Raw genomic sequence first — 55,038 nt, 5'->3', positions numbered from 1 at the left:
CGGCCACCTCGGCGAGCGAGGCGGGGTCCTCGACGTCGGCGTGCAGCAGCGGCAGGTCACCGAGCGCGGCGTCGATCTCGGCGAGGCGGCCGCGCACGGCCTCCAGCTTCGGCCGGTTGCGGCCGGCGAGCGCCCAGCGCAGGTCGCCCGGCGCGTGCCGGGCGAGGTAGGCGGCGGTCAGCTCACCGGTGAAGCCGGTCGCCCCGAACAGGACCAGGTCGAGCTCGCGTGCTGCAGGCATGGATCCACTGTGACACCCCCGCCTGAGACGCCCGAGCAGACAGCGGGGCCGGCCCGGGCCGACGTACGCTCGGGGCATGTGCCGCAACATCCGCCCGCTGAACAACTTCGAGCCGCCGGCCAGCCGCGACGAGGTCACCGCCGCGGCGCTGCAGTACGTCCGCAAGGTCAGCGGTACGACCAAGCCGTCCCAGGCCAACCAGGCCGCCTTCGACCGCGCGGTGGCCGAGATCGCGCACCTCACCCAGCACCTCCTCGACGAGCTGGTGACGACCGCGCCGCCGAAGAACCGTGAGGTCGAGGCCGCCAAGGCCCGGGCCCGCGCCGAGCTCCGGTACGCCCGGTGACGCTGGCGCCCGCCACCACGCCCACGACGCCGGCGTACGCCGACGCGCTCGCGCTGCTGCGCGAGCGGCCGCTGGTCGTGCTGACCGGTGCCGGCCTCTCCACCGACTCCGGCATCCCCGACTACCGCGGGCCTGGTGCCCCCGACCGGACGCCGATGACCTACCAGGAGTTCGTCTCCGGCCCGGCCGCCCGCCAGCGCTACTGGGCGCGCAGCCACCTCGGCTGGGGCCGGATGCGCGGGGCGGGGCCGAACCCCGGCCACCGGGCGCTGGCCCGGCTCGCGCCGGAGCTGCTGATCACCCAGAACGTCGACGGGCTCCACGAGCGGGCCGGCACGCCGCGGCTGGTCGCGCTGCACGGCCGGATCGCCGACGTCGTGTGCCTCGACTGCCGCGCCGGGTCGTCGCGGGTCGCGCTCCAGGAGCGGCTCGCGGAGCTCAACCCGGGCTTCGCCGAGCGCCACGCCGCGGCGGCGTCGCGGCCCGACGGCGACGTCGACCTCGACGAGACCGCCGGCTTCGTGGTGCCCGGGTGCGCCGGCTGCGGCGGCGTGCTCAAGCCCGACGTCGTGTTCTTCGGCGAGAACGTCCCGCCCCCGCGGGTCGCGCGGTGCTACGCCGCGGTCGAGGCCCTGGCCGAGTGCGAGGGGGTGCTGCTGGCCGCCGGCTCCAGCCTGACCGTGATGTCGGGGCTGCGGTTCGTGCGCCGGGCGGCCCGGGCCGGCACGCCGGTGGTGATCGTCAACCGCGGCACGACCCGGGGCGACGAGCTGGCGACGTACAAGCTCGAGGTGGGCTGCAGCGAGTTCCTGACCGAGCTGGCGGGCTGACGCCCGCCCCGCCGGCCCGCTCAGACGGCGCGGCCGCGCAGCTCGCCGAGCAGGTCGACCAGCTCGTGCAGCGAGAGGTCGTGCCGGTCGGGGTCGAGGCCGGCCACGCGCTCGAGCGCGAGGTTCTCCGGGAGCCGCGCCCCGACGGCGAAGGTGTAGACGGTGTCCTCGACCTCGAAGTCGATGCCGCGCAGCTGCGCGGCGTAGTAGTCGCCGTCCTGGGTGTGCAGCACGACCGACTCGCGCGGCTCCAGCCCCCGGTCCAGGCCGGTCAGCCCGTGACCGACGACCAGGCTGCGTTCGCCTCGTACGCGCACCGCTCCATCGAGCTCGATGATCTCCATGTCGACCTTCCCACTGCCACAGAATGGCAGCCCCCCTCGACGCCGCGTCCCTGCCGCGCCGATGGCAAGTTACCGCCGAGTCGGCAACAGAACCCCAACAGCACGGACAACGTTCGTCCACAATTGCCTCGTGCTGACCCCAACGGGGGCATTATTCACCCATCTGGGTGATCCAGGGTCGGATCAGAGCTTGCGCACGAAGATGTGGTCGGCCGCCTCGGGCACGATCTCCGCGGTCTCGCCGCCGCTGCCGACCAGCACGCCCTCCTCGGTCGCGATGACCGTCACGGTCTTGTCCGGGAGCGCGCCGACCCGCCGCATCGCGCTCATCAGGATCTCGTCCTTCTGCATCTCCTCGGAGATCCGGCGCACCAGCACCCGGCGCTCGGTCGGCCCGGCCGCCTCGGAGAGCGGCTCGACGCCCTCCATGAAGCCCTCGACGTTCTCGCGCTGCCCGAGCTCGTCGAGCCCCGGGATCGGGTTGCCGTAGGGCGACTCCGTGGGGTGGTCGAGCAGCTTGATCAGCCGGCGCTCGACCGTCTCGGACATCACGTGCTCCCAGCGGCAGGCCTCCTCGTGCACGAGCTCCCACTCGAGCCCGATCACGTCGGTGAGCAGCCGCTCGGCCAGCCGGTGTTTGCGCATCACCCGGGTCGCCAGCCGCAGCCCCTCGTCGGTGAGCTGGAGGTGCCGGTCGCCCTCGACGGTCAGCAGACCGTCGCGCTCCATCCGGGCCACGGTCTGCGAGACCGTCGGGCCGCTCTGGTGGAGGCGCTCGGCGATCCGGGCGCGCAGCGGGATGATGCCCTCCTCGACCAGCTCGTAGATGGTGCGGAGGTACATCTCGGTGGTGTCGATCAGATCGCTCACGCGAGCCATTGTGTCCCATCCGCGAATCCACTGACAGGATGGCGACGATGGGCGCCGCCACACCCGCGGTCATGTGGTTCCGACGTGACCTGCGACTCAGTGACAACCCCGCTCTGCTGGAGGCGGCGGCCGACGGCCCGGTGCTCGCGCTGTTCGTCCTCGACCCCGCCCTCTGGCGGCCGGCGGGGCCCAGCCGGCGGGCCTACCTCGCCGCGTCGCTGCGGGGTCTCGACCGCGATCTGCGGCGGCGCGGATCGCGGCTGTCGGTGGTCCGGGGCGACCCGGTGCGCCGGGTGCCGCTGGCCGCCCGCGCGGTCGGCGCCGGCCGGGTGCACGTGAGCGCCGACTTCGGCCCGTACGGGAGCCGGCGCGACGCGGCCGTCGAGCGGGCCCTGGCCGAGCGGGGCGTCGAGCTGGTCCGCACCGGCTCGCCGTACGCCGTCGCCCCGGGCCGGGTGACGACCGGGGCGGGCGCGGCGTACCAGGTCTTCACCCCCTTCTCGCGCGCCTGGGCCGACCACGGCTGGCGAGGGCCGGTCGACGCGCCCCGCGGCGGGAGCTGGCTGACGCTCGACGAGGGCACGGCCGACCTCCCCGACCCGGCGCTCCCCGCCCGCCTGGAGCTCCCCGAGGCCGGCGAGGCGGCGGCCGGGCGCCGGTGGCGGGAGCTGCTCGAGACCGTCGCGGCGTACGACGAGGAGCGCGACCGGCCCGACCTCGACGCCACCTCGCGGATGTCGGCGCACCTGCGGTGGGGCGAGATCCACCCGCGCACGATGCTCGCCGACCTGGCCCGGATGCGCAGCACCGGGGCCGCGGCGTACCGCACCGAGCTGGCCTGGCGGGAGTTCTTCGCCGACGTGTTGTGGGCACGGCCCGAGACGGCGCGGGAGTACCTGCGGCCGGCCTACGCGCGGATGCGGTACGACGAGCCGGGCGCGCGGTTCGACGCGTGGCGCGAGGGCCGCACCGGCTTCCCGCTCGTCGACGCCGGCATGCGCCAGCTGCGGGCGACCGGCTGGATGCACAACCGGGTGCGGATGGTGGTCGCGAGCTTCCTGGTCAAGGACCTGCACGTGGAGTGGCGGCACGGCGCCCGGCACTTCCTGCGCTGGCTGGTCGACGGCGACCTGGCCTCGAACCAGCAGAACTGGCAGTGGGCGGCGGGCAGCGGCGTCGACGCCGCGCCGTACTTCCGGGTCTTCAACCCGACCGCCCAGGGCCGCCGGTTCGACCCCGACGGCGACTACGTGCGCCGGTGGGTGCCCGAGCTCGCCGCGGCCGCCGACCCGCACGACCCGAGCCCCGCGGACCGGGCGGCGGCCGGCTACCCCCGGCCCGTCGTCGACCACGCCACGGAGCGGCGCGAGGCGCTGGCGCGCTGGCACGAGATCCGCTGACGCAGACCCCGGGGAGCCGCGGGGTGGACCCGGGCCCGGCCGCCGTGGAACGGTCGGCTCGTGTCCGATCCACTGCTGACCGTCCCCCGCCGCTTCTGCGGCCCCCCGTCCTCCGGCAACGGCGGCTGGTCCGCCGGGGCGCTGGCCGCCCACGTCGACGCACCGGTCGTGTCGGTGTCGCTGTTCGCGCCGCCGCCGCTCGACACCCCGATGCCGATCGGGGTCGAGGACGACGCGCGCGTCGCGAGCCACGACGGGGCTGCGGTGCTGCGGGCCGATCCGGCAGCCGGCGACCTGGCGGTGGTCGCCTGGGTGCCGCCGGCCGAGGCGCGGGCGGCCGAGGCGGCGTACGCCGGGCTCACGTCGCACCCGTTCCCGACCTGCTTCTCCTGCGGCACGGCGCGCGATCGCGGTGACGGGCTGCGGATCTTCCCCGGCCGGGTCGCCGACCAGGAGGGCAGCGCCCGGGTCGCGGCCACCTGGACGCCCGACGCGTCGGTCGCGGACGTCCTGCCCGCCACGACCTGGGCGGCGCTCGACTGCGTCGGCGGCTGGGCCGGCGACCTCGAGGAGCGGCTGATGGTGCTGGCCCGGATGACCGCTCGGGTCGACCGGCTGCCCGAGGTCGGCGCCGAGCACGTGGTCGTCGGGCTGGGCCGGCGTACCGAGGGGCGCAAGACGTTCACGGCGTCGGCGCTCTACGACGCCGACGGCGAGCTGCTCGGCAGCGCCGAGCACCTGTGGATCGCCGTCGATCCGGCGGCCTTCGCCTGAGCACCTAGGATGAGCGCATGGGTTTGAACGATCAAATGCCGGCTCAGGAGTGGTGGCGGCACGCGGTGACCTACCAGATCTACCCCCGCAGCTTCGCGGACGGGAACGGCGACGGCGTCGGCGACCTGCCCGGCATCACCTCGCGGCTGCCGTACCTGCGCGACCTCGGCGTCGACGCGATCTGGCTCTCGCCCTTCTACACCTCGCCCCAGCACGACCACGGGTACGACGTGGCCGACTACCGCGACGTGGACCCGCTCTTCGGCACCCTCGCCGACGCCGACGAGATGATCGAGCGGGCGCACGAGCTGGGCCTGAAGGTGATCGTCGACCTGGTGCCCAACCACACCTCGAGCGAGCACGAGTGGTTCCGGGCCGCGCTCGCCGCCGGCCCGGGCAGCCCCGAGCGCGACCGCTACGTCTTCCGCGCCGCGAAGTCCGACGGCTCGCTGCCCAACAACTGGATGTCGGTCTTCGGCGGCCCGGCGTGGACCCAGGCACCGGATGGCCAGTACTACCTCCACCTGTTCGACAGCAGCCAGCCCGACCTCAACTGGCGCAACCCGGAGGTCGGCGACATGTTCGTCGACGTGCTGCGCTTCTGGCTCGACCGGGGCGTGGACGGCTTCCGCGTCGACGTGGCCCACGGCCTCTTCAAGGAGGAGGGCCTGCGCGACCAGGTCGTCGCGGCAGGCGGGACCGCGAGCAGCGACGCCCGCGACGCCGCCGACGTGCCGATGGTCGAGCGCACCGTGCGCGACGAGCCGATGTGGGACCAGCCCGAGGTCCACGACGTCTACCGCCGCTGGCACGAGGTGCTCGCGAAGTACGACGGCGACCGGATGTTCGTCGCCGAGGCGTGGACGCAGACACCGGAGTCGATGGCCGCCTACATCCGGCCCGACGAGTTCAGCCAGGCGTTCAACTTCGCGTGGCTGCTCGCCTCCTGGTCGGCCGAGGAGTTCACCGAGGTGGTGCGCGGCACGATGGCGGCCGTCGGCCTCGTCGGCGGCTCGCCGACCTGGGTGCTGAGCAACCACGACGTGGTGCGGCACGTGACGCGGTACGGCGGCGGCGCGATCGGCCCGGCCCGCGCGCGGGCGGCCACGCTGACGATGCTGGCGCTGCCGGGCTCGGCGTACCTCTACCAGGGGGAGGAGCTCGGCCTGCCCGAGGTCGAGGTCGCCCCGGAGCACCGCCAGGACCCCTTCTTCCTGCGCACCGGCGAGGGCGGCCGCGACGGCTGCCGGGTGCCGATCCCGTGGCGCGGCAGCGCCGCGCCGTACGACTTCGGGCCGGGCGCGGGCCAGCCGTGGATCCCGCAGCCCGACGACTGGGCGCCGCTCACGGTCGAGGCCGAGACCGGCGACGCCGACTCCATGCTCGAGTTCTACCGCGCGGCGCTGGCCGCCCGGCGCACGTTCGCGACGAGCGCGGGCGACGACGTCGAGCTGCTCGACCTGGGCGCCGACGTGGTGGCGTTCCGGCGCGGCCCGGTGACCGCGGTGCTCAACTGCGGCACGACGCCGGTGGCCCTGCCCGCCGGCGAGGTGCTCCTCGCCACCGGACCCGTCGACACCGAGCTGCCGCCGGACACCGCCGCCTGGCTGCGGTGAGGGCTCAGCCTCCGAGCGCGACGTTGTAGCGGCCGAGCAGTCCGACGAACTCCGCGAGGTCCTCGTCGGGGAGGTCGCCCAGCCGCTGGTCGAGCCAGAGCCGGCTGGCCTCCTTGACGGCGACCAGCCGGGTCCGCGCCGTCTCGCTGGCCGACAGCAGCGTGGCGCGGCCGTCGTCGGGGTCGGGCGCGCGATCGACCAGGCCCAGCTCGATCAGGTGCTGCACCTGCCGGCTGATCGCGCCCTTGTCGATCCCGAACGTCTCGGAGATCTCCGAGGCGCGCAGCGGCCCGCGCGTGTCGAGCCACGACAGCAGCAGGTACGTCGACGACTGCAGCTCCTCGTGCACGGTCCGGGCCCGCTCGCGGAGCAGGCGGCGGATCCGGCCGATCATCACGCCGACCTCGCGCTCGAGCTCACCGAGCAGCTCGGCGCGGTCGACCTCGGCGCCGACGGCGGTGGTCACCGCCGGGCCTCCGCCTCGACGACCCCCGAGCGGAGCTCGGCGGCGACCTCGGGCGCCGCCTCGGCGTACGACTCGAGGTTGGAGGTACGCAGCGGCACCTCCTTGATCAGGGCGACGCAGACCAGCGCGATGAGCGCGAACGGCGCGGCAACCAGGAAGATCTCGCCGAACGACTGCCCGAAGGCGCTCTCGAACACCGCCCGCACCGGCGCCGGCAGCGCGCCCAGGTCGGGGATCGAGTGGCTCTCGTGGCTGGTGGTCGAGATGCCGATCAGGTGCAGGCCGTCGGTCACCTTGGTCGCCACCTGGTGGCTGAGCAGCGCGCCCAGCGCCGAGACGCCGATCGAGCCGCCCATCGAGCGGAAGAACGCGACGACCGCGCTCGCGGCGCCCATGTCGGACATCGGGACGTTGTTCTGGACGGCGAGCACGAGGTTCTGCATGGTCGCGCCCATGCCGACGCCGAGGATGGCCATGAAGAAGCCGATGACGAGCAGGCTCGTGGTCTCGTCGATGGTGCCGAGCAGCGCCAGCCCCACGACGACGAGCACCATGCCGCCGACGAGGAACCGCTTCCAGCGACCCGTCGCGGTGATGATCCGGCCGCTGACGATGCTCGAGACGAACAGCCCGCCGACCATCGCGATCGACATCAGGCCGGCCTCGGTCGGGCTCATGCCGCGAGCGGTCTGGAAGTACTGGCTCAGGTAGACCGTCGAGCCGAACATCGCGACGCCGACCATGACCGAGGCGATCGTCGCCAGCGTGATCGTGCGGTCCTTGAAGAGGCGGAGCGGGATGACCGGGTCCGTGGCGACCCGCGCCTCGACGTACACGGCCACGGTCAGCAGCACGACCCCGAGCACGACCATGCCGATGCTCGCCCAGGAGCCCCACGCGAAGTTGTTGCCGGCGAGGCTCACCCAGATCAGCAGCGTGGAGACGCCCGCGATGATCAGCGTCGCCCCGGCGTAGTCGATGTCGACCTGACGGCGTACGACGGGCAGGTGCAGCGTCTTCTGCAGCAGGAAGAAGGCGGCGATCGCGAACGGCAGGCCGACGAAGAAGCAGCCGCGCCAGCCGAGGGCGGAGTCGACGATCACGCCGCCGATGAGCGGGCCGCTCACGGTGGCCAGCGCGAACACCGCGCCCAGGTAGCCGGAGTAGCGGCCGCGCTCGCGCGGGGAGATCATCGTCGCGATCACGACCTGCACCAGTGCGGTCAGGCCGCCCACGCCCAGGCCCTGCACGACACGCGCACCGATCAGCACCCCCATGCTCGGCGCCATCGCGGCGACCAGCGAGCCGATGATGTAGATGACGAGCGCGAGCTGGACCAGCAGCTTCTTGCTGAAGAGGTCGGAGAGCTTGCCCCAGATCGGGGTGGTCGCGGTCATCGCGAGCATCGTCGCGACGACGACCCACGTGTAGCCGGTCTGGCTGCCGTGCAGGTCGGAGACGATGCGGGGCAGGGCGTTGGAGACGACGGTGCTCGAGAGCATCGCCACGAACATCGCCAGCAGCAGGCCGCTGAGGGCCTCCAGGATCTGCCGGTGGGTCATCTCTCCGGACTCCTCCGCGGAGGCCGGAGCTGGGGAGGGGGCGTCAGGCGCCTGCGTCACGGAAGCTCGATTCATGCCAGGTAAAAGGTTGCCGACGGCAACCATATTCCGGCTTCGTTGCCTCGAACAACCAATTTCCGGCGTGGGCTGGGCCACACCGCCGCCGTCGTCGGCCCTCGGACGTCCGGCAGTTGGTTTCGAGGCTCGTCGCTGGCGCTCCTCGCACCTCAACCACCGACCTCGCACTCGGTGGTTGAGGCGTGAGGGCCGCCAGGCCCGAGCCTCGAAACCACCGGCGCCCGGCAGTCACGGGCGTGGTGGGTGCCGGCTCGCGGGTCAGTCGGAGTCGGTGTCTCGGTCGCGGCCGAGGGCCTTCGACAGCTGGGCGACCAGATCGGCGCTGGGGGACGCGGCCTGACGGTTGCTCTCCTCGAGCTGGGCGAGCAGCTCGGCGCGGTGCACCCGCAGGGAGCGAGGGGCGTCGATGCCGATCCGCACCACGTCGCCGCGGACCTCGAGGACCGTGACCGTGATGTCCTCGCCCAGGACGACGCTCTCCCCCGCCCGGCGACTCAGAACCAGCATGTGCCCACCGTACCGGGCGAGCCGGGTGCGCCGACCGGGATGCCACCAACGCGACTGGACGGATGGCTGGACAGGTGGCCGGTGCTCACCCGAGCAGCGGCGCGGCCACCGGCAGGCCCGGCTGGTCGAGCACGACCTGACCCGCGCGACGGGTGGTGAGGTTGACGAGCACCGGTGCCGCCAGGTTGGCGGTCGTGTCGTGCAGCCCGCGGCCGGTGGTGAGCACGACCAGCACCAGGACGTCCGCGGCCGACTCGATGCCGAGGGCGGCGACGACGTCGTCGCCCACCTCGGGCGCGTAGTCGGGGAAGAACGCCGCGGGCGGCACGACCAGGAAGCGCAGCCCCTGCTCGTCGAGCGAGCTCAGGCTGCCCAGGTCGCTGCTGTCGTCGACCTGGACGAGGGCCCAGCTCCGGTGCTCGGGGAAGCCCGGCATCGGGAGCACCATGTCGATCACCGGGATGTCGATCACCGGGGCGTGGTTCTCGGCCACGAGACCTCCGTCGGCGGATTCGGGGACGGCCATCATGTCAAGGGCGTGGGTGAGAGTCATCGCAGGAAGTCCAAGAGGCTCGGCTGGAGGACCCGGGCGGTCGCGCCCAGGGCGGCTTGGTAGGCGACCTCCTGGAGACCGAGGTCGACGGTCGCCCGGGCGAGGTCGACGTTCTCGACCTCCGACAGGGCGTTGGTGAGGGTGAGGTGGGCGTCGGTCGCGACGTCGCGCGCCCGCTCGACCCGGACCGTGCGGGCACCGATCTCCGACTGGGCGTTCGTGACCCGGTCGGCATCGACCTTGAGGCGGTCGATGGCGGCCTCGATGCCCACGGAGTCGGCGCTCTTCAACGCGGCCGAGAGCGCCGCCAGGTGGTCGAAGACCGAGTCCGGGGAGCCGCCGAAGACCTGAGGCCCCTCGAGGTCGATCCGCATCCGTACGCCGTCGGCGATCGTGCGGTGCACGCCGCCGACGCTCCCGAGGTTGACGGCGTCCGGGTCGGCGAGGGTGCCGTCGGGGTGGTAGGCCTTCTGGCCCGCGGTGATGCCGCCGAAGATCGGCCGGTCCAGGTACTGGGTGTTCGCCGAGGTGATCAGCCCCTCCCGGATCTGGTCGACCTCCGTGGCGAGCGCGAGTCGCGCCTCCGGGCCCATGGCTCCGGTGTTGGCACCCTGGAGCGCGATGTCGCGCGCCCGCGAGAGCTGGTTGCCGATCGTCGAGAGCGTGCCGTCGGTCTGGTCGAGCCAGCCGACCGCGCTGTCGGCGTTGCGGACGAACTGCTTCTCGCTCGCCAGCGACGACCGGATCCGCATCGCGGTGGTGGCGCCGGTCGGGTCGTCCGACGGGCGGTTGATCAGGCGCCCGGTGCTCAGCTGCTCCTGCGCCTTGGCCACGCGGGCCATCGCCGCCTGCATGCCGGTGAAGGACTGCCGGCTGAGCATGTTCTGGGTGGTGCGGACGAGTGTCATCGGGGTCCTCCCGTCGAGGCGAGCTGCCGAGCGGGCCGGTTCATCGGCCGACCAGCCCGGTGCGGTTGATCAGGGTGTCGAGGATCGAGTCGACGGTGGTCATCACCCGGGCCGCCGCCTCGTACGAGCGTTGCGCCATCACCAGGTTGACCGACTCCTCGTCGATGCTCACGCCGGTGAGCTGCTCGCGGGCCGCATCGACCTGCTGGGACATCACCCGCTGGTTGTCGGCGAGCCGTTGCACCGAGGCGACGGCGGTGCCGAAGCCGTTGACCAGGCGCTGGTAGCCGTCCGCGATGGTGATCGAGCCGGCGAGGACCTCGGCGTTGCCGGTGCTGTTGTTGCCCTGCCCGGGCACGGTGCTGGGCACCGAGGAGATCGCGACCTGCCCGGTGGAGGTGATCGCGACCTTGATCGTGCCGGCCGGGTCCGCGGGATCGTAGGAGAAGAAGTCGACGCCGGCCGCGCCGGTGGCGTCGTAGCCCGACCGGTGCGCCGCGTTGAAGGCGTCGGCGAACGACGCCACCAGCTGGTTCAGCTCGGCGAGGTAGTCGGGCAGCACGACGTCGATCAGCTCGACGCCCGCGGCGAGCTCGCCGGCCGACGGCACGACCGCGACCGCGGCTCCGCTCGGCGGCTGCACCTGGAAGGTCACCGCCGCCCCGTCGGCGGTGCCGTCGGGGTTGATCCCGCTCGCGATCTGCAGGGTCGAGGCATCCCGTCCGCTGACCAGCGGCTGGCCGCCCACCATCACGTCCATGCCGCCGTCGGGACGCGGCGTGGCAGTCGCGCCGGTGAGCTCGGCGAGGCGCAGCGCGATCTGGTCGCGGGTGTCCATCAGCGTCGCCGTGTCGCCGCCGCCGCTCGAGGCCGCGATCGTCTGGTTGGTCGCGGCGAGCTGCTGGGCGAGGTCGTTGACCTCCTTGACGGTCGCGAGCACGCGGGCCCGCTGGTCCCCCAGCTCGTCCTGCAGGTTGTGGGCCTGGATGTTGAACGCGTCGGCCACCAGGGCGCCGTTGGCCAGGACCTGGCCCCGGGCGGCGTCGGTGTTCGGCGCGTTCTCGAGGTCGGCGATGCCGTTCTTGAAGGTCTCGACCGCCCGCGCGACCCCCTTGTCCGAGGGCTCGGCGATGCCGGTCTCGACCCGGGCCATCGCGGCTGCCTTGAGGTCGAGGTAGGTCTGCCGGCCGTGCTCGCGGCGGACCCGGGTGTCCAACAGCGGGTCGACGAGCCGCTGTACGCCGCTGGCCTGCACGCCGCTGCCGATCTCGTTCGAGCGCGACCAGACCGCGGGCGCGGCCGCCGCACCGACGGTCTGACCGACGACCCGGCGGCGCACGTAGCCCTCTACGGAGGCGTTCGCGACATTGGTGCTCGCGATGTCGAGGGCCGCCTGCTGGTAGCGCAGCGCCGACAGCGCGGTGTTGATGGACGAGAAGGGGTTGGACATCACAGGCTCCGATCGATGACCGCACTGCGGGTGTCCCCGTGGTCCACGGAGCCCGCGGCGGTGTAGGTGGCCGCGCTGCGGTCGATGCCGAGCAGCGTGTCCTGGGTGGCGCGCAGACCCGCGACGATCAGCGCCCGGTTGGACTGGGCGACCCGGGCGATCTCGTCGGTCAGCGACAGGAAGCTGTCGCGATGGTCGACCAGGATCCCCGCCCAGGGCTCCGGCGCGGCGTCGATCAGCTCGCCGAGGGCGGCGTTCGGCGCGAGCCCGGCGCTCTCGGCCGCCTCGTCCGCGGCGACGGCGCGCAGCACCTCCATCTCGCGCAGGGCGGCAGCGGCCTCGTCGACGTCGCGGGCGGCGTTGGCCAACCAGCGCGTGCGACCGGTGGACATCACCAGCTCCTCGATCTCGAGGCGGTAGAGCAGGGTCTCCAGGAGCTCCCGCTCCTGCCACAGGACCCAGGTCAGCTTCTCCACGTCACTCCCACAGATGGTCTCGATGGTCCAGACCAGGGGGGACTCCCGGTGCTGGCGTCGAGATGCCCCATCGGCCGCCGGGTTCGGTCTCCTTAGAGGAACGCGGCGACCGGTTGTGCCTCAGGAGGGCACCTTCCCTACCGATGTGGTCCAGGCCACCGGCAGAGAAACGTAAAAGTTCAAGGATTCCGAAAGAAAACCGGACACGACCGTCCTTGAAATGCACAATTGCGTTCGTGACCCATGACAACGACGTCCCGCCGGGCTCCGAGGCGTTGATCGTGGTCCACGTGCCCCTGGTCGGCCACATCGTTCGCGAGACGATGGCCAGGGTCCCCTCGCACGTGGACCGAGACGACCTGAGCTCCGCCGGACTCGCCGCTCTTGTCCAGGCTGCCCATGCCTACGACCCCGATCGGGGCGTGCCCTTCAACCGCTACGCCAGCACTCGCATCCGGGGCGCGATCCTCGACGAGCTGCGCAGCGTCGACTGGGCCTCGCGCTCGGTCCGACGGCGGGCTCGCGAGCTCGACGCCACGCGGTCGCGGCTGGCGTCCACGCTCGGCCGGCCCGCGACGACCGTCGAGGTCGCCCAGGCCTGCGGTCTGAGCTCCGAGGAGGTGGCCGCGAACGACGACGACGTCGCCCGCGCCCAGGTCCTGTCCCTGCACGCGTCCGAGGACGACACGTTGGCCGACGGCCTCGTCTCCAGCAGCCCGACCCCCGAGGCGCTGCTGGAGCACCGGGAGCGACTGACCTACCTCACCGAGGCGATCGCGGAGCTGCCCGAGCGGCTGCGCCACGTCGTGGAGCAGTACTTCCTCGCCGAGCGGCCGATGGCGGAGATCGCCGCCACGCTCGGGGTCACCGAGTCCCGGGTGTCGCAGCTGCGGGCCGAGGCGCTGGTGCTGCTGCGCGACGCCCTCAACCACGAGCTCGAGCCGGACCTGGTGCCCGAGGCCGCGCGTCCGGGCGGAGCCGCCGCCCGGCGCCGGGAGGCCTACTTCGCGGCGGTCGCCGCCCGGCATGCGTCGGGACTGCGAGGGCAGGCCGCCGGCCGGAGCACGATCACCGCCAGCGCCTGACGGGCCTCCCCGCAGCACCTCCTCCCCACAATTCCAGAACGCGAACGCCCCGAGGGGATCGCCGCAGAGGAAGTCCCGAGAATTCTGCGTCGATCCCCTCAGGCGTTGCCGATGCCGGCCGATCGGACCACCTGAAGGCGCCCACGGACGGGCTCCAGAACCGACTCACAGATCCAGGAAGGAATCATCATGAGTCTCCGCATCAACCAGAACATCGACGCCCTCAACTCCTACCGCAACCTGTCGGTGACCCAGGGCCAGATGTCCAAGTCGCTCGAGAAGCTGTCGAGCGGTTACCGCATCAACCGGGCCGCGGACGACGCCGCCGGCCTGGCGATCTCGGAGGGCCTGCGCTCGCAGGTGGGCGGTATCAAGGTCGCCGTGCGCAACGCGCAGGACGGCGTCAGCGTCGTGCAGACCGCTGAAGGTGCGCTCACCGAGACCCACTCCATCCTGCAGCGCATGCGCGACCTGGCCGTGCAGTCGGCGAACGACTCCAACGACACCGACTCGCGCAAGGCGATCGAGGCCGAGTCCGACGCGCTGAAGGAGGAGCTGACCCGGATCGCGGAGAAGACCACCTTCAACAACATCGACCTGCTGAAGGGCAACTTCGACGGCAAGTTCCAGGTCGGCTACGCCTCGGGTGACACGATCGACGTCAAGATCAACTCGGGCAACACCAGCGCCGCCAAGTCGTCGTGGAACAACGGCGCCGCCGCCACCACCGCGGCCGCCGCCGTCTTCACCCAGGGCGGCGTGGTCACCACCACCGCCGCGCTGACCGTCAGCAGCGACGCGCACGACATCGCCGGCCAGCTGAACAACGACGCCAACTTCTCGGCCGTCTACTCGGCGAGCGTCGACCAGAAGACCGGTGGCCTCGTGGTCACCAGCAAGACCGGCAACACGGCTGCGATCGCCGTGACCGGCGGCCTGTCCGCGGCGACCACCAACACCGCCGCGGGTGCCAGCACCGGTGGGTTCTCCTCCATCGACCTCGGGGTCGACGGGATCGACCTGACCACGCAGGCCGGCGCGACCTCCGCGATCGACGACATCGACAAGGCGATCAAGGCGGTCTCCACCTCCCGCGCGAACCTCGGTGCGCTGCAGAACCGGTTCGAGCACACCATCAACAACCTGAACGTGACGCAGGAGAACCTCTCGGCCTCCGAGAGCCGGATCCGCGACACGGACATGGCCAGCGAGATGATGAACTTCACCCGTTCGCAGATCCTCTCGCAGGCCGGCACGGCGATGCTGGCCCAGGCCAACCAGGCCCCGCAGGGCGTCCTCTCCCTGCTGCGCTGATCTCGCCGGTGGGTCGGCCGGAGGCTGACCCACCGCCGAACCCGAAGGTTCCCGGGGGAGCGCTCGCGCTCCCCCGGGGCCTTGTGGGCGACGTCCTCATCGCCGCTCCGTCGCCCACACCGTCGCCCACACCGTCGCCAACGCCGTCGTCAACCCGGTCGTCCGAGCAGGAGGCTCCTCGTGCCCAGCAGCAGCATCAGCGGCCTGGCCAGTGGCCTGAACACCGCCGAGATCATCGACCAGCTCATGCAGCTGGAGCGGATCCCGCAGGTGAAGCTCTCGGGCCAGAAGGACCGCGAGAACGCGATCCTGACCGCGCTGCGCGCGCTCAACACCGACACCACCCTGCTGGCCGGCAACGCCGCCAAGCTCGCCAAGGCCGAGACCTGGCAGACGCTGCAGGGCACCGCGACCGGCACCGGCGTCACCGTCGACGTCGCCGCCGGCGCCTCCGCGTCCTCCTTCTCCTTCACCGTCGACCGACTGGCCGTCAGCCACCAGCTGGGCTTCACCACGCCCGCCGCGCTGACCGACGTGGTCTCCCAGCCGCAGGTGACGATCACCGGCTCCGACGGGGTCCCGCACCAGATCGACGCCGGCTCGGGCTCCCTCGAGGACCTGGTCGCGGCGATCAACGCGGCGACGGAGACCACCGGCGTGAAGGCCACCGCCGTCCGGGTCGCCGATGGCAGCTACCGCCTGCTCGCCGAGTCGACGACGACCGGCGCAGCCTCGGCGTTCACGCTGACGAACGGCGACGGCAGCGACCTGCTGGGCGGCGCCACGGTGCGCGCCGGCACCGACGCCCAGATCAGCCTGGGCGCCGGCATCGTCGCGACCTCCTCCACCAACACCTTCACCGACCTGATGCCGGGCGTCAGCGTGACGCTCGGCGCGACCACCACGGTGGGCACGAGCTCCGCCGTCTCGGTGGCCCGGAACAGCACCTCGATCACGGCCTCGGTCTCGTCGCTCGTCGACCAGCTCAACGCGCTGCTCACGAAGATCGACACCCAGACGGCCGCCAAGACCAGCACCACGAGCGCCGGCGTCCTGTCCGGCGACTCCACCGCCCGCGCCCTGCGCAACCAGCTGCTGAACACGGTCTTCGGCGACGGCACCACCTCGATGGCGCCGCTCGGCATCCAGACCGACCGCTACGGCAAGCTCACCTTCGACGCCGAGAAGTTCAAGGAGGCGTACGCCGCGGACCCGGCGGGTGTCGCCGCGAAGTTCACCACCGGCGCCACGCCCGAGGCCAACGGCTGGGCGGCCCGGGTCGAGTCGGTCGCCAAGGCGGCGACCGACTCCTACAACGGCACCATCACGAACGCCGTCACCGGACACACCTCCACCGTCGACCGGCTCACCAAGAGCATCGAGGCCTGGGACACGCGCCTGGAGATGCGGCGCGCCTCCCTCCAGCGCCAGTACACCGCGCTCGAGACCGCGCTCTCGAACCTGCAGAGCCAGAGCAGCTGGCTCGCGGGCCAGATCGCCAGCCTCCCGACGTACTCGTGACCACGAAAGGTTGACCGATGACGATGCCCAACCCGCGCGAGACCTACCTCGCGGCCTCCGTCTCCACGGCGACGCCGTCGCAGCTGCTGGTGATGCTCTGCGAGCGGTTGGTCGTCGACGTCCAGCGGGGCACGGAGGCGCTGCGGCGGGGTGAGCCGAGCCAGGCCCACGAGCCGCTGCTGCACGCCCAGGAGATCGTCCTCGAGCTCAACGCCAGCCTCGACGTGACGGTCTGGGCCGGCGCGGCCGGTCTCGCGTCGCTCTACGACTACCTCCACCACGAGCTGGTCCGGGCCAACATGGTCAAGGACCTCCAGGTCGCCGAGTACTGCCTGCAGACCGTCACCACGCTCCGCGACACCTGGCGCGAGGCCGCCGGCACGCTGCTCGCCGAGACGGCATGAGCGCCCCCGCCAGGGGCGTCGACGACCCGGCCCGCGCGGCCCGGCGGCACCACCTGCACTGGGCCACGGCACTCGACCGGCTGGAGCTGGACGTGATCCGCGCCGAGCGGATGCTCGAGGATCCCTCCCGTCCCGCACCGGAGGACTGGGACGAGCCGATGCTCGATGGCCCGATCCCGGCCGACCTGCGGGACCGGGCCATCGCCCTCCGCGAGCGACAGCGCCGGGTCCAGGCCGCGATGACCGACGCGCTCGGCACCATCGCACGCCAGCACGAGTTTGCCGCCCGCGTGGACCGGGCGACCCGCCAGGACGGCGCCGCCGTGTACGTCGACGTCACGGCCTGAGCCCGCTCAGGACCACCGAACCGCACGTCCGGACCCACTTTCCCTCCAGATTTCCTCAACCGCGTCGCAGGTCCGCCGATGACCTGTTCTGAGCACGGATCGCTCGCCCCCCGCCGACGGAACGGCCCCCACCCCCCTTGTCTTTCATCGGAGGCCAGGCGTGTCGTTCCACCTGTCCGATCCGGTCGGTGCGGTCCTCGGGTCCGCGCTCGACGGGATCGCCCTGCGCCAGCGCGTCATCGCTGACAACATCGCCAACGTCGACACCCCGCACTACCGCGCGAGCAGCGTCGACTTCGAGACCAGCCTGCGCGCCGCCATCGGCTCCGGGGCGACCGGACCGAGCGACCTCGCCCTCACCCCGACGCTGACCGCCACCGACACCCCCGTCGGCGCCAACGGCAACAACGTCGACCTCCGCAAGGAGACCCTGGCGGCGGTGCAGTCCCAGTTCCAGTACCAGATGGTCACGCGCGCCACCAGCGACCGCTTCGACCTGATCCGCACGGTGGCGGCTCCCTGATGGGCGCCTTCGACGCGCTGCGCATCGCCAGCTCCTCCCTGGGCATGCACCAGACCTGGCTGGACGCGCTGGCCAGCAACATCGCGAACGTCAACACGGTCGTGCGCACCGACGAGACCGCGTTCCAGGCCCAGAGCCCGATCGTCCGGGCGGCCGCCGGGGGCGGGGTGGAGATCGTCGGCATGGCCCTCACCGACCCGGAGGGTCGCGTCGTCTCCGATCCGGACAGCCCGCTGGCCGACGCCGACGGCAACGTCCGCGCGCCCGAGAACGACCTCGCGACGCAGCTGACCCAGCTGGTGATGGCCCAGCGCGGCTTCCAGGCCTCGGTGCAGGTCACCAAGGACGCCCAGGACACCTACCGCAGCGCGCTCGAGATCGGACGCCGGTGATGACTGACCACACGACCGCGCTCGCCACGACCTCGTCTCCGCGGGGGCTCCGATGAGCGTCCCCGCGATCGAGGCGATCGGCTTCCAGCCCTACGTCGCGCCGACGCTGCCCGCCTCCGCCGCGACCAACGCGGCGCGCACCTCGGGCACCGGTGCGGCGTTCGGCGACCTGCTCGTCGACGGCCTGGACCGCCTCGAGGCGGTCCAGGACAAGGCGGACAAGCTCGCCGTCCAGGCCGCGACCGGTGACCTCGACGACATCCACGACTACACGGTCGCCGCCACCGAGGCCTCGGTGACCGCCCAGCTGACCGTCGCCGTGCGCAACCGGGCGCTCGAGGCGTTCACCGAGATCATGCGGATGCCGATCGGATGAAGCAGAACCTCGCCCGCACGCTCACCCGCCTGCGGACCACCTTCATGTCGCTCACGCTCGGCCAGCGCCTGGTCGCCGTGGTCGGCACCGGGGCCCTGCTGCTCGCGGCGTTCATGGTGTTCCAGTGGGTGTCGACCCCGAACTACGCGCCGCTCTACAGCAACCTCGCGTCCGCGGACGCCTCGTCGGTCATCGACGAACTGGAGGCCGAGGGCGTCCCCTACGAGCTCGCCGACGGCGGCAGCACGATCATGGTGCCGCGCGACAAGGTCTACTCGACGCGGATCACCCTGTCCGGCCAGGGCCTGCCGGCCAACAGCTCCGCCGGCGGCTACTCCATCCTCGACGGCCAGGACATCTCGACCTCGGACTTCCAGGAGCAGACCGACTTCAAGCGGGCCATGGAGGGCGAGCTCACCAAGACGATCGAGGCGATCGACGGGGTGAACACCGCCGTCGTCCACCTCGCCATGCCGGAGAAGCGGGTCTTCTCCGACGAGCAGGACCCGACCACCGCGTCGGTGCTCGTCGACACCGCGGCCGGCACCAGCGTCGACGCGCAGAAGGTCCAGGCGATCGTGAACCTGGTCGCATCGAGCGTGGACGGCCTCGACCCGGCGAACGTCACCGTCGCGGACTCCACCGGCAAGGTCCTCTCGACCGACAGCGGCGCCGGAGGTGCCGGCACCGGCACGCAGGCCCAGGCGGTCGCCGACTTCCAGGCCCGCAAGACCCAGCAGATCCAGACCATGCTCGACCGGGTCCTCGGGCCTGGCAACTCCACGGTCCAGGTCTCGGCCGACCTCGACTTCGACAAGGCGATCCAGGAGTCCACGACCTACCGGGGCAACCGGAGGACGCCGCCACTCTCCGAGTCCACCGCCAAGGAGTCCTACGAGGGCGTGGCCCGCACCGGCAGCACCGGTGTGCTCGGACCCGACGGCCAGATGGGCCCGGGCGGGGCCGCCGACGGCGAGGACGGCACCTACTCGAAGGAGTCGACGACCCGGGACAATGCGGTCGAGACCACCAAGGAGCACCGCGAGGCGGCCCCGGGCAGCGTCCGGTCGCTGCACGTCGGCGTCGTGCTGGACTCGGCGTCCGCCCAGGGCGTCGACGCCGCCGACGTACAGGACCTGATCACCGCGGCCGTCGGCATCGACCCCGACCGCGGCGACACCGTCGAGGTCTCGACGATGTCGTTCGACCGCACCGCCGACGAGGCGGCCGCGGCCGAGCTCGCGGCGGCGGCCAAGGCCAAGGCCGACGCCGAGCGGTGGCGGCTGATCCGCAACATCGGCATCGGCGTGGCCGTCCTGGCCATCCTGCTGCTCGCCTGGCTCCGGGCCCGGCGCGGCCGCCGGCAGCGCGAGGACCGCACGGCGTACCTCGTCGAGCAGCTGCGCCAGGATGCCGCCGATCGCGCGGCGGCCGCCGCCGAGCTGCAGCCGACGCCCGCCGTCGCCGCCCTCGAGGCGAGCGAGCAGGCCGCCGACGACGAGCTGAAGCGGGAGATCGCCGCACTGGCCGAGCGTCAGCCCGACGAGATCGCCACGCTGCTGCGCGGCTGGCTGGTGGAGCGCCACTGATGAACATCGCATCCATGGGCGTCCGCAAGGCCGCCATCGTGCTGATCCAGCTCGGCCGGGAGAAGGCCGCCGCCGTCCTCAGCCACCTCGGGGACGCCGAGGTCGAGGCGATCTCGGCGGAGATCGCCTCGCTCGACGTGGTCGACGCCGCCGAGAGCGGCGCCGTGCTCGCGGAGTTCGCCGCGATGGCGACCGCGCAGGCCCACATCGCCCACGGCGGGTTGGCCTTCGCCCGCACCATGCTCGAGGAGTCGTTGGGCGAGGAGCGCGCCAAGGAGATCATGGAGCGCCTGCAGGCCGCGGCGATCAAGATGCCGTTCCAGTTCCTGCACCGCGCCGACCCGGGTCAGCTCCGCACGTTCATCGCCGACGAGCATCCCCAGGTCATCGCGCTGGTGCTCGCCCACATGACGCCCGACAAGGCGTCGATGGTGATGGCCGGCCTCCCCTCGCACCTGCAGGCGGAGATCGCGCACCGCATCGCGGTCATGGACCGGACCTCCCCGGAGATCATCCGGGCGGTCGAGGCCAACCTGGAGCGCAAGCTCTCGTCGGTGCTCCAGCCCTCGGACATGTCCCGCGTGGGTGGCGTCGACCCGTTGGTCAACATCATCAACCGGTCCGACCGGGTCACCGAGCGGCAGATCGTGGAGGGCCTCGAGGCGCTCGACGCCGAGCTGGCCGACGAGGTGCGCAGCCGGATGTTCATGTTCGAGGACATCGTGCACATCGAGGACCGGTCGGTGCAGCTGGTGCTGCGCCAGGTCAACGAGGCGGAGCTGGCCCTGGCGCTCAAGGGCGTCAGCGAGTCCGTGCGCAACAAGATCACCTCCAACCTCTCGTCCCGTGCCGCCGAGACCCTCATCGAGGAGGTCGACCTGCTCGGCGCCGTCCGGCTGACCCAGGTCGAGGAGGCGCAGCAGAGCGTGATCCGCAAGATCCGCCAGCTCGAGGAGCAGGGCCAGATCATGGTGCACCGCGGCAGCGAGGAGGAGCTCGTTGTCTGAGGCACTCACGCACCCCGAGACCGCCGAGCCCGCCGACGCCGGCCGACCGGTCGTCTGGCCCTCCGCCGAGCGTCCCGACCTGCGTCGCGGCGTCTGGACCCGCCTGGGCGACGGGCGGGTGCTCGGCGACGGGCCGACCGAGGCGATCCTCGGCGGCCTGGCCGAGCGCACCCGGACCGCCGCGCAGGCGCAGGGGTACGCCGTCGGCTGGGCCGCGGGCCAGCAGGCCGCGCTGCGGCGGGCGGCCGAGCGCGAGGCCGCCGCGACCGCCGAGGCCGAGCGGCGCGAGGCGGCCCGCGCCCGGGAGCACGCGCTGGCCGTCGTCGCGCTCGAGGAGGCGGCCGCGGCGCTGACGGCCGCGGCCACCGAGGTCACCGCCCGCATCGGCGAGCAGGCGGCCGACCTGGCGTTCGAGCTGACCCGCACGCTGGTGGGACACGAGCTGTCCGTGACCGCCGACCCCGGCGCCGACGTGGTCGCGCGGGTGCTGGCGGTGCTGCCGAGCGGACCGGCCGTGACGGTGCGGCTGCACCCGCGGACGGCGGAGGGCGTCTCGCCCGACCCGCTGGGCGCGCACGGCGTCGAGGTCGTCGCCGACCCGGCGCTCGACCCGCACGACGCCGTCGTCGAGACCGACACCACCGCGATCGACCTGCGCATCTCCGAGGCCCTGGACCGGCTCCGCGAGGCCCTGTCGTGAGCGCCGGGATCCTGACCGCCGAGCGCCGGACAGCGGCCCTCGAGGCCGTGGTGCCGCCACGGCTGGGCCGGGTCGTCGGCCTGCTCGGCCTGCGGGTCACCGTCGCCGGCGTGCCGGCCGCCCTCGGCGACCTGCTCGAGGTGCGCGGCGCCTCCGGCCGGGTGCCGGTCGAGGTCGTCGCCAGCGAGCACGGTGTCCTCACCTGCCTGCCGCTGGCCGACACCTTCGGGCTGCGCGTCGGCGACCACGTCGAGGCCAGCGGCCGCGGCCTGCGCATCGCGGTCGGCGAGCAGCTCCGCGGCCGCGTGCTCGACGGCCTCGGCCGCCCGATCGACGACGGGCCGTCGCTCACCCAGCTGCCGCAGGTCGTGGTGGACAACCAGACCCCGCACGCCCTGCTGCGGCCGCGGATCGACCAGCAGCTCAGCCTGGGCGTGCGCGCGATGGACGCGCTCACCGCCTGCGGACGCGGCCAGCGACTCGGCATCATGGCCGGCTCCGGCGTCGGCAAGTCCAGTCTGCTCTCGATGATCGCCCGCGGCACCGAGGCGGAGATCTCCGTGATCGCGCTGATCGGCGAGCGGGGCCGCGAGGTCCGGGAGTTCCTCGAGAACGACCTCGGCCCCGAGGGCCTGGCCCGCTCGGTCGTCGTCGTCGCGACCTCCGACGAGCCCCCCGTCGTCCGGCTGCGCGCGGCGTTCGTCGCCACCCGGATCGCGGAGTGGTTCCGCGACGCCGGGCGGCACGTCGTGCTGATGATGGACAGCCTGACCCGCGTCGCGCTGGCCCAGCGGGAGATCGGGCTGTCGGCGGGCGAGCCGCCGGCCACCCGGGGCTTCCCGCCGAGCGTCTTCGCGATGCTCCCCAAGCTGCTCGAGCGCGCCGGCACCTCGCCCGCCGGCAGCATCACCGGCCTCTACACGGTGCTGGTCGAGGGCGACGACCTGCAGGACCCGATCGGCGACGCCGCCCGATCGATCCTCGACGGACACATCGTGCTGACCCGCGAGCTGGCCACCTCGGGCCACTTCCCCAGCATCGACGTGCTCGAGTCGATCTCCCGCGTCTCGGCGATCGTCCCGCCGACCGGCAGGCAGGACGCCCGACGCCTGCGGCGGCTGCTCGCCGCGCACCGCAACGTCAAGGAGCTCGTCGAGATCGGCGCCTACGTCGCCGGCACCGACCCCGACGCCGACACCGCGCTCGCGCTGATGCCGGCCATCGAGACGTTCCTGCGCCAGGACATGGACGACGTCACCCCCGCCGCCGACACCTGGTCCGCGCTGCGCGAGCTGGTGGCGCCGTGACCGCCCGGACGAGCGCCCGGCGCGGCGAGCTGAGCGGGCTGCTCCGCCTGCGCGGCGTGCGTGAGCGCGACAGCCGCATCGGCCTCGCCACGGCGCTGGGCGAGGAGCGCGAGGCGGCGGCGCGACTCGCCGACCTGGAGCAGGTGCTCGCCACCCTGCCCACCCCGGAGAGCTGGGACGCCGCGGCGTTCCAGGGCCGCCAGCACACGCTCGAGCTGATCCGGATCGCGATGGGCACGGCGCGCGCCGAGCTCGAGACCGCCCGGCACGTCAGCGCCGCGGCGCGCGACCGCTGGAGCAGCGACCGCAGCCGCCTCAAGGCCGTGGAGTCACTGATCGAGCGTCGGGCCGCCGCCGCCCGCACGGAGCGCCTGCGACGCGAGAACCGCGAGCTCGACGAGGTCGCCGAGCAGCTCTGGCGGCGCCGCACCCCGGCGCCGGCCATCGACGGAGGTACCCCATGAGCATCGCCGAGGTCACCAGCCGGATCAGCCAGATCAAGGCGCAACTGGCCCTGCTCAGCGGCCCGGCGGCCGCCACGGGCAGCAGCGGCGCCGCCTTCGCCGGCGCGCTGCAGGACGCCACCGCGCCCCCGACCGCGCGGATCGCCGCGGGCACCGGCGGCGTCGGCGACCAGGTCGTCGCGAACGCCCGGAAGTATCTCGGCGTCCCCTACGTGTGGGGCGGCACCGACCCCGCGACGGGCCTGGACTGCTCCGGCCTCGTCCAGCAGGTCTACTCCGAGCTCGGCTACGACCTGCCCCGGGTCTCCTACCAGCAGGCACAGGCCGGGCGCCCGGTCGCAAGCCTCGCCGAGGCCCAGCCCGGCGACCTCGTCGCCTTCAACTCCCCGGTGAACCACATCGGCATCTACATCGGCGACAACCAGATGATCCATGCCCCGCGCCCGGGCAAGGACGTCGAGATCTCGCCGGTCTACGCCACCCCGAGCGCGATCCGCCGGATCGTGCCGGACGCACCCGCGGCCGGAGCGCTCGGCTCGATCGGGGCCATCGGGACCACCGCGCCCGGCCGGGTGGCCGCCGGCACGCCGTACGCCTCGCTGTTCGACGGCGCCGCGGCCCGGCACGGCGTCAGCGCCGCGCTGCTCTCGGCGGTCGCCAAGCAGGAGTCCGGATACGACCCGCGGGCCACCAGCCCCGCCGGGGCGCAGGGCTTGATGCAGCTGATGCCCGGCACCGCCCAGGGGCTCGGCGTCACCAACGCCTACGACCCCGCCCAGGCCGTCGACGGCGCGGCGCGACTGCTCAAGAGCCTGCTCGACCGCTTCGGCAGCACCGATCTCGCGCTGGCCGCCTACAACGCCGGTCCGGGCGCGGTGCTCAAGTACGACGGCATCCCGCCGTACGCCGAGACCCAGAACTACGTCACGTCCGTCCTGTCGACGCTGGAGGCAGCCGCATGAACCCGACGTCCCTGCTGAGCGGGCTCGGTGCCGCGATCGGCGCGAACCCCTCCCTCGGCGGCGCGAACGGCGGCCCCGACGGGTCGGCCCCGGGCACCGGCGACCTGTTCCTCTCGCTGGTGGCCGGGCTGCTCGGCGACCAGGCCCCGGACGCGGTCGCCGTGCCGGACGGCACCGCCGACGACGGCAGCGCGGGGGGATCCGCCCCGGGGCCGACGGGCCCTCCCGGCACGGGCCTGCCCGCCCCACCCGGCCTGCCGGTCCCCGGCGACCCGGCCGACCAGACCGACCCGACCGACCCGACCGACCAGGCCGACCAGGCCACGCCGGCGGCCCCGGGGACCACCGCCGCGATCTCCGGCCCAGTGCCCGTGCTCGCCGCGGCACCCGCGCCGGTCTCGACGGGCCCGGCCGACGCCGGCCGGCGGGCTGGCGGCGTCGGCACGCCGGGTCCGAACCCGGCGCCCGCCGGCTCCACCCCGCCGACGGACGCCGATCCGAGCCCGGCCATCACCCCAGGGGCCGGCGACGACGCCGTGCGCCCCGCCGGCGCCTCTTCGAGCACCGTCGCGAACGGCACCCCGAGCCCGAGCCAGACCACGGGCCCGACCGCGGCGGCGCTCGCACCGGCCGGCGCACCCCCGACGGTCTTCGCCCCGACGGCACCGTCCGCCCCGCCGGTGGACCCGCACCGGGTCACCGGCCAGGTCTTCCCGGAGGTGGTCCGGGTCGCCGGGACCACCGCGGACGGCGGCCCGCAGCGGCTCACCGTCAAGCTGAACCCGGAGACGCTCGGCGAGGTCCGCGTGGTCCTCACCCAGCGCCGCGGGGAGCTCGAGGTGCGCCTCGCCGGCGGCGAGGACGCACGGCGGGCCCTGACCGAGGGCGCACCCGAGCTGCGACGGCTGCTGGAGTCGGTCGGCCGCGGCGACTCGCGGATCGTGATCCGCGACCTCTCGGGCGGCACCGCCCCGACCCCAGCCCCGACCCCTGCGCCGGCCCCGGCGTCGGACGGCTCGGCGCTGCGCAGCGATGTCTCGACCGACCTCGGCGGCGACGCCTGGTCGGGCGCCGGCCGCCCGGGCGGCGAGCCGGCCGCGGACCGGGGAACCGCCCGGTACCGCGCCTCAGGAAGCACCAACGCCACGGATGGCACCTCGAGCGCGGCGGACCCGTCGCGTGTCAGCACGACGAACGCGCCCGGCCGCCCCGGCGGCCTGGACGTGTCGATCTAGGAGGAGCCATGTCCGTCCCGGCAACCGAGGCCGTGACCCCGAACGGGATGTACCGGTCACCGACCACGACGACCACGGGTTCGAACTCCGACAAGGAGATGTTCCTGAACCTCATGGTCGCCCAGCTGCGCTACCAGGACCCGCTCAACCCGGCCGACTCGGGTGAGTTCCTGGCGCAGAACGCGCAGTTCACCGCCCTGGAGAAGATGCAGGACGTCGCCGACCAGACCGCCGCCCTGCTCGCCGCGCAGATCTCGTTCGGCGCGGCGGGGATGGTGGGCAGGAACGTCACCTACCTCACCGAGGACGGCGGCACCGCGTCCGGCGTCGTGAGCTCGGTGACCTACGACGCCGCCGGACCCCGCCTGACGGTCGGCGACCAGAGCGTCTCGCTCGGCCAGATCTCCTCCATCAGCGCCGCCGACCCGGCGACCGACCCGGCGACCGACCCGGCCTCCGAACCGTCCACCAGCACGGCGCCCGCCGTCTGATCGATCACCACCGCCTCCCAAGGAGAACCCATGCTTCGCTCGCTCTTCGCCGGCATCAGCGGCCTGCGCGTCAACCAGGTCATGCTCGATGTCACGGGCAACAACATCGCCAACGCCAACACGATCGGCTTCAAGTCCAGCCGCACCGTCTTCTCCGACACCCTGTCGCAGATGCTCACCGCCAGCACGGCACCGGGCAACGGACGCGGCGGCACCAACCCGATCCAGGTCGGCCTCGGCGTCCAGGTCGCCGCGACCACGACCAACTTCAACCAGGGGTCCAACCAGACCACCGGCGGCCTGACCGACATGATGATCCAGGGCGACGGGTTCTTCGTCGTCCGCAAGGGCGGCCAGGACGTCTACACCCGTGCCGGCGCGTTCACCTTCGACGAGCAGCGCAACCTGGTCGCCCCCGACGGCGGCCTGGTGCTGGGCTACACCGGCGCCAGCATCGACGCCACCGGCAACGTGATCAACCCGGCCGGCGCGACGCCGACGCCGATCAGCCTGCCCGCCGACGACGGCGCGGCCCCGCCCGCCGTCCCGAGCCCGCTGAAGTCCTACGAGATCGGCGCCGACGGCAAGATCACCGCGACCTTCGACAACGACGACCGCCGGGTGATCGCGCAGCTCGCCATCGCCGACTTCAACAACCCGGCCGGCCTGGAGAAGGTCGGCGCCACCAGCTTCCGCGCGAGCGCCAACTCCGGTGCCCCCCAGACCGACATCCCCGGCGCCGGCAGCCGCGGTCAGCTGGTCATCGGCTCGGTCGAGATGTCCAACGTCGACCTGGCCGCCGAGTTCACCAACCTGATCCTGGCCCAGCGCGGGTTCCAGGCCAGCTCGCGGGTGATCACCACCTCCGACCAGGTGCTCGAGGACCTCGTCAACATCAAGCGCTGATCCGGGCTCCTGAGGCAGCGGACGCACGGGTGCCGCCACCGGCGCCCGTGCGTCTTCGTCGGGCGACACCCCTCAGGTTCGGGTGTCCGCCGCCGATCAACCCATCGAGCCGCCACGGATGGCTGCTTATCGCAAGGACCAAGGACGGTGCACATGATCACGCTCACGCGACTCTCGGGAACGGCGTTCGCGCTCAACTGCGACCTCATCGAACGCGTCGACGCCACGCCTGACACGGTGGTCACCCTCGTCGACGGCAAGAAGTACGTCGTGGCGGAGTCGCTCGCCGAGGTGCTGCGCCTGGTCCGGCTCTACCGCGGCGAGGTGCTCGCGCTCAGCACCTCCCTCGAGGTCGACCCCTGGGGCCACGACGAGCCCCGTCAGCCCCGCCTGGGCACGGTCTCCGAGCACCCGGCCGCCCGGCTCCGCCGCGCCGCCACCGAGACGGAGTCCTGATGGACCCGATCACCATCATCGGCGTCATCGGCGCCCTGGCCTTCATCGTTGCCGGCAACATGATGGAGGGCGGCAACCCGATGAGCCTGATGCTGCTCCCGCCGATCCTCATCGTCGTGGGCGGCACGATCATGGTCTCGCTCGCCGGCGGCACGCTCGGCGACGCCAAGCTCGCCGTACGCGGCATGGTGCACGCGTTCACCGGCAGCGCACCGAAGGTCAGCGCCGTGGTGCCGACCCTGGTCTCCCTGGCCGACAAGGCGCGCCGCGAGGGCCTGCTGGCGCTCGAGGACGCGCTCACCGACGTCGACGACCCGTTCCTGGCCAAGGGCCTCACGCTCGCGATCGACGGCACCGACCCCGAGGAGGTCCGCGACATCCTGGAGGCGGAGGTCGCGGCGGCCAAGGCGGACACCCGGCAGGCCGCGAGGTTCTTCAACCAGGCCGGCTCCTACGCGCCGACGATCGGCATCGTCGGCACCGTGATGGGCCTGGTGCACGTGCTGGAGAACCTCGCTCAGCCGGAGGAGCTGGGCCACCTGATCGCGGGTGCGTTCGTCGCCACCCTGTGGGGCGTGATGTCGGCGAACGTGTTCTTCCTGCCCGTCGGCGCCCGGATCACCCGCCTCGGCGAGCTGCGGGCCGCCCAGATGGACATCGTCATCGAGGGCGTCGCCGCGCTCCAGGCCGGCTCCAACCCGCGCGTGGTCGCCCAGCGCCTCCAGTCGCTGCTGCCCCCGGACCAGCGTGAGCCGGAGGCGGCATGAGCCCGCCGAGGCGCCGGCGCAAGAAGCCGGAGGATCCCGAGGAGCACGTCAACCACGAGCGCTGGCTGGTCACCTACGCCGACATGCTCACGCTGCTGATGGTGCTCTTCATCGTCATGTTCGCGATGAGCCAGGTCGACCAGAAGAAGTACAACGCGCTCAAGAACGGCCTTGCCGACGGCTTCGGCGCGACCAGCTCGTTCATGAAGGGCTCCGACTCGATCCTCGAGGGCCAGCTCACCGAGGGGTCCAACCCCAGCCTCGCGGGCTCCAAGATCTTCGAGCAGCTCTCCCCTGCCGAGCAGGCGGTGGTCTCCGAGGTGATCGCGCAGGAGGAGCTGCGGCGCCAGCGGTCGTCGTACGACGCCGCCGTGCTGGAGGTGGACCGGCTGCGCGCGGCCGAGCACAAGCTCAAGGCCGCCCTGGAGAAGCGCGGCCTCGCCGACGACGTGGCGACGACCATCGACAACCGCGGGCTGGTCGTCAGCCTGGTCTCCCGGCACGTGGTGTTCCAGCCGAACATCGCCCGCCTCAGCCCGCGCGGCCGCGAGGTCGTCGACACGCTGGCACCCGTGCTCTCCGCGCTCGGCAACGACCTGGAGATCGACGGCCACACCAACCAGGCCGCCGGCCGGCCGAAGTACTACGCCACCGACTGGGACCTCTCCGCCGCCCGGGCGGTCGAGGTGCTGCGCCGGCTCAACGAGACGGCCGGGATCCCCGGCAGCCGGCTCTCGCTGGCGGCGTTCGGGCACGAGAAGCCGCTGATGGAGCCCTCGAAGCCGGGCTCGCAGGCGGTGAACAAGCGGGTCGACATCGTGGTCCTGCCCGACGTCAGCCCGGCCTCGCAGCAGCTGCTCGACGAGGTCGCGAAGGGGCGCTTCGGCGAGCGCGCGGCCGATCCGGCCGGCACCACCGGCCGCACGAACGAGACGTCGGCCGCCGGCGGCGACCGCGCCGCCGGCGCCGGCCACAGCACCGAGGGAGGACGCGGATGAGCACGACCGCCGAGAAGGCGCCCGAGACGACCGAGTCCGACGGGAGGAGGCTCGGCTGGAAGAAGCTGGTCCTCCTCGCCGTCGCACTGCTCCTCGTCGCCGGCGCGGCGTACTGGTTCCTGCTCAGGCCGAGCGACCCCACGGCGCCCCCCGAGCCGGGCGAGATCGTCAACCTGGACGCCACCCAGATCAACCTCGCCGACGGCCACTACCTCCGGCTCGGCCTGGCCCTGCAGCTGACCTCGACCGCCAAGGAGGCCAACGGCAGCAAGGCCCTGGACGCGGCGATCCAGCTGTTCAGCGGGAAGCGTCTGGAGCAGCTCGAGGGCGGCCGGCGCGACGTCCTGAAGCAGAAGCTGGCCGCGGAGCTCGAGCACCTCTACGAGGGCGACGTGATGGACGTCTACTTCACGGAGTTCGTCACGCAGTAGCCCCGTCCGCCGGGCAGGCTCCCGGCACCCGATCCACATCACTCCGACGCAATCCCTCAGGTCGTCGGGGCCGGCGCCGATGCCTGTACTCGTGGCGCCCTCAGACTCCCCTGTCGCAACTCCCCCTGCACCGACCCCCACTCCGGCCGCTGCACCGGCCGCGGACGGCGTGACCCGTCGTTCCTCCGCGGAGCCGGTCCTCTACGACTTCCGGCGTCCGATCCAGCTCTCGCGCGAGCACTCCCGGATGCTCCAGGTCGCGCTGGACGGGTTCTGCCGGCTGGCCACGACCGTCTTCACGTCGTCGCTGCGCACGGTCTGCTCGGTGAGCCTGACCGGCATCGAGCAGAGCACCTACTCCGAGTACGTCGACTCGCTCGACGCCACGACGTACCTCACGATCTTCTCGGCGGAGCCACTGCTCGGCAAGTGCGTGCTCGAGGTCCCGCTGCGCGCGGTGATGACCACGGTCGACTACATGCTCGGTGGCCCGGGCCGCGAGGACCAGCCCGAGCGGCCCCTCACCGAGATCGAGACCAGCGTGGTCCGCGGCCTGCTCGAGCGCCTCCTCGGCGAGCTCCGGTACTCGCTCGCGCCGATCGTGAGCTGCGAGCCGATCATCACCGGGGTCGAGTACAGCCCCCAGTTCGCGCAGGTCGCCGGCGCGGCCGACGTGATGGTCGCGATGCGGCTCGAGCTGCGCATCGGCGAGCGCGCGTTCGAGATGACGATGTGCATGCCGTTCTCCGGGCTGCTCCCCCACATGATCCGGGCCGCGGCCCCGGCCCCGGTCTCGGACCGCGAGCGGGCCCAGCGCGCGCAGTCGGCGGCGAAGCTCCGCGACCAGTTCCAGCGGGTCCCGGTCGACGTCTCGGTCAGGCTGCGCCCCACCACCCTGGCCCCGCCCGACCTCGCGGCCCTCCAGCCCGGCGACGCCATCCGGCTCAACCATCCCTCGTCGGCCCCGCTCGAGGTCGTGGTCGACGGCATCAACTTCGCACATGCGACCGCCGGGACCAGTGGCTTCCGGCTGGCCGCCCTGATCGTGGACACCCCCAAGGAGACCCAGTGAGCGACCCCGTGAGCACCGAGACCACCTTCACCGAGCTCGCCGGCGGTGCCGCTGCCGCGGGCGCCGCGGTGCTGCCGGCCACCGAGCAGCTCGGCGTCGGCGCCGTCGTCGCGGGCGACCCGGACGTCGCGGGCCCGTTCGCCGGCGCCGTCGTGGCCGACCTCGACGGTACGTCGGGCCGCGTCGCGCTGCTGGTCGGCCGGCAGCTCGTCGACGCGCTGGCGAGCAGCCCGTTGGGCGGCCTCGACCTCGCCGCGGCCCTCCAGCCCACCCTCGACGCGGTGGCGACGGCCCTGCACGGCCGGGTCGGCGCCGCCCGCGAGGTCGCGACCGATCTGGTCACCCGCGAGATCGCCGGGCCGTTCACGGTGGCCTTCCTGAACACGACCCTGAACACCAACTCCGTCGCGGCGGCGGTGCTGCTGCCCGACTCGGTGCTCGCCGCCGCCCAGGACGTCGCCGCAGCACCGGCAGCGAACCCGGCAGCGGCGGCCGCGACCGGCGCGGTGCTGAGCTCGCTCGGCTCGAGCGACCTGCGCCCCCACCACCCGGGCATCGAGATGCTGCACGGGGTGGACATGGAGGTCACGGTCGAGATCGGCCGGACCCGGATGACCGTCCGCGACCTGCTGGAGCTCACCCCCGGCGCGGTGCTCGAGCTGGACCGCGCCGCGGGCAGCCCCGCCGACCTGCTCGTCAACGGCCGGCTGATCGCCCGCGGCGAGGTCGTCGTCATCGACGAGGACTTCGGGCTGCGGATCACCGAGATCGCCGTCGACGCGGCCGCGAGCTGACCCGCCGATGCTCGAGCTCGCCATCCGGCTGGTCTTCTCGCTGGCCGTCGTGCTGGGCCTGCTGGCCCTGCTCGCCAAGCTCGGCGCGCGCCGGTTCCGTGGCGGCAAGGACGCCATGGTCCGGGTACTGCACCGTCAGTCCATCTCCCGTGGCACCGCGGTCACCGTGGTCACCGTCGGCGGTCGGGTGCTCGTCCTCGGCACCACCGAGCACCAGGTGCGCGTGCTGACCGAGCTGGACCCCGAGGAGATCGCCGACCACCTGCCCGACGACGTCCCCGGGATGCCCGGCGAGGTGCTGGCGCTGGTCCCGACCTCCGAGTCCGGCGAGTCCACCGCCGCGACCCCCATCGAGGTCCCCGCGGCGGCCGGTAACGCCGCCGGCGGTGCCCTGTCCGGCTCGGTCCTCAGCATCGACACGTGGCGCCAGGCCTTCGCCGCCGCCACCCGGCGGATGTCGTGACCACGCTGGTACGCCGCGCGGGCATCGTCCTGGGCCTGCTGGTCGTCACGGTCGTCGTACCGGCGATCGTGCTGCCGGCGGCCGCGGCACCCACCGGCCCCGACGGCCCGTCCGGGCCCGCCGGCGGCACGTCGGACGTCACGATCGGCCTCGACGGCCTCACGCAGAGCCCCAGCACGTCGGTGACCGTGCTCATCGGCCTCACCCTGATCTCGCTGCTGCCCGCGATCCTGCTCAGCTGCACGGCGTTCACCAAGATCTTCATCGTCCTCGGACTCACCCGGAACGCACTGGGCCTCCAGCAGACCCCGCCCAACCAGGTGCTCGCCGGCCTCGCGCTCTTCCTCAGCCTGTTCGTGATGGGCCCGGTGCTCGGCGAGATCAACGACATCGCGCTGCAGCCCTACCTCAACGGCGACCTGACCGCGTCGGCCGCCCTGGACTCCGGCCTCCAGCCGCTGCGCGACTTCATGCTCGCCAACACCGACGACAACGAGCTGGAGCTGCTGACCAACGTCGCGGGCCGCGAGATGCCCGCGAACGCGGAGGAGGTCTCGACGACCACCCTGATCCCCGCGTTCATCCTCACCGAGCTCAAGCAGGCCTTCATCATCGGGTTCGTCATCTTCATCCCGTTCCTGGTCATCGACCTGGTGGTCAGCGGCGCGCTGATGGCGCTCGGCATGATGATGATGCCGCCGGTGATGGTGTCGCTGCCCTTCAAGCTGCTGCTCTTCGTGATGGTCGACGGCTGGGCCCTGGTCATCAAGTCCCTCGTCTCCAGCTACGGAACCTAGGTGCACCATGTCCGACACCACCGTCATCCACCTCGCCCTGCAGACCATGCTCGTCGCGCTCAAGCTGTCGGCGCCGATCCTGGTCACCTCGCTCGTGATCGGCTTCACGATCTCGCTCTTCCAGTCGCTGACCCAGATCCAGGAGTTCACGCTCGCCTTCGTGCCCAAGCTCGTCGGCGTCGGCGTCGCGCTGCTGCTGTGCGGCAACTGGATGATGCACACGCTCGTGGCCTTCACCAACGACATCTTCGAGGGCCTCCCGGCCATGCTCGGCTGAGGCTGCGACCACTCCCACCATGACCCTCACCGTCTCGGGCGAGCCCCTGGTCGCCTACCTCCTGGCCTCCGTGCGGATCCTCGCCTGGCTGGCCGTCGTGCCGCCGTTCTCCGGACGCACGGTGCCGACGATGGCGAAGGTCGTGCTGGGCCTCGGGCTCTCCTTCGCGGTCGTCCCCGACGGGGACCTGATCCCCCTCGACACGATCAGCCTCCTGCTGAACGTCGCGACCCAGGTGCTCGTCGGCGTGGCGATGGGGTTCGTCTGCCACCTCCTGCTCGCCGCGATCGCCGCGGCCGGCAGCCTGGTCGACGTCTTCGGCGGCTTCTCCCTCGCACAGGGCTTCGACCCGCTGTCGATGAACGGGACCACGGTCTTCGGCAAGTTCCACCAGATGCTCGCCACCGTGCTGCTCTTCGTGACCGGCGGGCACCTGATCGTCATCGGCGGCCTGCTCAAGACCTTCCAGTTCCTCCCCCTCGGCGCGACCCCCGGCTGGGGCAGCTTCCCCGACGTCCTGCTCACGGCGTTCGGGCTCTTCTTCACCACCGCCGTGCAGATCGCACTGCCGCTGATCGCCGTCCTCTTCCTCGCCGACCTGGGCCTGGCGCTGCTCACCAAGGTGGCCCCGCAGATGCAGGCGATGGCGGTGATGTTCCCGGTGAAGATCGGCCTCACGCTGCTGCTGGTCGGACTCTCCTTCCCGGTGCTGCCGCACGCCATCGACCGGATGGTCGACCTCTCCACCCAGGCGATGTCCGTGCTGTCGGGAGCCGGCTGATGAGCGAGGAGAAGACCGAGCAGCCCACCGCCCGGCGCCGCAAGGAGAACCGCAAGGAGGGCAAGGTCCCGCGCACCCAGGAGCTGGGGGCGTGGTCCGCGCTGGCGCTCTTCGCGCTGGCGCTGCCCAAGCTGATCGGACACGAGCTCTCCGCGCTCCAGGACATCATGACCAGGTGCCTGAGCATGGGCGGCGAGGCCGACGTCGCGCGGGCCCTGACGCTGCTCGGCGCCGGGCTCTGGCACGTGCTGGTGTCGCTGCTGATCCTCGGCTCCGCGGTCCTGCTCGTCGGCGTCGCCGGTGCGCTCGCGCAGGGCGGGTTCTACCTCGCCAAGAGCGCGGTGAAGCCGAAGCTCTCCAAGATCAACCCGCTCCAGGGAGCCAAGCGCCTCTTCGGCCTGCACATCCTCTGGGAGGGCGCGAAGATGCTGGTGCGCAGCGCGATCGTCGTCGTCCTGGTCTGGGGGGCGGTCCAGGCGGCGATCCCGATGATCGGCGGCCTGGTGCCGATGCAGGTGGTGATCGAGCAGACCGCCGCGAGCGCGCTCGGCCTGATCCGCAACATCGCGATCATCGGCGTCGTCCTCGGCGCCGCCGACTACCTCGTGCAGCGCAAGAAGATGGGCAAGCAGACCCGGATGACCAAGGACGAGGTCAAACAGGAGCACAAGCAGTCCGAGGGCGACCCGCTGCTCAAGGGCGCGATCCGCTCCCGCCAGCTCGCGGCCGCGCGCAACCGGATGATGGCCGACGTGCCGACCGCGGACGTCGTGCTGGTGAACCCGACGCACGTCGCGGTGGCGCTGCGCTACGACCCCGCGCGGGGCGCGCCGCGCGTGGTGGCGCGGGGGGCGGGCGCGATCGCGACCGCGATCCGGGAACGGGCCGGCGAGGCCCGGGTGCCCCTGGTCCGCGACGTACCGCTCGCCCGCGCGCTCTACACCTCCACCACCGTCGGCCAGGAGATCCCCGCCGAGCTCTTCGCCGCGGTGGCCCAGGTGCTCGCGTTCGTGATCAGCCGGCGCACCCGTGGCCAGTGGGGCGGGGAGCACCGCACTCCGCGGCACGACCCCGAGGTGCCGGCCGTGCTGCCGGCCGCACGACGCCGCCGCAATCTCTCAGGTCCGATCCCGACCGGCCGATAGGCAGCACGGACCCCAGGACGGAGTCACCCCACCGGTGCCACGGACGGCGCTCAGCATCGACCTCGGTCGAACCTCGCTCGATCTCGTTCGGAACCCTGGAGGACCCACGTGCCCGTGAAGCGGATGACCCAGCTCGGGGTGCCCGTCGGCATCGTGCTGATCGTCGTGATGCTGGTCGTCCCGCTGCCGGCAACGGTCCTCGACCTGCTGATCGCCCTCAACATCACCACCGCGCTGCTGGTGCTGATGGTGGCCATGTTCGTGCACCGGCCGCTGGACTTCGCGGCCTTCCCGGCCGTGCTGCTGGTGATGACGCTCTTCCGGCTCGCGCTCAACGTCAGCGCCACCCGGCTGGTGCTGCTCGACGGCTTCGCCGGGAAGGTGATCGACACCTTCGGCCACTTCGTGGTCGGCGGTTCGCTGATCGTCGGCCTGATCGTCTTCGCGATCCTGCTGGTCATCCAGTTCGTGGTCATCACCAACGGCGCCGGCCGGGTCGCCGAGGTCGGTGCCCGCTTCACGCTCGACGCGATGCCCGGCAAGCAGATGGCGATCGACGCCGACCTGAACTCCGGGCTGATCGACGAGGACGAGGCCCGCCGGCGCCGCGCCGAGGTGCACGCCGAGGCCGACTTCTACGGCTCGATGGACGGCGCCTCGAAGTTCGTCAAGGGCGACGCGATCGCCGCGATCATCATCACGCTGGTCAACCTGATCGGCGGCTTCGCGGTCGGCGTCGGCCAGCTGGGCATGCCGTTCGGCGAGGCGGTCACGACGTACAGCCTGCTGTCGGTCGGCGACGGCCTGGTCTCACAGATCCCCGCGCTGCTGCTCTCGGTCGCGACCGGCCTGATCGTCACCCGCTCGGTGAACGACGCCGATATGGGGTCCGACATCGTCCGCCAGGTGATGGCCAACCAGATGCCGCTGCGGGTCGCCGGGTTCGGCGCCCTCGGTCTCTGCCTGATCCCCGGCCTGCCCAAGCTGCCGTTCGTCGTCGCCGGCGGGCTGATGCTGATCGCGTCCTCTCGGGCGGGTGCGGCCGCGAAGCAGGCCGAGGCCGCCGAGCAGGCCCAGCAGGCGACACCGGCGCTGACCGCACCCGACACCCCGGAGCTGCTCGCCGCCGAGATCCAGGTCGACCCGCTCGGCCTGGAGCTGTCCGCGGACCTCATCGACCTGGTCGACGCGAGCAGCGGCGGCGACCTGCTCGAACGGGTCAAGGCGCTGCGCCGCAAGATCGCGACCGACCTGGGCATCGTCGCCCCGCCGGTGCGCACCCGCGACAACCTGCAGCTGCCCAGCCAGACCTACGCGATCCTGCTCTTCGGCATCGAGGTGGCGCGCGGCGAGGCGCCCCCGGGCACGGTCCTCGCCATCGGCGACTACCTCGGCTCGCTTCCGGGCCAGCCCACCCAGGAGCCGGTCTTCGGCCTCGAGGCGAAGTGGATCCCGGTCGAGCTACGCAGCCAGGCCGAGCTCAGCGGCGCCACCGTCGTCGACCGGGCCTCGGTGATCACCACCCACCTCGCGGAGGTCGTCACCGAGCACGCCGGCCGGCTGCTGGGCCGCGAGGACGTGCGGATGCTCACCGACGTCGTCAAGCGCACCCACCCGGTGGTCGTCGAGGAGCTCACCCCGACCCAGCTCAGCCTCGGCGAGATCCAGCAGGTGCTGCAGGAGCTGCTCGACGAGGGCGTCTCGATCCGCGACCTGGTGCGGATCTTCGAGGCGCTGTCGCTGCGCGCCGCCCGCACCAAGGAGCTCGACCCGCTCGTGGAGGCGGCCCGGCAGGCGCTGGGACCGGCCATCGCCGCGCCGTACCTCGTGGACAAGACGCTGCACGTGCTGACCCTCGATCCGCAGCTCGAGCAGCAGATCCTCGAGTCCCTGCGCCCCGGCGAGCAGGGCCAGAGCATCGCGCTCGACCCCGAGACCAGCCAGGCGCTGATGGGCAGTCTCGCCCAGCTGACCCAGGAGGTCGAGAACCGCAACGTGCGGCCGGTGCTGGTCTGCGCCCCGCAGCTGCGGGCACCGCTGCGCCGGCTGATCAACCAGATCGTGCCGCGCCTCGCGGTGCTGTCGTACCAGGAGCTGACCGGCGCCGACCAGATCCGCTCGGAGGGCGTCGTCATCGCCGACCAGCGCCTCGCCGTCGGCGCCTGACCCATCGTTCACCCACCCGGAGGTCCCCATGAGCCCGCTGTCCTGGCCGGTCCTGATCGGCACCCTGCTGATCGGCTCGCCGGCCCTGTACGCCGCGCAGGTCAGCGGCACGCTCTCCCCCGACGTCGCGGTCGTGCGACTGCTGATCTGCCTGGGCGTCGTGTGGGTGGGCTGCTCGGTCGTCGCCTCGCTCGTCGAGGGTGCGGTCGCGGCCAACCGGCGGGCCACCGCCGAGGCGGAGGCCGCCGCGGCCCGCAACACCGAGCCGACCGCCGAGTTCTCCGCCGACCCGACCGCCGAGTTCCCCGTCATGTCGCCCGAGGGCGCCGTCTGAGGGCGGCACCCGCCGGGTCCGGACATGCAGCGACCCGCAGGCGTCGGGCCCCTGAGGGGGCCCATCCCGGTGGACGTGATGACCGGAGCGCCTGCGGGTCGGGTGACTGCTTGGGATTCACCAGCAGCCGTCCCGGGGTGGCTCCACCCCGGGTGATGCTGATGGGCTGCTAGCGGGCAGCCACCTCACGCGTCCTGTAAGAACTCATTCTTCGGACCACCTCCTTTCCCGTGTGCCCTCACGCTAGGCGGGCCCGAGGCGACGTTCAAGGGATTAACGGGAGCCCCACCGTTGGGGCAGCTCCGACGCTTCTCACGCCCCGACCGCCGCCTCGTCGGCCGGCGCCCGGAACTGCGCGTTGTAGAGCCGGGCGTAGGCACCGTCGGCGACCAGCAGCGACTCGTGCGTCCCCTGCTCGACGATCGCGCCGTCCTCCATCACGAGGATCAGGTCGGCGTCGCGGATCGTCGAGAGCCGGTGGGCGATGACGAACGACGTCCGGTCGGTGCGCAGCGCCGCCATCGCGTGCTGGAGCAGCAGCTCGGTGCGCGTGTCCACGGACGACGTCGCCTCGTCGAGGATCAGCAGCGCCGGGTCGGTGAGGAACGCCCGCGCGATCGTGACGAGCTGTCGCTCGCCGGCGGAGAGGTTCGAGCCCTCCTCGTCGATCACCGTGTCGTAGCCGTCGGGCAGCGAGTGCACGAAGCGGTCCACGAACGTCGCCCGCGCGGCCTCCAGGATCTCCTCCTCGGTCGCGTCGGGTCGCCCGTAGGCGATGTTGTCGCGGATCGTGCCCTCGAAGAGCCAGGTGTCCTGCAGCACCATGCCGATCTGCCCGCGCAGCGTCGACCGGGGCATGCCGGCGACGTCGACGCCGTCGAGGGTGATCCGCCCGGCGTCCACGTCGTAGAAGCGCATCACGAGGTTCACCAGGGTGGTCTTGCCGGCGCCGGTCGGCCCGACGATCGCGACCGTCTCGCCCGGCCGGGCGACCAGCGAGAGATCGGTGATCAGCGGCCGGTCCTCGTCGTAGCGGAACGACACGTGTTCGAAGGCGACCTCGCCGCGGCGTACCGCCGGGGTGGCGAGCGCCGGCGCGTCCTCGAGCTCCTCGTCGGCGTCGAGCAGCTCGAAGACCCGCTCGGCCGAGGCGACGCCCGACTGCAGGAGGTTGGTCATCGAGGCGACCGTGGTCAGCGGCTGGGTGAACTGGCGGGAGTACTGGATGAAGGCCTGCACCTCGCCCAGCGACAGCGACCCGTTGGCGACCCGGAGTCCGCCGACGACCGCGACCAGCACGTAGTTGAGGTTCCCGATGAACATCATCGACGGCATGATCAGCCCGCTCACGAACTGCGCGCCGAAGCTCACCTTGAACAGCTCGTCGTTCTCCTCCGCGAAGGTCCGCTCGACCTCGGCCTGCCGGCCGAAGACCTTGACCAGCGCGTGGCCGGAGTAGGCCTCCTCGATCTGGGCGTTGAGCCGGCCGGTACGCCGCCACTGCGCGACGAACTGCCCCTGCGAGCGCTTCATGATCTGCGCGGTCACGATCAGCGACAGCGGCACGGTCACGAGCGCGACCAGCGCCAGCAGCGGCGAGATCCAGACCATCATCGCGAGCACGGCGAGCACGGTCATCACCGAGGTCAGCAGCTGGCTCATCGTCTGCTGCAGCGTCTGGCTCACGTTGTCGATGTCGTTGGTGACGCGGGACAGCAGCTCGCCGCGGGGCGAGCGGTCGAAGTAGTTCAGCGGCAGCCGGTTGATCTTGTCCTCGACGTCGGAGCGCATCTGCCGGATGGTGTTCTGCACGACCGTGTTGAGGATGAAGCCCTGGAGCCAGGCCAGCAGTGACGCCGCGGCGTACAGCGCGAGCACGATCAGCAGCACCCGCGCGACGGCGTCGAAGTCGACGCCCTTGCCGGGCACCACGTCCATGCCCTGCACCGCCGCGGGCAGCGCCGAGTCGGGCGTGCCGGCCGGGAACTTCGAGCCGATGAAGCCGTTGAAGACGAGGTCGGTGGCGTGGCCGAGGATCCGCGGCGCGATCGACATCAGCAGCACGCTCACGACGCCGAGGAGCACGACCGCGACCGCTTTGCCGCGGTCGGGACGCATCAGCGCGACGAGCCGCTTCGCGGACGGGCCGAAGTCCATCGCCTTCTGGCCGACCATGCCGCCGCCCATCGGGCCGCGGCCGGGGCCGCCCTGCGGCGCCTCGATGCGCTCGGTGGCCTGGAACTCCTGCTTCTTCGAGCCGGTGCTGGTCTCGCTCATGCTTTTCGGGGTCCCCGCGGAATCGGGAGCTTGCGAGCGATTCCGTGGGGTGTTCATGCTGCTTCCTCCGCGCTGAGCTGGGACTCGACGATCTCCTGGTACGTCGCACATGCGGCGAGCAGCTCGTCATGCCGGCCGCGGCCGACGACCCGGCCGTCCTCGAGCACGAGGATCAGGTCGGCGTCGCGGATCGTGGAGACCCGCTGGGCCACGATGACCACCGTCGCGTCCCGGGTCTCGGGCTTCAGCGCCGCGCGCAGCCGGGCGTCGGTCGCGAGGTCGAGCGCCGAGAAGGAGTCGTCGAAGAGGTAGATGCCCGGCTTCCGCACCAGGGCCCGGGCGATCGCCAGCCGCTGCCGTTGTCCGCCGGAGAAGTTGGTCCCACCCTGGGTGACCGGCGCGTCGAGCCCCTCGGGCAGCGCCGCCACGAAGTCACGCCCCTGCGCGACGTCGAGCGCCGCCCACATCTCCTCCTCGGTGGCGTCGGGCTTGCCGTACTGCAGGTTGCTGCGGATCGTGCCGCTGAACAGGTACGCCTTCTGCGGCACCAACCCGATCTGCTGCCAGAGCAGATCCGGATCGAGGCGTCGTACGTCGTGACCGGCCACCCGGACCTCGCCCTCGGACGCGTCGAAGAGCCGCGGCACCAGGTTCACCAGCGTGCTCTTGCCCGCGCCGGTGGACCCGATCACCGCCACCGTCTGACCGGGCCGGGCCTCGAAGGAGACGTCGGCCAGGACCGGCTCGTCCGCGCCGGGGTAGGCGAACGTGACGTGGTCGAGGTCGAGGTGGCCGCGGCGCGCCGGGTCGGGGGCGACGGCGTCGTCCGGCACGGGCACGGAGGTGTGCGTGTCGAGCACCTCGGCGATCCTGTCGGCGCAGACCGAGGCCCGCGGGATCATCATCAGCATGAAGGTCGCCATCATCACCGACATCAGGATCTGCATCAGGTAGGAGAGGAAGGCCGTCAGCGCACCGACCTCCATCTGGCCGTTGTCGATGCGGTGCCCGCCGAACCAGATGACGGCGACGCTCGAGACGTTCACGACCAGCATCACCAGCGGGAACATCGTCGCCATCCACCGGCCGGCCGCGACCGCGACGTCGGTCAGGTCGTCGTTCGCGCGCCCGAACCGCCGCGTCTCGTACGGCTCCCGGACGAACGCCCGCACCACCCGAATGCCGGTGATCTGCTCGCGCAGCACCCGGTTGACCTCGTCGATCCGGCCCTGCATGAGACGGAAGTTGGGCACCATCCGGCTGACGACGAAGCCGACGCACACGAAGAGCGCGGGCACCACGACGGCCAGGATCCAGCCCAGCCCCATGTCCACGCGCAGCGCCATGATCACGCCGCCGACCATCATGATCGGCGAGGACACCGCGATCGTGCACGACATCAGCACCAGCATCTGCACCTGCTGCACGTCGTTGGTCGTGCGGGTGATCAGCGACGGGGCGCCGAACTCCTGCACCTCGCGGGTCGAGAACGTGCCGACCCGGTGGAAGAGCGCGGCCCGCACGTCGCGGCCGAAGCTCATCGCCGTGCGGGCGCCGAAGCGGACCGCGACGACCGAGCAGACGATCTGGCCGAGCGACACCACCAGCATCACGGCGCCGACCCGCAGGATGTAGCCGGTGTCGTCCGCGGCGATGCCGTTGTCGATGATGTCGGCGTTCAGGGTCGGCAGGTAGAGCATCGCCAGCACGCCGACGAACTGGAAGAGGACCACGACACCCAGCCAGGGGCGGTACGGCGCGAGCCGGGCGCGCAGCAGTCGGAGCAGCATCAGGACCGGTCCTCCTCGGTGAGGACGCCGTGCAGGATCACGTCGACGATCTCCTCGGGGCTCAGGGGTTGCTGGTCGGAGATATGCGGATGGCTGCCCGAGAAGGTCAGCAGCCGCACGATGTGGACGACCCGGTCGACGGGGACCGTGAACCGGTCGGCGTCGCCGGACAGCAGGGTGGCCAGGCCGCCGTCGGCGAGCCGGCGGCGTACCTCCGGGTCACCCAGCGCCGCCGGCGGCTTGCGCAGCCCCATCGCCGCCATCAGCATGAAGATGCCGATGAAGCGCCGCTGCAGCAGCGTCGTGTACGCCACCAGCCGGTCCCGCAGCTCGAGCGTCGGGTCGATCCGGGCGATGTCGTCGAGGAAGGGCGACGGGTCGAACTCCGCCTCCATCACCGCGTCGAAGAGCTCCTCCTTGGTGGCGAACGCCCGGAAGACGGTGCCCTCCGCGATCCCCGCCGCCTCGGCGATCAGCTTCGTCGTCGTCGCCCGCCCGTGCTCGTAGAGCAGCGGCCGGGTCGCGGCGATGATCGCCTCCCGCCGCTCCTCGGGCGCCAGCGGCTTGGCTCGCCCGCGTCTGGTGGTGTCCACGACCGTCGAGCATAAATGAGTGAGCGCTCACTCACAAACGGTCTTCCGGCGCCCCTGCCGATACCCAGTGACGATGTGGTCGTTCCCGAGCCACGGGAACGACCACACTGCCGCTGGGTATCGCTCCGTCCCGGGCCGCCGGTCAGGGTGCGAGTCGCTCGGTGACCCAGCCGTCGCCGGCCCGGCGGTAACGCAGTCGGTCGTGCATCCGGCCCGGGCGGCCCTGCCAGAACTCCACCGCCTCGGGGCGCACGACGTACCCGCCCCACTCCTCCGGCACCGGCACCGGACCATCGGACTCGGGCCAGCGCGCCTCGGCATCGGCGTACGCCGCGGCGAGCTGCTCGCGGGTCGCGACCCGCGACTGGGGCGAGGCGTGCGCGCCGAGCTGGGAGCCACGGGGCCGGACGGCGAAGTACGCCGCCACCGCCTCGCGCGAGACCGGCGCCGCGACGCCGTCGACCCGCACCTGGCGCTCCAGGGGGTGCCACGGGAAGAGCAGCGCGCAGCGCGGGTTGTCGGCGAGCTCGCCGCCCTTGCGGGAGCCGGTGTTGGTGTAGAAGACGAACCCGTCGGGCGAGACGCCCTTGAGCAGCACCATCCGCGACGACGGAGCCGAATCGGCGCCGACCGTCGAGACCACCATCGCGTTGGGATCGTGCAGCCCGGCGTCGACCGCGTCGCGCATCCAACGCTCGAACATCGTCACCGGGTCGGGGGCGAGATCGGCCTCGTCGAGTCCCGCCCGGCCGTACTCCTCACGCAGCCCCGCCAGGTCCATGCCTCGACCCTAGTGGTCACTCGGTGCACAATGCGCTGGTGACTGACGTACACCACGGATTGGAAGGCGTCGTCGCCTTCGAGACCCAGATCGCCGAGCCCGACAAGGAAGGCTCCGCGCTGCGCTACCGCGGCGTGGACATCGAGGAGATCGTCGGCCGGGTCCCCTTCGAGAACGTGTGGGGCCTGCTCATCGACGGCGCCTACACCCCCGGCCTGCCGCCCGCGGAGGCCTACAACATCCCCGTCCACACCGGCGACGTGCGCGTCGACGTGCAGGCGGCGATCGCGATGCTGGCGCCGGCGTTCGGCTTCCGGCAGACCTACGACATCAGCGCCGAGCAGGCCCGCGCCGACCTCTCGCGGGTGGCGGTGATGGTGCTGTCGTACGCCGCGCAGTCGGCCCGCGGGCTGCACCAGCCGGTGGTGCCGCAGGCGGAGGTCGACCGGGGCGCCACGCTCGCGGAGAAGTTCCTGATCCGCTGGAAGGGCGAGGCCGACCCCAAGCACGTGAAGGCGATCGACGCCTACTGGAGCTCGGCGGCCGAGCACGGCATGAACGCCTCGACGTTCACCGCCCGGGTGATCACCTCGACCGGGGCTGACGTGGCCGCGGCGTTCTCGGGCGCGATCGGCGCGATGAGCGGCCCGCTGCACGGTGGCGCCCCGTCACGGGTGCTCGGGATGATCGAGGAGGTCGAGCAGCGCGGCGACGCCCGCGGCTACGTCAAGGAGCTGCTCGACAAGGGCGAGCGGCTGATGGGCTTCGGGCACCGGGTCTACCGCGCGGAGGACCCGCGGGCGCGGGTGCTCCGGCGTACGGCGCGCGAGCTGGCCGCCCCGCGCTACGAGGTCGCCGAGGCGCTGGAGCAGGCGGCGCTCGCCGAGCTGCGCGAGCGGCGGCCGGACCGGGTGCTCGAGACCAACGTGGAGTTCTGGGCCGCGATCGTGCTCGACTTCGCCGAGGTGCCGGCACACATGTTCACCTCGATGTTCACCTGCGCGCGCACCGGCGGCTGGTCGGCGCACATCCTCGAGCAGAAGACGACGGGCCGGCTGATCCGGCCCTCGGCGGTCTACACCGGCCCGGCGTCGCGCCCGGCCTCGGACGTCGACGGCTGGCGACCCGCCTGGGGCGCGTGAGCTGACCGAGTGGTCCGGGCGAGGTAGGCCAGTCCCCGCGGCGAGACCTCGTAGCCGACGTCGAAGCTGCGGGTCAGCCCGAGGTTCTTCAGCTTGCGCACGTCGATCTTGAACGGATCGCGCTCGCGACCCATCTCCACGGCGAGGTCCGGCGCTCGCGTGTGCGGGCGGCGCCGGATCACGTCGAGGGTCGCCATCGTCCACGGCCCGTGACTGCTGGCACGGTCGAGGCGCTCCAGCTTGGCGTCGATCGCGGCGACGTCGTCGTCGCTGAGGTCGGCGTTCTCACGCAGCGCGACGCGGGGGTCTGGTCCGGCCCAGCTCAGTCGCACGCGATACGTCGTGGCGACGCCCTCGACCTTGTCCAGCTGCTTGCGCAGCCGGGCGACGTCCGGCCAGCCGGCGGCGACCGCCTCCTCGTCGGTGAGCGCGTCGGCGTCGACGACCTCGACGTCGTCGACCCGCACGACGCCGGCGACGGTGCGGAACTCCGAGCCGATCCGCACGTCCGGCTTCCGCCAGCGGCGGAACGCAAGGGTCACCGACCCGTCGGCGACGCCGAGCGCGACCTTGGGTGGCAGCAGCATGTGCTCAAGATAGGCGCTCCGGTCCGTGTCGGCGCGCCGGCTGACTGTCACGTGCGTCGGTGGAACTGGATCTTCCCGGTGGGGAGATAGGTGGTCTGGTAGGTGGGATCGTGGATGAGGGTGTGGTGCCAGGGGCAGAGGGATGCGCTGTCGGTGAGGTTGGTGTGGCCGCCGTCGACCCAGTGCTGTTGGTGGTGGGCGTGGAGTCCGGTGGTGCGGTCGCAGCCTTCGGCGCGGCAGCCGCGGTCGCGCAGGAACATGGCGATCCGTTGGTGCTCGGTGTGGTAGCGGCTCCGCCTACCCAGGTCCAGGGGAACGCTGTTGCCGCCGAGGACGGCGGGGATGATCCCCGCCTCGCACGCCAGCCGGCGCGCCATGCCGGGGCTGATCCGGTCGCCGGTGTCCAGGACCCCGGCCTTCTCCAGCCGACCCATCAGGGAGTCCTCGTCGATGACCACCACGACGGTGGCGTTGACCCCGCCGGTCTGGGGCAGTCGGTCGACCGGGTAGCGCTCGATCAGCTCGCACAGCGCCCGGCCGAGTGCTTCGGGTCCGGGCCTGCGCTCGATGCCGGGGCCCTGGGTGGCCGCGAGGTGCTTCGGGGCGGCCAGGGCCATCAGGATCTTCTTGAGTGCGGCGGCGTGGTAGGTCGGCAGGGTGAACCGGCCCCGGGTCTTCCCGTCCCCGTCGTCGACCATCGTCAGCGAACACGCCCGCAGCGCGGCCGCCTCCTGCCATTGCAGGATGTCGGCTTCGTGGGCGTCGGCCTCGTCGGGGGCGATGACCTCCCACAGCCGCCGCCCCAGCCGACCCAGTGCCTTCGCGTCGTGATGACGAGCCTCGGCCAGCAGATGCGCCTCGGCCTTGGCGAGGGTCTCGGCGCCGAGGTCGGCCGGGAGCCGGTCGACCCACCGAACCACCACCCGCGCCTGCTCGACGTCGATGTCCCCGGCCGCGAGCGCCTCCCGCGTCGACGCGTGCTGTTCGAGGTCGTGGCCGAGCCGCACCGCGCCGTACGCGGCCGCACGCGTGGTCTTCGTCTGGTGGGCCAGCCAGTTCGCCGACGACGACGCACCGACCTCTTCGCCGACGTGGATGGTGTCGGCGTGGGCTGCGACCCGGGCCTGCAGCTCGCCGACCTGTGCCGTCAACCGGGTCAGCGCGACCAGCGTGTCCGCGGTCTCCGCGGGGTCCATGGACCACACCGACGCATCCCGCACGGCGTCGGCGAGGTCGCGCATCTGCGCGGCCGTCGTCGACACCCGGTGCCGCGGCGTGGCCTGTGCTGTCATGACTCCTACTCAAGCACCCGCCACCGACACTCAAGGCCCTGGATCCCCTTATTTCACAGGGTTCTGGGTCACGAACAGATCACGATCCAGTGCCCTCATCCACACCCGGGCCATCCTCCTGTGGAGGGTGGTTTCGAGGCTCGGGCCTGGCGGCCCTCGCACCTCAACCACCGTGGGTCCGAAGACGGTGGTTGAGGAGGTTGCGCCAGCAACCGTCTCGAAACCCACCCAGCCAACGCGCGTCCCGACCGCAGGTCGGCGTCCTCCCGATAGGCGCCAACGGGGTGCGCGGGAGGAGCCGTCAAGGACGGCGAAGCCGCCGAAGGGAATCCTTGACGGCGGAGGACGCGCGCCCATACTGGCGCCGCCGGGAGGACGACGACAATCGCTCGCGCCGGGCGAGTGGTTTCGAGACAGGCGCCAGCGCGCCTTCCTCAACCACCGTGACCCCGGCGCGGGTGGTTTCGAGACAGGCGCTAGCGCGCCTTCCTCAACCACCGTGCCTCCCGACGAGGACGGCGGTTGAGGAGGTTGCGCTAGCAACCGTCTCGAAACCCCGCTGCGTCGGCGGATGCGGTGGGTCGGGTGCTGGGTGGTGGTTTCGAGACAGGCGCTAGCGCGCCTTCCTCAACCACCGTGATCCCCGACGACGGTGGTTGAGGAGGTTGCGCCAGCAACCGTCTCGAAACCACCGTGACGGCTCGGGCCTGGCGGCCCTCACACCTCAACCACCGTGAGCACCCAGGCCCGACTCGATCGCGAAGACGACGAGCTGGGCGCGGTCGCGGGCGTGCAGCTTGACCATCGCCCGGCTGACGTGGGTGCGCACGGTGTCGGGGCTGACGACGAGCTCCTCGGCGATCTCGGCGTTGGAGCGGCCGGTGGCGACCCAGGTGAGGATCTCGCGCTCCCGGTCGGTCAGGTCGCCGAGGCGGGGATGCACCCGGGCTCGCGGCCCGACCTGCCCGAACTGCTCGATCACCCGACGGGTCACCGAGGGCGCGAGGAGCGAGCCGCCGTCGGCGACCACGCGGATCGCGTCGAGCAGCCGCTCGGGGTCGGTGTCCTTGAGCAGGAAGCCGCTGGCGCCGTGGCGCAGCGCCTCGAAGACGTACTCGTCGAGCTCGAACGTCGTCAGCACCACGACCCTGACCCCGCCCAGGTCGGGATCGGCGGCGACCTCGGCGAGCAGTCCGAGCCCGTCGAGGACCGGCATCCGGATGTCGCAGAGCACGACGTCGGGGCGGGTCCGCCGGATCAGCGAGAGTCCGGCACGGCCGTCGGGCGCCTCACCGACCAGCGTCAGGTCGTCCTCGGACTCGATCAGCGTGGCCAGCCCCATCAGCACCAGCGGCTGATCGTCCACGAGAGCGACCCGGATCGGGCCGGTCACGAGGCCACCGGGATCGTGGCCCGCACCCGGAACCCGGACGCCGCCGGTCCGGCCTCGAGCGTGCCGCCGAGGGCCTCCACACGCGATCGCATGCCGGCGATCCCCATGCCCCCATCCTGCCCGACGCGAGCGACGGCGCCGGCGCCGTCGTCGACCACCGTCACCACGAGCCCCGTCGCCGTTCGCTCCAACCCCACCGTCGCCCGGGCGGCCCGGGCATGGCGCAACACGTTGGTCAGCGACTCCTGGACCACGACGTACGCCGCATGGTCGGCCGGGCCCGGCACGTCGCCCGGGTCCCCGTGACGGTCCACGACCAGGCCGCCCGCACGGATCCGCTCGATCAGCGGGTCCAGGTCGGCGAGCCCCGGGGCGGTGCGCCGAGGCGCCTCGCCACCTGCCATCCGGGCGAGCTCGTCCCGCAGCGCCTCGAGCGACTCGCGGCTGGTGTCGCGGATCGCCTCCAGGCTGCGGCGCGCCGCCGCCGGGTCCTTCTCCAGCACGTGCAGCGCGACCCCGGCCTGCATCGCGATCACGGCGAGCCCGTGACCGACGCCGTCGTGCAGGTCCTGCGCCATCCGTAGCCGCTCCTCGGTCGCCGCCCGTCCGGCCTGCTCGGCCCGCATCCGGCCCCGGTCGACCAGCCACCACCCGCCGAACGCCGCCACCAACGACATCGCGGCCACGCCGACGGACTGCCAGAACACCTGCGGCCCCGCGTCGTCGGTCGCGGCCCGCACCGCCAGCCCGACGACGGCGAGCGCGACGGCGACGATCCCGGCGGGCAGCAGCGCCCGCGGCCGGGACCGGAGCGACGCGACCAGCAGGGCCAGCGGCAGGGCCAGGAACATCGGGCCGTTGTCGAGCCCGGCGGCGAAGTAGCCACCGACCGCGACGCCCGACAGCAGCACCGCCAACCGACCGCGGTAGCAGGCGAGCACGATGACGGCCGCCGCGGCCACCGAGAGGACGACCACGGCCGGATACGAGTCCGACCCGCGGTTGGCGCCGAGCGAGCCGACGACCAGGAGCGCGGCCGGCACCAGCCAGGGCAGCGGAGATCTGAGCACGCTCCGAGGCTAGGCCGCGCCGAGCGCCAGGACGTACGACGGAGCGAGGCATCGGCGTACGCGGATCTGCGTACGCCGGTGCCGCTGCCGAGCGGACGCGCCGGGGCCGTCGGGCGGCGACGGTGGATGCCATGACGGAACTCATGGTGCAGACCGATGGGCTGACCAAGCGGTACGGCAGCGGCGACCACCGCCGGCTCGCCGTCGACTCGGTCAGCATGACCGTGCGACGCGGCGAGGTGTACGGCTTCCTCGGCCCCAACGGGGCGGGCAAGACGACCACGCTGCGGATGATGCTGGGGCTGGTCCGGCCGACCGCCGGAAGCGTCAGCGTCCTGGGCCGACCGGCGGGCCGGCCCGAGGTGACCGCGCGGGTCGGCGCGCTGGTCGAGGGTCCGGGCTTCTACCCCTTCCTGACCGGGCGCGACAACCTCCTGGTGATGGCCCGCTATCGCGGGCTTCCGGAGCGGGTCGTCGACGCCGCGCTGGAGCGGGTCGACCTGGCCGACCGGGGCGACGACCGCTTCAAGAGCTACTCGCTGGGTATGAAGCAGCGGCTCGGGGTCGCGTCCGCACTGATGGGCGACCCGGACCTGATCGTGCTGGACGAGCCCACCAACGGGCTCGACCCGGCCGGCATGGCCGACATGCGGGCGCTGATCGTCGCGCTCGCCCGCGGCGGCCAGACCGTGCTGCTCTCCAGCCACCTGCTGGCCGAGGTGCAGGAGATCTGCGACCGGGTCGGGGTGATCGACAACGGGCGGCTGCTGCGTGAGTCGACCGTCGCCGACCTGCGCGGCAGTGCGTCACTGCGGTTGCGGGCCGAGCCCGTCGACCGGGCGCTCGCGGTCGCGATGCGGGTCGCCGGGGACGACGGCGTACGCGTGCTCGGCGACGAGCTGGTGCTGGAGCTGCCCGCCACGGCGGCGCCGGGCCTGGTACGCGACCTGGTGGCCGCGAGGGTCGACGTTCACGAGGTGGCCAGCCGCGAGCGGACGCTCGAGGAGGTCTTCTTCGAGATGACCACCACGCACCGCAACGACGAGACCGAGGAGGCACTGCGATGAACGCGATCCTGACCGCGACGATGAGGAGCACCCGGGCCGAGCTGCTGCGGATGCGGCGCTGGCCGGCGGTGTGGGTGACGCTGGGCGCGTGGGCGGCGCTCGCCCTGATGTTCGGCTACGTGTTCGGCTATCTGGCCTACAAGACCGGTGACAACAGCTTCTCCAACGAGGGCGAGTCGATGTCGTCGGTGCTGCGCGACCTGATGCCGATCTCGGTGCCGGACGTGCTGCTGCAGGGCATGCCGATGTTCGGCGGCGCGCTGATGATGGTGCTCGGCGCGATCGTCGCCGGGAGCGGCTACGGCTGGGGCACCTGGAAGACCGTCTTCACCCAGGGGCCGTCGCGGTCGGCGGCCGTCGCCGGCTCGCTGGTCGCGACCACGGTGTACGTCGTCGGGACGGTGCTGTTCACGCTGGTGCTGTACGCCGGGGTCTCGCTGGCGATCGCGGTCAGCGAGGGCCAGCACGTCGTGTGGCCCTCGGCCGGCTCGGTGCTCGAGTCGGTGCTGGCCGGTGTACTGGTGCTGGAGATGTGGGCGCTGGCCGGGTTCGCGCTCGGCACGCTCGCCCGCGGCCCCGCCCTGTCGGTCGGGCTCGGGTTGGTGTGGGCGCTGGTCGTGGAGAACCTCCTGCGCGGCGTCGGCAGCCTGCTCGGCGCGGTCGAGGCGCTCACCCACGTGCTGCCGGGCACCGCGGCCGGGTCGCTGGTGGGCTCGCTGATCGGCGTCGACGCCGGCGGCGGCACTCCGGGCGTGGTCGACGCGATCTCCGGCACCCAGGCGGCCTGGACGGTGCTGGCGTACGTCGTCGCGCTACCGCTCCTGTCGATCGCCCTGGTGCGGCGGCGCGACGTCGCCTGAGCGCAGACGGCGGGCGTAGCAGCGGGAGAGCGGCGACTCCCGGTAGTGGCCGAACGGCGGCACCGGCACGTAGCCGCTCGACTCGTAGAGCCCGATCGCCTCGGGCTGGTTGATCCCGGTTTCCAGCACCAGCGCCTCGAAGCCGTGCGCGGCGGCACTCGTCTCCAGGGCCGTGAGCATCCGCCGCGCCAGGCCCCGGCCGCGGGCGGCGGGCACGACGTACATCCGCTTGACCTCGGCGGTGCGATCGGTGCCGAACGCCCGGACGCCCGAGCGCCGCCAGGCACCGGTCGCGACCGGCTCGCCGTCGACGTACCCGACGAAGAAGCTGCCCTCGGGCGGCTCGAACATCAGCGGATCCAGGGGCGTCTCGTCGGGACCGCCGTACCGGGCGACGTACTCCGACTGCACCTCCTCGATCAGGCGGAGCGCGTCGGCGTGGCCGTAGCCGACGCGTCGGATGTTCATGATCTGTCGTGCTCCTCGGGCTCGGTGCCGCGGCTGACAGAATAGGGAAGCGTGAGCGACGCCCTGCAGATCCCCCGTGACCTCCTCCCCACCGACGGACGCTTCGGTGCCGGGCCCTCCAAGATCCAGAACTCCCACCTCGACGCGCTCGCCGCGACCGGCACGACGCTGATGGGCACGTCGCACCGGCAGGCGCCGGTCCGCTCGCTCGTGGGCCGGGTCCGGGAGGGCTTGGCCTCGCTCTTCTCGCTGCCCGAGGGCTACGAGGTGGTGCTCGGGAACGGCGGCGCCACGGCGTTCTGGGACGTCGCCACCTTCGGGCTGATCGAGCAGCGGAGCCAGCACCTGTCCTTCGGCGAGTTCTCGTCGAAGTTCGCCAAGGCCGCCGCGGCCGCGCCCTGGCTGGCCGCACCGACGGTCATCGAGTCCGAGCCGGGCTCGCGCCCGGAGCCGGTCGCCGAGGACGGCGTCGACGTCTACGCCTGGGCGCACAACGAGACCTCGACGGCCGTGATGGCGCCGATCGTGCGGCCCGCCGGCGCCGCCCCGGACTCGCTCGTGCTGATCGACGCGACGTCGGGCGCGGGCGGCCTGCCCGTCGACGTGCGCGAGACCGATGTCTACTACTTCGCCCCCCAGAAGTGCTTCGCCTCCGACGGCGGGCTCTGGATCGCACTCTTCTCCCCCACGGCCCTCGACCGCGCGGCCGCGATCGCGGCGTCCGGGCGGCACATCCCGGCGTTCTTCGACCTGCCGACCGCGATCGACAACTCGCTGAAGAACCAGACCTACAACACCCCCGCGGTCGCCACGCTCTTCCTGATGGCCGAGCAGCTCGACTGGATGCACGCCAACGGCGGACTGGCCGGCATGGTCACCCGGACGACGGAGTCGTCGGACGCCCTCTACACGTGGGCCGAGAAGTCCCCCGTCGCCTTCCCGTACGTCGCCGACCCGGCGCACCGGTCGCTGGTGATCGGCACCATCGACTTCGAGCCCTCGGTCGACGCGGCCCGCCTGGCCGAGGTGCTCCGCGCCAACGGCATCGTCGACACCGAGCCCTACCGCAAGCTCGGCCGCAACCAGCTGCGGATCGCGATGTACCCGGCCGTCGACCCCGCCGACATCGAGGCACTCACCCGGTGCATCGACTGGGTCGTCGAGCGGCTCTGATCGAGCCGAGCACCTCGAGCCTGGGCCCGGGCTCACCCGAGCCCGGGTCGCAGCGGCGACGCGGCGGTCAGGCCGCCGTCGACGGTGAGGCACTGACCGGTGACGAACGACGCGTCGTCGGAGACCAGCCAGGCGACCATGGCCGCGACGTCGGCCGGGGTGCCCAGCCGGCCGGCCGGATGCCGGGCGACGGCGTCCCGCCGGGCGGCGTGCGGGTCCCGCGCGAGGGCGAAGGCGTCGTCGGCCATCGCGGTCCCGATCCAGCCGGGGAGGATCGCGTTGCAGCGCACCTGCGGCCCGTGGTCGACGGCGATCGAGCGGGTGAGGGCGTGCACGAACGCCTTCGAGGCGTTGTAGAGCGCCATCGACGGGTCGGCCACGACGCCCGAGACCGAGCCGATGTTGACGATCGCCCCGCCGCTCGCGGTCATGCCGGGCAGTGCGGCCCGGCACAGGTTGAACACGCCGCGGCAGTTCGCGCCGACCACCAGGTCCCAGTCGTCGTCAGTGCTCTCGAGCACGGTGCGCTCGACCTGGACGCCGGCGTTGTTGACCAGCACCGACACCGGGCCGAGCTCGGTCGCCGCCGCCACGATCCGGGCGGCGGCACCCGGGTCGGCGACGTCCGCCCGCACCCAGCGCACCTCGCTCGCCAGGTCGTCGGGACGCGGTCCGCGGCCGCAGGTGACGACCTGGGCACCGTCGGCGCGCAGCCGGTCGACGACCGCGCGCCCGATGCCCCGGCCCCCGCCCGTGACGACGGCGACCCGGCCGGTCATGAGCTCTTGACGTAGAACATCCGCTTGTTGACGAACTCGTCCATGCCGAGCGGCCCGAGCTCGCGGCCGAAGCCGCTGCGCTTCACGCCTCCGAACGGGATCTCCGCGCCCTCGCCTGCCGGCGTGTTGACGTTCGCCATGCCGACGTCGAGCCGTGCGGCCACCTTGGTAGCCCGGTCCACGTCGGAGCTGAACACCGCACCGCCGAGGCCGTAGTCGGTGTCGTTGGCCAGCTCCAGCGCCTCCTCGTCGGAGGAGACCTTGTAGACGACGGCCACCGGGCCGAAGAGCTCCTCGCGGTAGGCGCGCATCTGCGGCGTGACCCCGGTGAGGACGGCGGGCGAGTAGTACGCGCCCGGGCCGTCGCCGACCAGACCACCCGCGTGCAGCGTCGCCCCCTGGTCCACGGCGTCGTCCACGACCTCCTTGAGACGGTCCAGCGCGGTCCGCGACGACAGCGGCGAGTAGTCGCCGGGGTTGAGGCCGCCGGCGAGCTCGGTGAGCCTGGCGACGAACGGCTCGTAGACGTCGTCCATGACGATCATCCGCTTGTTGGAGTTGCAGGCCTGGCCGGTGTTGTAGATCCGGGTCTCCCAGGCCTGGGTGGCGGCCGCGGCCACGTCGTCGGCGTCGAGCACGACGTACGGGTCGGAGCCGCCGAGCTCGAGGACGCACTTCTTCAGGTGCTGGCCGGCGAGCGCCGCGATCCGCGAGCCGGCGCGCTCGGAACCCGTGAGCGAGACGCCTTGCACCCGCGGGTCGGCGATGATCTGCTCGACCTGGCCGAAGGTCGCGAAGACGTTCTGGTAGGCGCCGGCGGGCACGCCCGCGTCGTCGAAGAGCCGCTGGATCGCCTCGGCGCACCGCGGCACCGACTCGGCGTGCTTGAGCAGCATGGTGTTGCCGAGCACCATGTTCGGCGCCGCGAAGCGCGCCACCTGGTAGTACGGGAAGTTCCACGGCATCACGCCGAGCAGCAGGCCGATCGGCCGCTTCTCGACGACCGCCTGGTCACCGGAGAACGACGTGATCGGCTGGTCGGCCGCGAGGTCGGGGCCGTGCTCGGCGTAGTAGTCGAAGATCGCCTGGCAGAACTCGACCTCCTCGACCGCCTCGCCCAGCGGCTTGCCCATCTCCTCGACGGCGATCCGAGCGAGCTCGTCGCACCGCTCCGCGAACAGCCCGCCGATGCGCTTGGCCAGGGCGGCGCGCTCCTGGACGGTGAGCGTGCGCCAGTCGAGGAACGCGCGGTGCCCCGCGGCCAGCGCCTCGCCGATCGCCGCATCGGTCGCGAAGTCGAAGGTGGCGGCCACCTCGCCGGTGGCGGGGTTGGTCGATGCGTAGGCGGGCTGGGCCGCGGTCTCGGTCATCTGCCATGTCCTCTCGTGGGTGTCCTGGGTCCACACTGCCGCATCCGCGGTGAATGTCACCCGTGCGTCGCCGCGACGACCGCCGTGAGCAGCGCGTCGCGGCGGGCCACGAGCTCCGCGTCGACGGCGCCCGCACCGAGCCCGTCGACGAGGCGCCGCGCCGTGGCGGCGTCCAGCCTCGGGTCGCCGAGGTCGGCCCACCAGCGGTTGAAGCTGTCGGCGTACCGCTCGCAGAACGTCGCGAGTCCGCCGTCGTCGCCGCCGAGGTGGAAGAGGAGGGTCGGACCCATCACCGCCCACCGCAGCCCCGGCCCGGACGCGACCGCCTTGTCGACGTCCTCGACCGTGGCCACGCCCTCGTTGACGAGGTGGATCGCCTCGCGCCACAGCGCCGCCTGGAGGCGGTTCGCGACGTGGCCCGGCACCTCCCGCCGAACCTCGATGGTGACCTTGCCGACCGACTCGTAGAAGCGCCGGGCCGTGGCGACCACTCCGGGGGCGGTGCGCTCGTTGCCCATCACCTCGACCAGCGGGATCAGGTGGGGCGGGTTGAACGGGTGCCCGAGCACCAGGCGCGACGGGTCGACCCAGCCGCCCTGCAGCTCGCTGAGCGTCAGCCCGGACGCCGAGGACGCCACGACGGCCTGCGCGTCGAGCACCGGCTCCACCGCGGCGTACAGCTCGTGCTTGAGCGGCAGCCGCTCCGGGATGCTCTCCTGGACGAACGTCGCGCCGTCCACCGCGGCCCGCGGGTCGCGACAGATCTCGAGCTCGCCGCGCGGCTCGCTGTCGTCGGTCAGGCCGAGCTCGCGCAGCACCGGCCAGGCGCTCTCGACCGTCTCCCGGACCCGGCGCTCGGTGGCCGGGTCGG

General features: G+C 72.4%; 61 protein-coding genes (2 of these 61 only partly in view). 39 read left to right on the top strand and 22 right to left on the bottom strand.

Annotated features, from left to right (window positions below; translation table 11 throughout):
• A protein-coding gene (locus tag KM427_RS05205; protein WP_215526495.1) for a saccharopine dehydrogenase family protein crosses the window boundary here: on the bottom strand, positions 1-241 show its start. It extends 932 nt beyond the left edge of the window; only the first 241 of its 1,173 coding nucleotides appear in the window; its start codon is at positions 239-241; its stop codon lies off the left edge, out of view.
• A gap of 76 nt (positions 242-317) precedes the next feature.
• On the opposite strand from KM427_RS05205, the gene KM427_RS05200 reads away from it, so the two are divergent.
• Positions 318-587 carry a DUF2277 domain-containing protein gene (locus KM427_RS05200; protein WP_183592930.1) on the top strand — a complete coding sequence of 90 codons (270 nt, stop codon included), beginning with the start codon at positions 318-320 and terminating at the stop codon, positions 585-587.
• On the top strand, positions 584-1,417 hold the full coding sequence (locus tag KM427_RS05195; protein ID WP_215526494.1) for a Sir2 family NAD-dependent protein deacetylase: 834 nt from the start codon (positions 584-586) through the stop codon (positions 1,415-1,417). Before KM427_RS05200 ends, KM427_RS05195 begins: the two co-directional genes overlap by 4 nt.
• 20 nt (positions 1,418-1,437) lie before the next feature.
• On the opposite strand, the gene KM427_RS05190 is transcribed toward KM427_RS05195, so the two are convergent.
• Together KM427_RS05190 and KM427_RS05185 are read right to left on the bottom strand one after the other, a co-directional pair.
• A complete protein-coding gene (locus tag KM427_RS05190; protein WP_183592928.1) occupies positions 1,438-1,761 on the bottom strand; it encodes a hypothetical protein in 324 nt (107 codons plus the stop codon).
• A gap of 183 nt (positions 1,762-1,944) precedes the next feature.
• The gene (locus KM427_RS05185; protein ID WP_183592927.1) at positions 1,945-2,631 is read right to left on the bottom strand and encodes an iron-dependent transcriptional repressor DtxR; all 687 of its coding nucleotides are present in this window, start codon (positions 2,629-2,631) and stop codon (positions 1,945-1,947) included.
• A gap of 38 nt (positions 2,632-2,669) precedes the next feature.
• On the opposite strand from KM427_RS05185, the gene KM427_RS05180 reads away from it, so the two are divergent.
• The 3 genes from KM427_RS05180 to KM427_RS05170 are packed head-to-tail and all read left to right on the top strand — an operon-like array spanning position 2,670 to position 6,421.
• Complete coding sequence (locus KM427_RS05180; RefSeq protein WP_353846983.1) at positions 2,670-4,031, top strand: cryptochrome/photolyase family protein; 1,362 nt, start codon at positions 2,670-2,672, stop codon at positions 4,029-4,031.
• A 60-nt stretch (positions 4,032-4,091) separates the two neighbouring features.
• A complete protein-coding gene (locus KM427_RS05175; RefSeq protein WP_215526493.1) occupies positions 4,092-4,805 on the top strand; it encodes a hypothetical protein in 714 nt (237 codons plus the stop codon).
• 17 nt (positions 4,806-4,822) lie between these two features.
• Positions 4,823-6,421 carry a glycoside hydrolase family 13 protein gene (locus KM427_RS05170; RefSeq protein WP_252275076.1) on the top strand — a complete coding sequence of 533 codons (1,599 nt, stop codon included), beginning with the start codon at positions 4,823-4,825 and terminating at the stop codon, positions 6,419-6,421.
• 4 nt (positions 6,422-6,425) lie between these two features.
• On the opposite strand, the gene KM427_RS05165 is transcribed toward KM427_RS05170, so the two are convergent.
• The 7 genes from KM427_RS05165 to KM427_RS05135 form a co-directional block, all read right to left on the bottom strand.
• The gene (locus KM427_RS05165) at positions 6,426-6,887 is read right to left on the bottom strand and encodes a MarR family winged helix-turn-helix transcriptional regulator (RefSeq protein WP_252275074.1); all 462 of its coding nucleotides are present in this window, start codon (positions 6,885-6,887) and stop codon (positions 6,426-6,428) included.
• Positions 6,884-8,449 carry an MDR family MFS transporter gene (locus tag KM427_RS05160; RefSeq protein WP_215526492.1) on the bottom strand — a complete coding sequence of 522 codons (1,566 nt, stop codon included), beginning with the start codon at positions 8,447-8,449 and terminating at the stop codon, positions 6,884-6,886. The genes KM427_RS05165 and KM427_RS05160 overlap by 4 nt, the downstream gene beginning before the upstream one ends.
• Positions 8,450-8,785: 336 nt before the next feature.
• The gene (gene csrA, locus KM427_RS05155; protein ID WP_183592924.1) at positions 8,786-9,034 is read right to left on the bottom strand and encodes a carbon storage regulator CsrA; all 249 of its coding nucleotides are present in this window, start codon (positions 9,032-9,034) and stop codon (positions 8,786-8,788) included.
• 85 nt (positions 9,035-9,119) lie between these two features.
• Entirely contained in the window at positions 9,120-9,587 is a 468-nt protein-coding gene (gene fliW / locus KM427_RS05150; protein ID WP_246390588.1) for a flagellar assembly protein FliW, read from the bottom strand.
• The gene (gene flgL, locus KM427_RS05145; protein ID WP_215526491.1) at positions 9,584-10,495 is read right to left on the bottom strand and encodes a flagellar hook-associated protein FlgL; all 912 of its coding nucleotides are present in this window, start codon (positions 10,493-10,495) and stop codon (positions 9,584-9,586) included. The genes fliW and flgL overlap by 4 nt, the downstream gene beginning before the upstream one ends.
• A gap of 40 nt (positions 10,496-10,535) precedes the next feature.
• Complete coding sequence (flgK, locus tag KM427_RS05140) at positions 10,536-11,945, bottom strand: flagellar hook-associated protein FlgK (protein ID WP_215526490.1); 1,410 nt, start codon at positions 11,943-11,945, stop codon at positions 10,536-10,538.
• A complete protein-coding gene (locus KM427_RS05135) occupies positions 11,945-12,421 on the bottom strand; it encodes a flagellar protein FlgN (RefSeq protein ID WP_183592921.1) in 477 nt (158 codons plus the stop codon). The genes flgK and KM427_RS05135 overlap by 1 nt, the downstream gene beginning before the upstream one ends.
• A 236-nt stretch (positions 12,422-12,657) precedes the next feature.
• On the opposite strand from KM427_RS05135, the gene KM427_RS05130 reads away from it, so the two are divergent.
• The 30 genes from KM427_RS05130 (at position 12,658) to KM427_RS04985 (ending at position 37,525) form a co-directional block, all read left to right on the top strand.
• A complete protein-coding gene (locus tag KM427_RS05130) occupies positions 12,658-13,506 on the top strand; it encodes a sigma-70 family RNA polymerase sigma factor (RefSeq protein WP_252275072.1) in 849 nt (282 codons plus the stop codon).
• Positions 13,507-13,695: 189 nt separating this feature from the next.
• Positions 13,696-14,820 carry a flagellin N-terminal helical domain-containing protein gene (locus KM427_RS25685; protein ID WP_215526488.1) on the top strand — a complete coding sequence of 375 codons (1,125 nt, stop codon included), beginning with the start codon at positions 13,696-13,698 and terminating at the stop codon, positions 14,818-14,820.
• Between the two features lie 180 nt (positions 14,821-15,000).
• Positions 15,001-16,341, top strand: coding sequence for a flagellar filament capping protein FliD (gene fliD / locus KM427_RS05120; protein WP_215526487.1), 1,341 nt, complete (start codon positions 15,001-15,003; stop codon positions 16,339-16,341).
• A gap of 17 nt (positions 16,342-16,358) precedes the next feature.
• The gene (fliS, locus tag KM427_RS05115) at positions 16,359-16,745 is read left to right on the top strand and encodes a flagellar export chaperone FliS (RefSeq protein ID WP_183592917.1); all 387 of its coding nucleotides are present in this window, start codon (positions 16,359-16,361) and stop codon (positions 16,743-16,745) included.
• Complete coding sequence (locus KM427_RS05110) at positions 16,742-17,092, top strand: hypothetical protein (RefSeq protein ID WP_183592916.1); 351 nt, start codon at positions 16,742-16,744, stop codon at positions 17,090-17,092. The genes fliS and KM427_RS05110 overlap by 4 nt, the downstream gene beginning before the upstream one ends.
• Positions 17,093-17,252: 160 nt before the next feature.
• Complete coding sequence (gene flgB / locus KM427_RS05105) at positions 17,253-17,615, top strand: flagellar basal body rod protein FlgB (protein WP_183592915.1); 363 nt, start codon at positions 17,253-17,255, stop codon at positions 17,613-17,615.
• The gene (locus KM427_RS05100; RefSeq protein ID WP_183592914.1) at positions 17,615-18,007 is read left to right on the top strand and encodes a flagellar basal body rod protein FlgC; all 393 of its coding nucleotides are present in this window, start codon (positions 17,615-17,617) and stop codon (positions 18,005-18,007) included. The genes flgB and KM427_RS05100 overlap by 1 nt, the downstream gene beginning before the upstream one ends.
• A 52-nt stretch (positions 18,008-18,059) precedes the next feature.
• Positions 18,060-18,383 (top strand): flagellar hook-basal body complex protein FliE, encoded by a 324-nt coding sequence (gene fliE, locus KM427_RS05095; protein WP_183592913.1) that lies wholly within the window; start codon positions 18,060-18,062, stop codon positions 18,381-18,383.
• The gene (gene fliF / locus KM427_RS05090; RefSeq protein ID WP_215526486.1) at positions 18,380-19,972 is read left to right on the top strand and encodes a flagellar basal-body MS-ring/collar protein FliF; all 1,593 of its coding nucleotides are present in this window, start codon (positions 18,380-18,382) and stop codon (positions 19,970-19,972) included. Before fliE ends, fliF begins: the two co-directional genes overlap by 4 nt.
• Complete coding sequence (fliG, locus tag KM427_RS05085; RefSeq protein WP_183592911.1) at positions 19,972-20,979, top strand: flagellar motor switch protein FliG; 1,008 nt, start codon at positions 19,972-19,974, stop codon at positions 20,977-20,979. The genes fliF and fliG overlap by 1 nt, the downstream gene beginning before the upstream one ends.
• On the top strand, positions 20,972-21,679 hold the full coding sequence (locus tag KM427_RS05080; RefSeq protein WP_215526485.1) for a FliH/SctL family protein: 708 nt from the start codon (positions 20,972-20,974) through the stop codon (positions 21,677-21,679). The genes fliG and KM427_RS05080 overlap by 8 nt, the downstream gene beginning before the upstream one ends.
• Positions 21,676-22,986 (top strand): FliI/YscN family ATPase, encoded by a 1,311-nt coding sequence (locus tag KM427_RS05075; RefSeq protein ID WP_252275069.1) that lies wholly within the window; start codon positions 21,676-21,678, stop codon positions 22,984-22,986. Before KM427_RS05080 ends, KM427_RS05075 begins: the two co-directional genes overlap by 4 nt.
• The gene (fliJ, locus tag KM427_RS05070) at positions 22,983-23,450 is read left to right on the top strand and encodes a flagellar export protein FliJ (protein WP_215526484.1); all 468 of its coding nucleotides are present in this window, start codon (positions 22,983-22,985) and stop codon (positions 23,448-23,450) included. Before KM427_RS05075 ends, fliJ begins: the two co-directional genes overlap by 4 nt.
• Positions 23,447-24,412 (top strand): transglycosylase SLT domain-containing protein, encoded by a 966-nt coding sequence (locus KM427_RS05065; RefSeq protein WP_215526483.1) that lies wholly within the window; start codon positions 23,447-23,449, stop codon positions 24,410-24,412. The genes fliJ and KM427_RS05065 overlap by 4 nt, the downstream gene beginning before the upstream one ends.
• On the top strand, positions 24,409-25,647 hold the full coding sequence (locus tag KM427_RS05060; RefSeq protein ID WP_215526482.1) for a flagellar hook-length control protein FliK: 1,239 nt from the start codon (positions 24,409-24,411) through the stop codon (positions 25,645-25,647). The genes KM427_RS05065 and KM427_RS05060 overlap by 4 nt, the downstream gene beginning before the upstream one ends.
• Positions 25,648-25,655: 8 nt before the next feature.
• Positions 25,656-26,138, top strand: coding sequence for a flagellar hook assembly protein FlgD (locus KM427_RS05055; RefSeq protein ID WP_215526481.1), 483 nt, complete (start codon positions 25,656-25,658; stop codon positions 26,136-26,138).
• Positions 26,139-26,168: 30 nt separating this feature from the next.
• Positions 26,169-27,044: a flagellar hook-basal body complex protein gene (locus KM427_RS05050; RefSeq protein ID WP_183592905.1), complete on the top strand. Its 876-nt coding sequence runs from the start codon at positions 26,169-26,171 to the stop codon at positions 27,042-27,044.
• Between the two features lie 153 nt (positions 27,045-27,197).
• A complete protein-coding gene (locus KM427_RS05045; RefSeq protein ID WP_183592904.1) occupies positions 27,198-27,500 on the top strand; it encodes a flagellar FlbD family protein in 303 nt (100 codons plus the stop codon).
• Complete coding sequence (locus KM427_RS05040; protein WP_183592903.1) at positions 27,500-28,267, top strand: motility protein A; 768 nt, start codon at positions 27,500-27,502, stop codon at positions 28,265-28,267. The genes KM427_RS05045 and KM427_RS05040 overlap by 1 nt, the downstream gene beginning before the upstream one ends.
• A complete protein-coding gene (locus tag KM427_RS05035; RefSeq protein ID WP_215526480.1) occupies positions 28,264-29,265 on the top strand; it encodes an OmpA/MotB family protein in 1,002 nt (333 codons plus the stop codon). The genes KM427_RS05040 and KM427_RS05035 overlap by 4 nt, the downstream gene beginning before the upstream one ends.
• Complete coding sequence (locus KM427_RS05030; RefSeq protein WP_183592901.1) at positions 29,262-29,696, top strand: flagellar basal body-associated FliL family protein; 435 nt, start codon at positions 29,262-29,264, stop codon at positions 29,694-29,696. Before KM427_RS05035 ends, KM427_RS05030 begins: the two co-directional genes overlap by 4 nt.
• 169 nt (positions 29,697-29,865) lie before the next feature.
• Positions 29,866-30,768 carry a flagellar motor switch protein FliM gene (locus tag KM427_RS05025; protein WP_252275067.1) on the top strand — a complete coding sequence of 301 codons (903 nt, stop codon included), beginning with the start codon at positions 29,866-29,868 and terminating at the stop codon, positions 30,766-30,768.
• Entirely contained in the window at positions 30,765-31,562 is a 798-nt protein-coding gene (gene fliN / locus KM427_RS05020) for a flagellar motor switch protein FliN (RefSeq protein ID WP_252275065.1), read from the top strand. The genes KM427_RS05025 and fliN overlap by 4 nt, the downstream gene beginning before the upstream one ends.
• Positions 31,563-31,569: 7 nt before the next feature.
• Positions 31,570-32,025, top strand: a complete 456-nt coding sequence (locus KM427_RS05015; protein ID WP_215526479.1) for a flagellar biosynthetic protein FliO — start codon at positions 31,570-31,572, stop codon at positions 32,023-32,025.
• Positions 31,983-32,822: a flagellar type III secretion system pore protein FliP gene (gene fliP, locus KM427_RS05010; RefSeq protein WP_252275063.1), complete on the top strand. Its 840-nt coding sequence runs from the start codon at positions 31,983-31,985 to the stop codon at positions 32,820-32,822. Before KM427_RS05015 ends, fliP begins: the two co-directional genes overlap by 43 nt.
• A 7-nt stretch (positions 32,823-32,829) precedes the next feature.
• On the top strand, positions 32,830-33,099 hold the full coding sequence (gene fliQ, locus KM427_RS05005; RefSeq protein ID WP_183592898.1) for a flagellar biosynthesis protein FliQ: 270 nt from the start codon (positions 32,830-32,832) through the stop codon (positions 33,097-33,099).
• Positions 33,100-33,118: 19 nt separating this feature from the next.
• Entirely contained in the window at positions 33,119-33,880 is a 762-nt protein-coding gene (locus KM427_RS05000; protein ID WP_215526478.1) for a flagellar biosynthetic protein FliR, read from the top strand.
• Positions 33,880-35,025 (top strand): EscU/YscU/HrcU family type III secretion system export apparatus switch protein, encoded by a 1,146-nt coding sequence (locus tag KM427_RS04995; RefSeq protein WP_215526477.1) that lies wholly within the window; start codon positions 33,880-33,882, stop codon positions 35,023-35,025. Before KM427_RS05000 ends, KM427_RS04995 begins: the two co-directional genes overlap by 1 nt.
• A 123-nt stretch (positions 35,026-35,148) precedes the next feature.
• Positions 35,149-37,191 (top strand): flagellar biosynthesis protein FlhA, encoded by a 2,043-nt coding sequence (gene flhA, locus KM427_RS04990; protein WP_252275368.1) that lies wholly within the window; start codon positions 35,149-35,151, stop codon positions 37,189-37,191.
• 28 nt (positions 37,192-37,219) lie between these two features.
• Entirely contained in the window at positions 37,220-37,525 is a 306-nt protein-coding gene (locus KM427_RS04985; RefSeq protein ID WP_215526475.1) for a hypothetical protein, read from the top strand.
• A gap of 312 nt (positions 37,526-37,837) precedes the next feature.
• On the opposite strand, the gene KM427_RS04980 is transcribed toward KM427_RS04985, so the two are convergent.
• The 4 genes from KM427_RS04980 to pdxH form a co-directional block, all read right to left on the bottom strand.
• Positions 37,838-39,802, bottom strand: a complete 1,965-nt coding sequence (locus tag KM427_RS04980; RefSeq protein ID WP_215526474.1) for an ABC transporter ATP-binding protein — start codon at positions 39,800-39,802, stop codon at positions 37,838-37,840.
• Positions 39,803-39,855: 53 nt separating this feature from the next.
• Complete coding sequence (locus KM427_RS04975; RefSeq protein ID WP_183592892.1) at positions 39,856-41,592, bottom strand: ABC transporter ATP-binding protein; 1,737 nt, start codon at positions 41,590-41,592, stop codon at positions 39,856-39,858.
• Complete coding sequence (locus tag KM427_RS04970) at positions 41,592-42,185, bottom strand: TetR/AcrR family transcriptional regulator (RefSeq protein WP_252275061.1); 594 nt, start codon at positions 42,183-42,185, stop codon at positions 41,592-41,594. Before KM427_RS04970 ends, KM427_RS04975 begins: the two co-directional genes overlap by 1 nt.
• Positions 42,186-42,327: 142 nt before the next feature.
• Positions 42,328-42,966, bottom strand: a complete 639-nt coding sequence (gene pdxH, locus KM427_RS04965) for a pyridoxamine 5'-phosphate oxidase (protein WP_215526473.1) — start codon at positions 42,964-42,966, stop codon at positions 42,328-42,330.
• A gap of 38 nt (positions 42,967-43,004) precedes the next feature.
• Here pdxH and KM427_RS04960 point away from each other — a divergent pair, with 38 nt between their 5' ends.
• Positions 43,005-44,108, top strand: coding sequence for a citrate synthase 2 (locus KM427_RS04960; protein WP_183592890.1), 1,104 nt, complete (start codon positions 43,005-43,007; stop codon positions 44,106-44,108).
• On the opposite strand, the gene KM427_RS04955 is transcribed toward KM427_RS04960, so the two are convergent.
• The 4 genes from KM427_RS04955 to KM427_RS04940 form a co-directional block, all read right to left on the bottom strand.
• On the bottom strand, positions 44,042-44,695 hold the full coding sequence (locus KM427_RS04955; protein ID WP_215526472.1) for a hypothetical protein: 654 nt from the start codon (positions 44,693-44,695) through the stop codon (positions 44,042-44,044). The two genes, KM427_RS04960 and KM427_RS04955, sit on opposite strands and share 67 nt — an antisense overlap.
• Positions 44,696-44,742: 47 nt before the next feature.
• Positions 44,743-45,987: an HNH endonuclease signature motif containing protein gene (locus KM427_RS04950; protein WP_215526471.1), complete on the bottom strand. Its 1,245-nt coding sequence runs from the start codon at positions 45,985-45,987 to the stop codon at positions 44,743-44,745.
• Between the two features lie 724 nt (positions 45,988-46,711).
• A complete protein-coding gene (locus KM427_RS04945) occupies positions 46,712-47,380 on the bottom strand; it encodes a response regulator (protein WP_286674322.1) in 669 nt (222 codons plus the stop codon).
• A complete protein-coding gene (locus KM427_RS04940; protein ID WP_215526470.1) occupies positions 47,377-48,450 on the bottom strand; it encodes a sensor histidine kinase in 1,074 nt (357 codons plus the stop codon). Before KM427_RS04940 ends, KM427_RS04945 begins: the two co-directional genes overlap by 4 nt.
• Positions 48,451-48,581: 131 nt before the next feature.
• On the opposite strand from KM427_RS04940, the gene KM427_RS04935 reads away from it, so the two are divergent.
• Both KM427_RS04935 and KM427_RS04930 read left to right on the top strand, forming a co-directional pair.
• Positions 48,582-49,517 carry an ABC transporter ATP-binding protein gene (locus KM427_RS04935; protein ID WP_215526469.1) on the top strand — a complete coding sequence of 312 codons (936 nt, stop codon included), beginning with the start codon at positions 48,582-48,584 and terminating at the stop codon, positions 49,515-49,517.
• Positions 49,514-50,377: an ABC transporter permease gene (locus KM427_RS04930; protein ID WP_183592885.1), complete on the top strand. Its 864-nt coding sequence runs from the start codon at positions 49,514-49,516 to the stop codon at positions 50,375-50,377. Before KM427_RS04935 ends, KM427_RS04930 begins: the two co-directional genes overlap by 4 nt.
• Here the strand turns inward: KM427_RS04930 and KM427_RS04925 are convergent.
• Positions 50,330-50,845: a GNAT family N-acetyltransferase gene (locus KM427_RS04925; RefSeq protein ID WP_215526468.1), complete on the bottom strand. Its 516-nt coding sequence runs from the start codon at positions 50,843-50,845 to the stop codon at positions 50,330-50,332. The two genes, KM427_RS04930 and KM427_RS04925, sit on opposite strands and share 48 nt — an antisense overlap.
• A gap of 51 nt (positions 50,846-50,896) precedes the next feature.
• On the opposite strand from KM427_RS04925, the gene serC reads away from it, so the two are divergent.
• Positions 50,897-52,018 (top strand): phosphoserine transaminase, encoded by a 1,122-nt coding sequence (gene serC, locus KM427_RS04920; RefSeq protein ID WP_215526467.1) that lies wholly within the window; start codon positions 50,897-50,899, stop codon positions 52,016-52,018.
• 32 nt (positions 52,019-52,050) lie between these two features.
• On the opposite strand, the gene KM427_RS04915 is transcribed toward serC, so the two are convergent.
• The 3 genes in view from KM427_RS04915 to KM427_RS04905 are tightly spaced (at most 56 nt apart) and all read right to left on the bottom strand, a layout consistent with a single transcriptional unit that may run on beyond the window.
• Complete coding sequence (locus KM427_RS04915; protein WP_215526466.1) at positions 52,051-52,797, bottom strand: SDR family NAD(P)-dependent oxidoreductase; 747 nt, start codon at positions 52,795-52,797, stop codon at positions 52,051-52,053.
• Positions 52,794-54,167 (bottom strand): NAD-dependent succinate-semialdehyde dehydrogenase, encoded by a 1,374-nt coding sequence (locus tag KM427_RS04910; protein ID WP_215526465.1) that lies wholly within the window; start codon positions 54,165-54,167, stop codon positions 52,794-52,796. Before KM427_RS04910 ends, KM427_RS04915 begins: the two co-directional genes overlap by 4 nt.
• 56 nt (positions 54,168-54,223) lie before the next feature.
• Positions 54,224-55,038, bottom strand: the 3' portion of a protein-coding gene (locus KM427_RS04905; protein ID WP_215526464.1) for a 3-hydroxyacyl-CoA dehydrogenase NAD-binding domain-containing protein. The gene runs 136 nt beyond the window's last position; only the last 815 of its 951 coding nucleotides appear in the window; the start codon falls outside the window, past its right edge — the gene reads right to left on this strand; its stop codon occupies positions 54,224-54,226.

Origin of the sequence: Nocardioides sp. LMS-CY (assembly GCF_018732145.1) — a bacterium.
In the GTDB taxonomy this organism is placed as follows: Bacteria; Actinomycetota; Actinomycetes; order Propionibacteriales; family Nocardioidaceae; genus Nocardioides; species Nocardioides soli.
The sequence above is the reverse complement of the archived record's forward strand: the minus strand, read 5'-3'. Positions and strand labels throughout refer to the sequence as shown.

Coding starts and splice junctions, on each gene's coding strand:
- KM427_RS05200 (WP_183592930.1), top strand. CDS start 318: ATGTGCCGCAACATCCGCCCGCTGAACAACTTCGAGCCGCCGGCCAGC.
- KM427_RS05190 (WP_183592928.1), bottom strand. CDS start 1,761: ATGGAGATCATCGAGCTCGATGGAGCGGTGCGCGTACGAGGCGAACGC.
- KM427_RS05180 (WP_353846983.1), top strand. CDS start 2,670: ATGGCGACGATGGGCGCCGCCACACCCGCGGTCATGTGGTTCCGACGT.
- KM427_RS05170 (WP_252275076.1), top strand. CDS start 4,823: ATGGGTTTGAACGATCAAATGCCGGCTCAGGAGTGGTGGCGGCACGCG.
- KM427_RS05160 (WP_215526492.1), bottom strand. CDS start 8,449: ATGACCCACCGGCAGATCCTGGAGGCCCTCAGCGGCCTGCTGCTGGCG.
- csrA (WP_183592924.1), bottom strand. CDS start 9,034: ATGCTGGTTCTGAGTCGCCGGGCGGGGGAGAGCGTCGTCCTGGGCGAG.
- fliW (WP_246390588.1), bottom strand. CDS start 9,587: ATGACTCTCACCCACGCCCTTGACATGATGGCCGTCCCCGAATCCGCC.
- flgL (WP_215526491.1), bottom strand. CDS start 10,495: ATGACACTCGTCCGCACCACCCAGAACATGCTCAGCCGGCAGTCCTTC.
- flgK (WP_215526490.1), bottom strand. CDS start 11,945: ATGTCCAACCCCTTCTCGTCCATCAACACCGCGCTGTCGGCGCTGCGC.
- KM427_RS25685 (WP_215526488.1), top strand. CDS start 13,696: ATGAGTCTCCGCATCAACCAGAACATCGACGCCCTCAACTCCTACCGC.
- fliS (WP_183592917.1), top strand. CDS start 16,359: ATGACGATGCCCAACCCGCGCGAGACCTACCTCGCGGCCTCCGTCTCC.
- KM427_RS05110 (WP_183592916.1), top strand. CDS start 16,742: ATGAGCGCCCCCGCCAGGGGCGTCGACGACCCGGCCCGCGCGGCCCGG.
- KM427_RS05100 (WP_183592914.1), top strand. CDS start 17,615: ATGGGCGCCTTCGACGCGCTGCGCATCGCCAGCTCCTCCCTGGGCATG.
- fliE (WP_183592913.1), top strand. CDS start 18,060: ATGAGCGTCCCCGCGATCGAGGCGATCGGCTTCCAGCCCTACGTCGCG.
- fliF (WP_215526486.1), top strand. CDS start 18,380: ATGAAGCAGAACCTCGCCCGCACGCTCACCCGCCTGCGGACCACCTTC.
- fliG (WP_183592911.1), top strand. CDS start 19,972: ATGAACATCGCATCCATGGGCGTCCGCAAGGCCGCCATCGTGCTGATC.
- KM427_RS05065 (WP_215526483.1), top strand. CDS start 23,447: ATGAGCATCGCCGAGGTCACCAGCCGGATCAGCCAGATCAAGGCGCAA.
- KM427_RS05060 (WP_215526482.1), top strand. CDS start 24,409: ATGAACCCGACGTCCCTGCTGAGCGGGCTCGGTGCCGCGATCGGCGCG.
- KM427_RS05055 (WP_215526481.1), top strand. CDS start 25,656: ATGTCCGTCCCGGCAACCGAGGCCGTGACCCCGAACGGGATGTACCGG.
- KM427_RS05050 (WP_183592905.1), top strand. CDS start 26,169: ATGCTTCGCTCGCTCTTCGCCGGCATCAGCGGCCTGCGCGTCAACCAG.
- KM427_RS05045 (WP_183592904.1), top strand. CDS start 27,198: ATGATCACGCTCACGCGACTCTCGGGAACGGCGTTCGCGCTCAACTGC.
- KM427_RS05040 (WP_183592903.1), top strand. CDS start 27,500: ATGGACCCGATCACCATCATCGGCGTCATCGGCGCCCTGGCCTTCATC.
- KM427_RS05035 (WP_215526480.1), top strand. CDS start 28,264: ATGAGCCCGCCGAGGCGCCGGCGCAAGAAGCCGGAGGATCCCGAGGAG.
- KM427_RS05030 (WP_183592901.1), top strand. CDS start 29,262: ATGAGCACGACCGCCGAGAAGGCGCCCGAGACGACCGAGTCCGACGGG.
- KM427_RS05015 (WP_215526479.1), top strand. CDS start 31,570: ATGCTCGAGCTCGCCATCCGGCTGGTCTTCTCGCTGGCCGTCGTGCTG.
- fliQ (WP_183592898.1), top strand. CDS start 32,830: ATGTCCGACACCACCGTCATCCACCTCGCCCTGCAGACCATGCTCGTC.
- KM427_RS05000 (WP_215526478.1), top strand. CDS start 33,119: ATGACCCTCACCGTCTCGGGCGAGCCCCTGGTCGCCTACCTCCTGGCC.
- KM427_RS04995 (WP_215526477.1), top strand. CDS start 33,880: ATGAGCGAGGAGAAGACCGAGCAGCCCACCGCCCGGCGCCGCAAGGAG.
- flhA (WP_252275368.1), top strand. CDS start 35,149: ATGACCCAGCTCGGGGTGCCCGTCGGCATCGTGCTGATCGTCGTGATG.
- KM427_RS04985 (WP_215526475.1), top strand. CDS start 37,220: ATGAGCCCGCTGTCCTGGCCGGTCCTGATCGGCACCCTGCTGATCGGC.
- KM427_RS04980 (WP_215526474.1), bottom strand. CDS start 39,802: ATGAGCGAGACCAGCACCGGCTCGAAGAAGCAGGAGTTCCAGGCCACC.
- KM427_RS04975 (WP_183592892.1), bottom strand. CDS start 41,592: ATGCTGCTCCGACTGCTGCGCGCCCGGCTCGCGCCGTACCGCCCCTGG.
- pdxH (WP_215526473.1), bottom strand. CDS start 42,966: ATGGACCTGGCGGGGCTGCGTGAGGAGTACGGCCGGGCGGGACTCGAC.
- KM427_RS04955 (WP_215526472.1), bottom strand. CDS start 44,695: ATGCTGCTGCCACCCAAGGTCGCGCTCGGCGTCGCCGACGGGTCGGTG.
- KM427_RS04950 (WP_215526471.1), bottom strand. CDS start 45,987: ATGACAGCACAGGCCACGCCGCGGCACCGGGTGTCGACGACGGCCGCG.
- KM427_RS04935 (WP_215526469.1), top strand. CDS start 48,582: ATGACGGAACTCATGGTGCAGACCGATGGGCTGACCAAGCGGTACGGC.
- KM427_RS04930 (WP_183592885.1), top strand. CDS start 49,514: ATGAACGCGATCCTGACCGCGACGATGAGGAGCACCCGGGCCGAGCTG.
- KM427_RS04925 (WP_215526468.1), bottom strand. CDS start 50,845: ATGAACATCCGACGCGTCGGCTACGGCCACGCCGACGCGCTCCGCCTG.
- KM427_RS04915 (WP_215526466.1), bottom strand. CDS start 52,797: ATGACCGGCCGGGTCGCCGTCGTCACGGGCGGGGGCCGGGGCATCGGG.
- KM427_RS04910 (WP_215526465.1), bottom strand. CDS start 54,167: ATGACCGAGACCGCGGCCCAGCCCGCCTACGCATCGACCAACCCCGCC.